55 protein-coding genes and 1 tRNA gene (1 of these 56 running past the window's edge) are annotated in these 57,671 nt (G+C 38.6%); 46 read left to right on the forward strand and 10 right to left on the reverse strand.

Annotation, left to right across the window (positions count from 1 at the left end):
* The first annotated feature begins 187 nt into the window (after positions 1-187).
* From BANA01_RS19810 to BANA01_RS19825, 4 genes are all read left to right on the forward strand, one after another.
* Positions 188-640, forward strand: a complete 453-nt coding sequence (locus BANA01_RS19810) for a hypothetical protein (protein ID WP_034672868.1) — start codon at positions 188-190, stop codon at positions 638-640.
* Positions 641-900: 260 nt separating this feature from the next.
* Positions 901-1,476, forward strand: a complete 576-nt coding sequence (locus BANA01_RS19815) for a YsnF/AvaK domain-containing protein (protein WP_082799604.1) — start codon at positions 901-903, stop codon at positions 1,474-1,476.
* Positions 1,477-1,546: 70 nt separating this feature from the next.
* Entirely contained in the window at positions 1,547-1,948 is a 402-nt protein-coding gene (locus BANA01_RS19820; protein WP_063254375.1) for a YsnF/AvaK domain-containing protein, read from the forward strand.
* Between the two features lie 162 nt (positions 1,949-2,110).
* A complete protein-coding gene (locus BANA01_RS19825) occupies positions 2,111-3,373 on the forward strand; it encodes a hypothetical protein (RefSeq protein ID WP_034672844.1) in 1,263 nt (420 codons plus the stop codon).
* Positions 3,374-3,423: 50 nt separating this feature from the next.
* Here the strand turns inward: BANA01_RS19825 and mreBH are convergent, their stop codons facing one another.
* Complete coding sequence (gene mreBH / locus BANA01_RS19830; protein ID WP_034672850.1) at positions 3,424-4,431, reverse strand: rod-share determining protein MreBH; 1,008 nt, start codon at positions 4,429-4,431, stop codon at positions 3,424-3,426.
* A gap of 324 nt (positions 4,432-4,755) precedes the next feature.
* On the opposite strand from mreBH, the gene miaA reads away from it, so the two are divergent.
* The 3 genes from miaA (at position 4,756) to spoVK (ending at position 7,161) form a co-directional block, all read left to right on the forward strand.
* Entirely contained in the window at positions 4,756-5,712 is a 957-nt protein-coding gene (gene miaA / locus BANA01_RS19835) for a tRNA (adenosine(37)-N6)-dimethylallyltransferase MiaA (RefSeq protein WP_034672895.1), read from the forward strand.
* Between the two features lie 26 nt (positions 5,713-5,738).
* Positions 5,739-5,969: an RNA chaperone Hfq gene (gene hfq, locus BANA01_RS19840; RefSeq protein ID WP_034672853.1), complete on the forward strand. Its 231-nt coding sequence runs from the start codon at positions 5,739-5,741 to the stop codon at positions 5,967-5,969.
* 241 nt (positions 5,970-6,210) lie between these two features.
* Positions 6,211-7,161: a stage V sporulation protein K gene (gene spoVK / locus BANA01_RS19845; protein WP_034672855.1), complete on the forward strand. Its 951-nt coding sequence runs from the start codon at positions 6,211-6,213 to the stop codon at positions 7,159-7,161.
* 35 nt (positions 7,162-7,196) lie between these two features.
* On the opposite strand, the gene BANA01_RS19850 is transcribed toward spoVK, so the two are convergent.
* Positions 7,197-7,802 carry a trimeric intracellular cation channel family protein gene (locus BANA01_RS19850; protein ID WP_034672857.1) on the reverse strand — a complete coding sequence of 202 codons (606 nt, stop codon included), beginning with the start codon at positions 7,800-7,802 and terminating at the stop codon, positions 7,197-7,199.
* Positions 7,803-7,973: 171 nt separating this feature from the next.
* On the opposite strand from BANA01_RS19850, the gene hflX reads away from it, so the two are divergent.
* The 4 genes from hflX (at position 7,974) to glnA (ending at position 12,419) form a co-directional block, all read left to right on the forward strand.
* Positions 7,974-9,242 (forward strand): GTPase HflX, encoded by a 1,269-nt coding sequence (hflX, locus tag BANA01_RS19855; RefSeq protein WP_034672859.1) that lies wholly within the window; start codon positions 7,974-7,976, stop codon positions 9,240-9,242.
* Between the two features lie 4 nt (positions 9,243-9,246).
* A complete protein-coding gene (locus BANA01_RS19860; protein ID WP_034672861.1) occupies positions 9,247-10,518 on the forward strand; it encodes a methionine gamma-lyase family protein in 1,272 nt (423 codons plus the stop codon).
* A gap of 142 nt (positions 10,519-10,660) precedes the next feature.
* Positions 10,661-11,062, forward strand: coding sequence for a MerR family transcriptional regulator (locus BANA01_RS19865; RefSeq protein ID WP_034672862.1), 402 nt, complete (start codon positions 10,661-10,663; stop codon positions 11,060-11,062).
* A gap of 22 nt (positions 11,063-11,084) precedes the next feature.
* A complete protein-coding gene (gene glnA / locus BANA01_RS19870) occupies positions 11,085-12,419 on the forward strand; it encodes a type I glutamate--ammonia ligase (RefSeq protein ID WP_034672863.1) in 1,335 nt (444 codons plus the stop codon).
* A 497-nt stretch (positions 12,420-12,916) separates the two neighbouring features.
* On the opposite strand, the gene BANA01_RS19875 is transcribed toward glnA, so the two are convergent.
* Positions 12,917-13,207, reverse strand: coding sequence for a DUF4257 domain-containing protein (locus BANA01_RS19875; RefSeq protein ID WP_157411835.1), 291 nt, complete (start codon positions 13,205-13,207; stop codon positions 12,917-12,919).
* A gap of 518 nt (positions 13,208-13,725) precedes the next feature.
* The gene (lexA, locus tag BANA01_RS19880) at positions 13,726-14,349 is read right to left on the reverse strand and encodes a transcriptional repressor LexA (RefSeq protein ID WP_063254376.1); all 624 of its coding nucleotides are present in this window, start codon (positions 14,347-14,349) and stop codon (positions 13,726-13,728) included.
* 157 nt (positions 14,350-14,506) lie between these two features.
* Between lexA and yneA the strand changes: the two genes are divergently transcribed.
* The 9 genes from yneA (at position 14,507) to BANA01_RS19925 (ending at position 23,422) form a co-directional block, all read left to right on the forward strand.
* Positions 14,507-14,830, forward strand: coding sequence for a cell division suppressor protein YneA (gene yneA, locus BANA01_RS19885; protein WP_063254377.1), 324 nt, complete (start codon positions 14,507-14,509; stop codon positions 14,828-14,830).
* 9 nt (positions 14,831-14,839) lie between these two features.
* Positions 14,840-15,499, forward strand: coding sequence for a YneB family resolvase-like protein (locus BANA01_RS19890; protein ID WP_063254422.1), 660 nt, complete (start codon positions 14,840-14,842; stop codon positions 15,497-15,499).
* A gap of 203 nt (positions 15,500-15,702) precedes the next feature.
* Entirely contained in the window at positions 15,703-15,933 is a 231-nt protein-coding gene (locus BANA01_RS19895) for a DUF896 domain-containing protein (protein ID WP_063254378.1), read from the forward strand.
* A gap of 180 nt (positions 15,934-16,113) precedes the next feature.
* Entirely contained in the window at positions 16,114-18,120 is a 2,007-nt protein-coding gene (gene tkt, locus BANA01_RS19900) for a transketolase (RefSeq protein WP_063254379.1), read from the forward strand.
* Between the two features lie 226 nt (positions 18,121-18,346).
* Positions 18,347-18,787 carry a sporulation inhibitor of replication protein SirA gene (sirA, locus tag BANA01_RS19905; RefSeq protein WP_063254380.1) on the forward strand — a complete coding sequence of 147 codons (441 nt, stop codon included), beginning with the start codon at positions 18,347-18,349 and terminating at the stop codon, positions 18,785-18,787.
* Positions 18,788-18,865: 78 nt separating this feature from the next.
* The gene (locus tag BANA01_RS19910) at positions 18,866-19,087 is read left to right on the forward strand and encodes a YneF family protein (protein WP_063254381.1); all 222 of its coding nucleotides are present in this window, start codon (positions 18,866-18,868) and stop codon (positions 19,085-19,087) included.
* 153 nt (positions 19,088-19,240) lie between these two features.
* Complete coding sequence (locus BANA01_RS19915) at positions 19,241-19,708, forward strand: hypothetical protein (RefSeq protein ID WP_063254382.1); 468 nt, start codon at positions 19,241-19,243, stop codon at positions 19,706-19,708.
* Between the two features lie 167 nt (positions 19,709-19,875).
* Positions 19,876-21,627 carry an ABC transporter transmembrane domain-containing protein gene (locus BANA01_RS19920; RefSeq protein ID WP_063254383.1) on the forward strand — a complete coding sequence of 584 codons (1,752 nt, stop codon included), beginning with the start codon at positions 19,876-19,878 and terminating at the stop codon, positions 21,625-21,627.
* Positions 21,614-23,422: an ABC transporter ATP-binding protein gene (locus tag BANA01_RS19925; RefSeq protein ID WP_235847187.1), complete on the forward strand. Its 1,809-nt coding sequence runs from the start codon at positions 21,614-21,616 to the stop codon at positions 23,420-23,422. Before BANA01_RS19920 ends, BANA01_RS19925 begins: the two co-directional genes overlap by 14 nt.
* A 38-nt stretch (positions 23,423-23,460) precedes the next feature.
* On the opposite strand, the gene BANA01_RS29210 is transcribed toward BANA01_RS19925, so the two are convergent.
* Entirely contained in the window at positions 23,461-23,640 is a 180-nt protein-coding gene (locus tag BANA01_RS29210) for an aspartyl-phosphate phosphatase Spo0E family protein (protein WP_082799606.1), read from the reverse strand.
* Positions 23,641-23,919: 279 nt separating this feature from the next.
* On the opposite strand from BANA01_RS29210, the gene BANA01_RS19930 reads away from it, so the two are divergent.
* Positions 23,920-24,627: a cytochrome c biogenesis CcdA family protein gene (locus BANA01_RS19930; protein WP_063254384.1), complete on the forward strand. Its 708-nt coding sequence runs from the start codon at positions 23,920-23,922 to the stop codon at positions 24,625-24,627.
* Positions 24,628-24,689: 62 nt separating this feature from the next.
* Positions 24,690-25,163 (forward strand): CcdC family protein, encoded by a 474-nt coding sequence (locus BANA01_RS19935; protein WP_063254385.1) that lies wholly within the window; start codon positions 24,690-24,692, stop codon positions 25,161-25,163.
* 45 nt (positions 25,164-25,208) lie between these two features.
* Here BANA01_RS19935 and BANA01_RS19940 read toward each other — a convergent pair whose 3' ends face one another.
* Positions 25,209-25,691, reverse strand: coding sequence for a hypothetical protein (locus tag BANA01_RS19940; protein WP_063254386.1), 483 nt, complete (start codon positions 25,689-25,691; stop codon positions 25,209-25,211).
* 80 nt (positions 25,692-25,771) lie between these two features.
* Positions 25,772-26,203 carry a DUF2621 domain-containing protein gene (locus BANA01_RS19945; protein ID WP_063254387.1) on the reverse strand — a complete coding sequence of 144 codons (432 nt, stop codon included), beginning with the start codon at positions 26,201-26,203 and terminating at the stop codon, positions 25,772-25,774.
* A 218-nt stretch (positions 26,204-26,421) separates the two neighbouring features.
* Here BANA01_RS19945 and BANA01_RS29620 point away from each other — a divergent pair.
* Positions 26,422-26,518: transfer RNA gene (locus tag BANA01_RS29620), tRNA-Sec, on the forward strand.
* 108 nt (positions 26,519-26,626) lie between these two features.
* Here BANA01_RS29620 and BANA01_RS19950 read toward each other — a convergent pair.
* Both BANA01_RS19950 and BANA01_RS19955 read right to left on the reverse strand, forming a co-directional pair.
* The gene (locus BANA01_RS19950; protein ID WP_157411836.1) at positions 26,627-27,109 is read right to left on the reverse strand and encodes a tyrosine-type recombinase/integrase; all 483 of its coding nucleotides are present in this window, start codon (positions 27,107-27,109) and stop codon (positions 26,627-26,629) included.
* Between the two features lie 633 nt (positions 27,110-27,742).
* A complete protein-coding gene (locus BANA01_RS19955) occupies positions 27,743-30,307 on the reverse strand; it encodes a substrate-binding domain-containing protein (RefSeq protein ID WP_063254389.1) in 2,565 nt (854 codons plus the stop codon).
* 190 nt (positions 30,308-30,497) lie between these two features.
* Between BANA01_RS19955 and BANA01_RS19960 the strand changes: the two genes are divergently transcribed.
* The 16 genes from BANA01_RS19960 to BANA01_RS20035 all read left to right on the forward strand — a co-directional run bounded on the left by BANA01_RS19960 (position 30,498) and on the right by BANA01_RS20035 (position 48,880).
* On the forward strand, positions 30,498-31,214 hold the full coding sequence (locus BANA01_RS19960; protein WP_063254390.1) for a LytR/AlgR family response regulator transcription factor: 717 nt from the start codon (positions 30,498-30,500) through the stop codon (positions 31,212-31,214).
* A gap of 203 nt (positions 31,215-31,417) precedes the next feature.
* Positions 31,418-32,413: a LacI family DNA-binding transcriptional regulator gene (locus BANA01_RS19965; RefSeq protein WP_063254391.1), complete on the forward strand. Its 996-nt coding sequence runs from the start codon at positions 31,418-31,420 to the stop codon at positions 32,411-32,413.
* 207 nt (positions 32,414-32,620) lie between these two features.
* Positions 32,621-33,790 (forward strand): substrate-binding domain-containing protein, encoded by a 1,170-nt coding sequence (locus BANA01_RS19970; RefSeq protein WP_063254392.1) that lies wholly within the window; start codon positions 32,621-32,623, stop codon positions 33,788-33,790.
* A 58-nt stretch (positions 33,791-33,848) separates the two neighbouring features.
* On the forward strand, positions 33,849-35,345 hold the full coding sequence (locus BANA01_RS19975; protein ID WP_157411837.1) for a sugar ABC transporter ATP-binding protein: 1,497 nt from the start codon (positions 33,849-33,851) through the stop codon (positions 35,343-35,345).
* On the forward strand, positions 35,326-36,306 hold the full coding sequence (locus BANA01_RS19980) for an ABC transporter permease (protein ID WP_063254394.1): 981 nt from the start codon (positions 35,326-35,328) through the stop codon (positions 36,304-36,306). The genes BANA01_RS19975 and BANA01_RS19980 overlap by 20 nt, the downstream gene beginning before the upstream one ends.
* Positions 36,307-36,376: 70 nt before the next feature.
* Entirely contained in the window at positions 36,377-37,555 is a 1,179-nt protein-coding gene (locus BANA01_RS19985) for a Gfo/Idh/MocA family protein (RefSeq protein ID WP_063254395.1), read from the forward strand.
* Entirely contained in the window at positions 37,552-38,523 is a 972-nt protein-coding gene (locus BANA01_RS19990) for a sugar phosphate isomerase/epimerase family protein (RefSeq protein WP_063254396.1), read from the forward strand. Before BANA01_RS19985 ends, BANA01_RS19990 begins: the two co-directional genes overlap by 4 nt.
* A 160-nt stretch (positions 38,524-38,683) precedes the next feature.
* Entirely contained in the window at positions 38,684-39,718 is a 1,035-nt protein-coding gene (locus tag BANA01_RS19995; protein WP_063254397.1) for a zinc-dependent alcohol dehydrogenase family protein, read from the forward strand.
* Positions 39,719-39,849: 131 nt separating this feature from the next.
* On the forward strand, positions 39,850-40,701 hold the full coding sequence (locus BANA01_RS20000; RefSeq protein ID WP_063254398.1) for a sugar phosphate isomerase/epimerase family protein: 852 nt from the start codon (positions 39,850-39,852) through the stop codon (positions 40,699-40,701).
* A 71-nt stretch (positions 40,702-40,772) separates the two neighbouring features.
* Positions 40,773-41,585, forward strand: coding sequence for an AraC family transcriptional regulator (locus BANA01_RS20005; protein WP_063254399.1), 813 nt, complete (start codon positions 40,773-40,775; stop codon positions 41,583-41,585).
* Positions 41,586-41,861: 276 nt separating this feature from the next.
* Complete coding sequence (locus BANA01_RS20010) at positions 41,862-42,683, forward strand: sugar phosphate isomerase/epimerase family protein (RefSeq protein WP_063254400.1); 822 nt, start codon at positions 41,862-41,864, stop codon at positions 42,681-42,683.
* A 26-nt stretch (positions 42,684-42,709) separates the two neighbouring features.
* Positions 42,710-43,885: a substrate-binding domain-containing protein gene (locus BANA01_RS20015; RefSeq protein ID WP_063254401.1), complete on the forward strand. Its 1,176-nt coding sequence runs from the start codon at positions 42,710-42,712 to the stop codon at positions 43,883-43,885.
* A gap of 30 nt (positions 43,886-43,915) precedes the next feature.
* Entirely contained in the window at positions 43,916-45,103 is a 1,188-nt protein-coding gene (locus BANA01_RS20020; protein ID WP_063254402.1) for a levoglucosan dehydrogenase, read from the forward strand.
* Positions 45,104-45,424: 321 nt separating this feature from the next.
* Positions 45,425-45,949 carry an Lrp/AsnC family transcriptional regulator gene (locus tag BANA01_RS20025; protein WP_063254403.1) on the forward strand — a complete coding sequence of 175 codons (525 nt, stop codon included), beginning with the start codon at positions 45,425-45,427 and terminating at the stop codon, positions 45,947-45,949.
* A 24-nt stretch (positions 45,950-45,973) separates the two neighbouring features.
* Positions 45,974-47,116 carry a M20 family metallopeptidase gene (locus BANA01_RS20030; protein WP_063254404.1) on the forward strand — a complete coding sequence of 381 codons (1,143 nt, stop codon included), beginning with the start codon at positions 45,974-45,976 and terminating at the stop codon, positions 47,114-47,116.
* A gap of 18 nt (positions 47,117-47,134) precedes the next feature.
* Positions 47,135-48,880, forward strand: coding sequence for a M28 family metallopeptidase (locus BANA01_RS20035; protein WP_063254405.1), 1,746 nt, complete (start codon positions 47,135-47,137; stop codon positions 48,878-48,880).
* Between the two features lie 45 nt (positions 48,881-48,925).
* Here the strand turns inward: BANA01_RS20035 and BANA01_RS20040 are convergent, their stop codons facing one another.
* Positions 48,926-50,146: an MFS transporter gene (locus BANA01_RS20040; RefSeq protein ID WP_063254406.1), complete on the reverse strand. Its 1,221-nt coding sequence runs from the start codon at positions 50,144-50,146 to the stop codon at positions 48,926-48,928.
* Positions 50,147-50,280: 134 nt separating this feature from the next.
* Between BANA01_RS20040 and BANA01_RS20045 the strand changes: the two genes are divergently transcribed.
* The 7 genes from BANA01_RS20045 to BANA01_RS20075 all read left to right on the forward strand — a co-directional run.
* Positions 50,281-51,063 carry an aspartate/glutamate racemase family protein gene (locus tag BANA01_RS20045; RefSeq protein ID WP_063254407.1) on the forward strand — a complete coding sequence of 261 codons (783 nt, stop codon included), beginning with the start codon at positions 50,281-50,283 and terminating at the stop codon, positions 51,061-51,063.
* 125 nt (positions 51,064-51,188) lie between these two features.
* Positions 51,189-52,274, forward strand: coding sequence for a mandelate racemase/muconate lactonizing enzyme family protein (locus tag BANA01_RS20050; RefSeq protein WP_063254408.1), 1,086 nt, complete (start codon positions 51,189-51,191; stop codon positions 52,272-52,274).
* A gap of 4 nt (positions 52,275-52,278) precedes the next feature.
* A complete protein-coding gene (locus BANA01_RS20055) occupies positions 52,279-53,478 on the forward strand; it encodes an MFS transporter (RefSeq protein WP_063254409.1) in 1,200 nt (399 codons plus the stop codon).
* A 109-nt stretch (positions 53,479-53,587) separates the two neighbouring features.
* Positions 53,588-54,271 (forward strand): hypothetical protein, encoded by a 684-nt coding sequence (locus BANA01_RS20060; protein WP_063254410.1) that lies wholly within the window; start codon positions 53,588-53,590, stop codon positions 54,269-54,271.
* Between the two features lie 108 nt (positions 54,272-54,379).
* Positions 54,380-55,807, forward strand: coding sequence for a sodium:solute symporter family protein (locus tag BANA01_RS20065; protein WP_063254411.1), 1,428 nt, complete (start codon positions 54,380-54,382; stop codon positions 55,805-55,807).
* Positions 55,808-56,014: 207 nt separating this feature from the next.
* Positions 56,015-57,259 (forward strand): M20 family metallopeptidase, encoded by a 1,245-nt coding sequence (locus tag BANA01_RS20070; protein WP_063254412.1) that lies wholly within the window; start codon positions 56,015-56,017, stop codon positions 57,257-57,259.
* A 179-nt stretch (positions 57,260-57,438) separates the two neighbouring features.
* Positions 57,439-57,671 carry the 5' end (the start) of a sodium:solute symporter family protein gene (locus BANA01_RS20075; protein ID WP_063254413.1) on the forward strand. 1,219 nt of this gene lie beyond the right edge of the window, so only the first 233 of its 1,452 coding nucleotides appear in the window; the start codon lies at positions 57,439-57,441; its stop codon lies beyond the right edge, outside the window.

Below are 57,671 nucleotides of genomic sequence, written 5' to 3' on the forward strand. Positions count from 1 at the left end.
TTTTACCTGATTAGTCTTTCATCACGCTCATGAAGGACAAATCTCGCTCGGACCTTTCCAGATTAGTCTTTCATCAACCTTTTATACCTCTTTACTAAAAGTCAAAAAAATATTCAGAATAGGACTTATATTCGATTGGTGAATAGTGTAAAATTACACTATAAGGGATACAAAAGGAGGTGGCCGAATGTTTGTTTTTGGCATCCTAAGTACTTTTTTACCTATAGTCATAATTATTTTTGTAATCGTTTACGCTGTGAAACACAAAGAAAAGGGGGGAGAGGCAGTGATACGTCATCTTTATACGTATTTAGTCCTGTTTGCAACACTTATGATGGTAATTGGAGGAGGAATTTCGATTTTTATGGCCGCTGCCGATTTGGTCAGTCCACCAGGTTACTATCAAAACTTTGAAGATTTTAAGCAGGTTTACCATGATGGCAAAGTTCCAACGGATGAAAGTCAGAAGTTATCAGATGATGAAATTCGTGAAAGATATGACCAAATGGTAAAAGATGAAAAGAATCGTGCTAGAGAAAACGCAAAAAACCAAATCATTAAAAGCTTAGGATTTATTGTTATTCCATTTCCTATTTTCCTTTATTTCAACAATATGAGAAAACGTCAAAGTGAAATTTAAAGGTATTGGCTAGAATCCATCCATAACAATCATAATAATATAAGGAAAATGACTATCGAAAAGAATGAAAACGATAGTCATTTTTTATTGGAGTAAGTAACGTCTAAAAAAGTGTTACAGCAGTAATTTTTTCGGTAAAGTTAACAACTATTTTCAAATAATAAGTTTGAAAAGGTATCTTAATCCATAAGAATAAAAATGCCTTTTGGGTAGATTATATAAAGGCATTACTTTAAATCAATTTACGAGGAGGAATTCTTATGGGTAACATTTTTGATTTGTTTGGTGATGATAATTCACAAAATACAAATAATCAAGACAGCCAAAATAATGCAGCAACTCAAGGAAACAATGCTAGCTCCAGCACTCAAGGAAGCAATGCTAACTCAAGTACCCAAGGAAACAATACTAGCTCAGGTACCCAGGATAATCAAACTAACGGCTCCCTAGAGCTTCATAAAGAAGAACTGGACATTACGAAAAATAAAGTAGATGCTGGTGAAGTTGTTCTTTCAAAAGAGGTTGTAGAAGAACAAAAAACCGTGGAAGTTCCTGTTATGCACGAGGAAGTTGTGATTAAGAGAACGCCATTGAACGAACGTAGTAATGCATCAATCAGTTCTGATGAGACCATCCATATTCCTGTTAGCCAAGAGCAAGTTCAAGTAAACAAATACACAGTAGCTACTGAGGAAGTCACTGCTTCCAAGCGCCAAGTTCAGGAAACACAGCAAATTCAGGAAACTCTTAAACATGAAACGGCTAATGTTAACACCACTGGAAGTGTCGACTTTGTTTCCGATACAACAGGTTTTGAAGATATAAATAACAGCTAAAAAATAAAACACCTTTTCATCCTCCATAATGAAAAGGTGTTTTCAATCTTTTCCTTGGAGGAGGATTAAGGTGTCTGAGCAGCCAAATAATGACCATTACAATGATGAAGTAATACTCAAATTACATAAAGAAGAGATGCAGGTAAGCAAAAAGTGGATAGAGACAGCAAACGTTAAAGTTTATAAGAAAAGTTATACGGAAGAGAAGCAAATTTTGGTTCCTGTTCGTCGTGAGGAATTAATCATTGAGAAAAAAATAGTAAATTCAGAAACAGAAATGGATGAAAATATTGAAACCATTCGTATTCCTTTGAGGGAAGATCGTATTGAGGTGACTTTACATCCAACTCTCCTTGAGGATGTAGAAATATATAAGAACCAGTATGAAGAAGTAAAACAAGTGATTGAAACGCTCAAGGAAGAAAAAGTTCATATCGAAACGATAGGTGATATAAAAATTAACAGTCATTGATTAATTTTAATCATACAGAACCATTTATGCTCCCGTTCTGATATTTTATTGGCGAGAGCAATATTTATTTTGCCTTCGTTAAATGGGGAATGAGTAACCGCATAACATAGGGAATTGTTGGTAAGAGTAAAAAAGACTTTAAGTCAAAGGAGAACATTCCCTATGCCGCACCAGAAGTTTCAGTCAGCTAACATAAAACCACGTTATTCTAAAGGGCGGATATCTGTATTTGGGATTAATTCGGTTTATCCACGTCCTCCTTGGATTGCCGCTTGGTGGTCTGCTGCTTTTCCTGGGTTTGGACACATGTTTATCGGGAAGTATCTTCACGGTTTGATTCTGATACTTTGGGAACTTGTGGTGAACAATAAATCTCATTTGAACATGGGGATTGCTCTATCTTTTCAAGGTAAATTTGCAGAGGCTACTGCGGTTATCGACCAGGAATGGGGTCTCCTTTATGTGGCAGTATACATATATAGTATTTGGGATAGTTACCGATGCGCTGTAGAAATAAAGAAAAGTCACATTTTATCTGAGATTGAAGATGCACCGGTTACTCCTTCAGAAGTTAGTTTTTTTGATGTTGTAATCTTAGATAAGAAAATTCCAACTGTGGGAATGTTCTGGTCTGCTTTTACACCTGGTCTAGGACAATTATATGGAGGAAGTACGGTGGTTGGTGCATTTGTATTGGCATGGTGGATCTTTGTTTGCTATAAGGCAGAGGCAGTTGGTACCTTCCTCTATTCGTTCCTTGGGGATTTTACCCAGGTGGCGGCAATTGTGGACTGGCAGTGGTTTTTGTTTTTACCTTCGATGTACGCTTTTGCGATTTATCAAGGATATGTTTCTGTAACCGAAAGCAATACTCTGTTTGATATTGAACAAATACGATTTCTTAGGGTGAGGGCGGAAAACTTGGGACAAAAAAACACAACGGAAACAAATACAGTACACATCATAGCTACTTTTGATTTTTCCCCGTTTGTGGAGATGGTTATCCATGATTTCGAGAAGCTGGGAGTACCGCAGCAGAATATCGTTGCATTGCCTCTAGAAAATTTGGATTCGGAAGCACATATCATTGATACCATCCATCGAGTGGATGGCAGAAGTATTCTCGATGGAGCGATGATGGGCGCAACCATCTTTGGCGTTCTCGGCACGATATATGGATTCGTGTGGCACTGGGGACCCGTCATATGGGGTCTGCTCGGCTTAGCAGGTGGTTTTCTTTTAGGGTTGATTATCGAGTTAGCAGTCAATAAAAAGAAAATAGATGTTCTTGCGCGCAGTAAAGGAGAGGTTATTATAGAGGTAACATGCAATGCCTCACTGCAGGACCAGCTAATGAAAATTCTTAAATCACGCAGGGCATTGGGTTATGTAATCATGCCACAACGGTCACAATCTAATCCTTAATATGGAAAAAGTAAAATAGAGTGAACCGAAATGGTTCACTCTATTTTTTCTTACTTCACTGTGGCTGGAAGCTTATGCATGTATTTAAGAGCTTTTCCTGTTCCGATTGCAACGGATTCTAATGGTTCTGGAGCGAGTTGAACGGGAACAAAGATCTCTTTACTCAGCCACTCTTCCATTCCCTTCATTAAGGCACCACCGCCTGTTAGAATCACACCGCGATCGACGATATCACCACTTAATTCAGCAGGACAATCCTCCAGGGTGGCACGAATCGCTTCTAAAATATGAGATAATGATTCTTTTAAAGCATTGCGAATTTCATAGGATGAGAGTGTAACTGTTTTTGGCAGACCTGTTACCAGATCACGTCCGCGTACCTCCATAGTAAGCTCTTCGTGATCAATTAAGGCATAACCAATTTCCATTTTGATATTTTCAGCTGTTCGTTCGCCAATTAACACATTATATTCTTTACGGACATGTTGAATGATTTCATCATCAAGACGGTCTCCGCCAATTTTAATAGAATGGCAGGAAACAACACCACCGAATGATATGATCGCTACCTCTGTATTACCGCCGCCAATATCAACCACCACATTGGCTACCGGCTCATCCACAGGCATTCCAGCACCAATAGCAGCTGCAACTGGTTCCTCAATCAACTGAATTTTTTTTGCACCGGCATTTCTCACAGCGTCTTGAATCGCACGTCTCTCAACACTTGTTGATCCAGAAGGTGTACAGATGACAACATTTGGTTTACGAACGGCAAAGCCGACAGATTTAGAAGCCTTTCGCATGATATGTTTCAGAAGCTCTGTTGTAAGGTCATAATCGGCAATCACACCTTCTCGCAGCGGCCTGATCGCAATAATTTTCTCAGGTGTTTTTCCAATCATTTCTTTTGCTTCTGTACCAAAAGCAACAACTTTTTTAGTTTCTGTATCAATAGCTACCACCGAAGGTTCGTTCACAGCGATTCCTTTATTTTTACTATAAACTAATATATTTGCTGTTCCTAAATCGATTCCAATTTCAAAGTTTGATAACATTTCTTTCACCTAATTTCCTATTTTTCGACAACTTTCCATATTGGCTAGTCATCTTTCTACAAAATAAGCTACGATTAAGACTACCATGAGTTTGGGGGTAAAACTCGGTTTGTAAATGAATCGTTATAGGAATGTAAAGATGTAACCGAAATATCTTTATTGAGATGAAAATGGAATAAATTAAATGTGCAGATCATGCATAGAAAAGATATTTTTTGATTATACTTATTTGATGTTCAACTGCTTTTAAGGTTTTATGTTAGGATGTAAGTGTGACTTGGTTCCTGCCATCACGGAAATTAAGAAAAGGGCAGTGTGAAAATTTTGGATTCAAAACAGAAATTATTAGTCATTATTGGTCCAACTGCAGTTGGAAAAACAAAGTTAAGCATTGAATTGGCTAAACGGTATAATGGCGAAATTATCAGCGGCGATTCCATGCAAATATATCGAAGTATGGATATCGGAACTGCAAAAATAAAACCCGAGGAAATGGAAGGAATTCCCCACCATTTGATTGATATTAAAGATCCGGATGAGAGTTTTTCTGTTGCGGAGTTCCAGCAGCTTGTGCGGGAAAGAATATCGGACATTACTTCAAAAGGCAAGCTGCCTATTATCGTTGGAGGGACTGGCTTATATATTCAATCAGTTATCTATGATTATCAGTTTTCTGAGGCTCCTGCCGATGAAGCGTTCCGCCTGCAGCTTGAAGAGAGGGCAAAGGAAATCGGTAATGTTGCTCTCCATGAGGAGTTAACGAAAGTCGATCCTGAGAGTGCCAGCCAAATTCATCCGAATAATGTAAGAAGGGTGATTAGGGCACTTGAAATTTTTCATTGTACTGGTAAGATTATGAGTGACTATCAAAATAATCAACAGCCTGACCTTCTTTATGAAACTGCACTGATCGGTTTAACAATGGAGAGGGAGAAGCTATATGAACGGATTAATATGCGAGTCGACATAATGATTGCGGAAGGTCTGCTTGATGAAGTCAGCATGTTACACAAGCATGGACTAAGAGATTGTCAATCCATTCAGGCTATAGGCTATAAAGAAATCTATGATTATTTAGATGGGAAGGTAAGTCTCGAGATTGCCGTTGAAAATTTAAAACAAAATTCTAGACGATATGCAAAAAGACAGCTAACCTGGTTTCGTAACAAAATGGAAGTAAAATGGTTTGATATGACAGATGTCGTAAATTTGTCAAAAAAAATAACCGAAATTTCACATTACGTTGAAGGAAAGCTACAAGTAAAATCGAATACATATTAGTAGAGATAAAAGAGGAGGATATACCAATGAAAACCACGATCAACATTCAGGACCAATTTTTAAATCAATGCCGTAAGGATAACACTCATGTGACGGTATTCTTATTAAACGGATTCCAATTAAGAGGCCAAATTAAAGGCTTTGATAATTTCACTGTACTTTTTGAATCAGAAGGTAAGCAGCAATTGGTTTACAAGCATGCCATTTCAACCTTTGCACCGCAAAGAAATGTTCAGCTTGACCTGGATGCACAATAATCTTTACGTATGAGCCCGAGTCCATGAATTTCATGGGCTCCTTTTTTATTTTTAATAATGAATTGTGAATAAGATGAATACACATAAATGAAGGAGTATTGCTTGGGAAGCGCATAGAAAAATCAGAGTGAACTTAATTAGCAATTTCCTCTCGTTATTTGTCAAAATGAATAATTATTTTTTCAAATCAACGATAAAAGCTGCCTAACGTATACTGTTTGCAGAATGAGAGGTGAAGGCTTTGGATCAACCAATTCGCATGAAAAGTAATGGACAAATAACAGTATCCCTTAACTCGCAAAAGAGGAAGTCCTTGACAAAAGAGCTGCCTGTTCCTCAAGTTGTTCCAAAGGTTATTCCCCCGGAGCACTCGGCATTAAAGGAAATTGAAGACGAGCTCGGGGCATTAGTGGGTATGGAAGAAATGAAACGAATGATAAAAGAAATTTATGCATGGATTTTTGTTAATAAGAAACGAGAGGAACTGGGACTGAAGGCTAGAAAACAAGCACTTCATATGATGTTTAAAGGGAATCCAGGAACAGGCAAAACAACGGTTGCACGGTTAATTGGCAAGCTCTTTTTAAAAATGAATGTTCTGACTAAAGGACATTTAATTGAGGCAGAACGAGCTGACCTCGTGGGGGAATATATTGGACATACCGCACAGAAAACAAGAGATTTAATTAAGAAAGCGCAAGGAGGAATCCTGTTCATTGATGAGGCTTATTCATTAGGGCGCGGCGGGGAGAAGGATTTCGGAAAAGAAGCCATTGATACTCTCGTGAAGCATATGGAGGATAAACAGCACGAGTTCATTTTAATTTTGGCTGGTTATTCCCGGGAGATGGATTATTTCCTTACACTAAACCCAGGCTTACATTCCCGCTTTCCGTTAGTCATTGATTTTCCGAATTACACCATTGAACAATTAATGGAAATTGCCAGCCGTATGCTCGATGAAAGAGAGTATTCTTTAAGTCATGAAGCCGAAAAAAAGCTAAAGGATCATTTAATTTGGGTCAAAGCGGTACTCAGTCCAAATAGTTTTTCGAATGGGCGATATGTTCGTAACATAATTGAAAAGTCCATTCGCGCTCAGGCAATGCGGCTTTTATTGCAAAATAGCTTCGATAAGCATGAATTAATGACACTTAGAAGTAACGATTTAATCTTTGAGGAAGATTCATAATACAAAAAATCGGCGGAACAAATTCCGCCGATTTATTAATGTACACCAAGTCTTCTTGATGGCAGTTTCCAATGAAATGTATAGGAAAGGACCCTTAGTAATGTTATAAGTACAAAAAGCGTGTACAACTCCCATGGACTTGACGCAATTTTTAATCCAATGATGAGACCTGCGAGAATCGCCCATACTGCATATATTTCTGCTCTTAAAACAATTGGCTTCCTTCCTGCAAGTAAATCACGAATAATCCCTCCGCCAATTCCAGTTAAGACAGCTGCGACGATGACAGCGCTGATTGGATGATTCATATTGGCCGCGTATATGGCACCTTGAATGGCAAAAGCAGATAAGCCGATGGCATCGAAAAAATTTCCCCATTTCTGCCAGTGACGCAATAGATTATTTGGAAAAAGAAACACAGCTGTAATCGATAATAGTGCTATTTGGAAAAATAACCCTTGTTCCCAAAGTGCTGAAACAGGGACACCGATTAACAGATTCCGGATTGCACCACCGCCAAAAGCCGTTACAATTCCTAATATATAAACCCCTAGAATATCATACTCTTCTTCCATCGCAACAATGGCGCCGCTGACGGCAAACGCAATCGTGCCAATGATACTTAAGACATCCCACGTCATTTTAGTTTCCCCTCGATGAAAAAAGTCTTTTAATTTTCTGTAAACAAATATGATTTTAACACGGAAGTAAAATTAATCAATATAAAAATGAAAAAATCCGCTTGAGATTAGGGGATTGTCATCATTTTTGGTATGATGAGGAAAGAATATTTATGAAAAAGAGGTGTTGGTATGGAACAAGAAGTAAGCTTAGAAAAAGCAATCTTAGTTGGCTGCCAAACGCAAACATTAGATGATAGTAGGTTCCACTATTCAATGGAGGAACTTGCTTCCTTAACAGAAACTGCTAAGGGTGAAGTTCTCATGTCTGTTTCTCAAAAACGAGAGCGGATTCACCCTGCACTATACATAGGAAAAGGGAAAGTGGAAGAACTAAAAACCCTTGTCGATGAAGTCGAGGCTGACTTGGTGATTTTTAACGATGAATTATCCCCAAGCCAAAAAAGAAATCTCGCTTCTGAATTAAACGCCCGTATTATTGACAGGACTCAGCTGATATTAGATATATTTGCACAAAGAGCACGATCAAAAGAAGGTAAGCTGCAGGTCGAACTAGCGCAGCTTCAATACCTATTGCCGCGACTTGCTGGGCAGGGGACAGCACTATCAAGATTAGGGGCTGGAATTGGAACAAGAGGGCCGGGGGAAACAAAGCTTGAATCTGACCGCCGTCATATCCGTAGAAGAATTGATGATATTAAAAGTCAGCTCTCCGTCATTGTACAGCACCGCGATCGTTACCGGGAAAGAAGAAAGAAAAACAAAACGTTCCAAATTGCGATTGTCGGTTATACGAATGCAGGTAAATCGACACTTTTTAACCGGCTATCTGAAGCGGATTCTTATGAAGAAAATCAATTATTCGCGACCTTGGATCCAATGACAAGGAAATTGGTTTTACCAAGCGGTTATCAAACGTTAATAACAGATACAGTTGGATTCATTCAAGACCTGCCAACAGCCTTGATTGCTGCTTTCCGTTCGACTCTAGAAGAGGTGAAGGAAGCGGATCTTCTTTTACATGTAGTCGATATGGCCAATGCTGATTATTTCCAGCATGAAAAAACAGTCAATAAGCTGCTTGAAGACTTAGAAGTGAAAGACATTCCACAGATCACTGTTTATAATAAGAGGGATATTAAACATCCTGACTTTGTACCAACGGCAAACACGCCTCTTATATTCATAAGCGCTTATGATAAAGAGGACCGAAACGAACTCAAAAGAAAAATCGAAAAAGCCATTATTGAAATGATGGATCAATATCAAGTGAGTATTCCTTCAACCGAGGGAAAACTGCTGGCACAATTAAAGAATGAGACGATTGTAAGAGAACTTGTCTTTGATGAAGAAAAAGAACTTTATCAATGCCGCGGATTTTCTCTTCCAGATCATCAAATTTCCGGCCAATTAGAGAAATATAAAACAAGAATGGAGTAACAGCATGTTTCAACAGTTAAAAAATGGGGAAAAACTTCAACCAATCGTAAGGAGTGTAGAACAACAAATTGCCTCTGTACATAAAGGAATTGATGAAAGGATTGAATCCAATCAATTTCGAGTATTGAGTAGTTACCAAAAACATCGAGTCAGTGATTCGCATTTTATCCCTACTACAGGGTACGGATATGACGATATTGGAAGAGATACATTAGAACTGATTTATGCAGATGTTTTTGGTGGTGAGGCGGGCCTAGTCCGTCCGCAGATTATTTCCGGCACCCATGCGATATCGATTGCGCTATTTGGGATTCTTCGGCCTGGAGATGAACTTCTATATATTACGGGAAAACCGTATGATACCCTTGAAGAAATTGTCGGCATCCGTGGGAATGGTGTCGGTTCCTTAAAGGAGTTCGGCATTTCTTATGATAGTGCAGCGCTAACGGAAGAGGGGCGAATCGACTGGGATGTCGTTGCTTCTAAAATCAAGAGCAATACGAAAATGATTGGCATCCAACGGTCAAAAGGGTATGCAACCCGTCCATCTTTCACTATTGCTGAAATTAAAGAAATGATTTCATTCGTAAAAGAAATTAAAGAAGATGTAGTGGTTTTCGTTGATAACTGTTACGGAGAATTCGTTGAAGAAATAGAGCCTTGTCATGTCGGAGCAGATTTAATTGCGGGTTCACTGATTAAAAACCCAGGCGGAGGAATTGCAAAAACAGGCGGTTATATTGTCGGTAAAAAGCAATATGTAGAAGCCTGTTCGTATCGTATGACCTCTCCGGGGATCGGCGCAGAAGCTGGAGCTTCTCTCTACAGCCTGCAGGAAATGTATCAAGGTTTCTTTTTAGCTCCGCATGTAGTCGGACAAGCATTAAAGGGAGCTGTTTTTACAGCAGCATTCTTAGAAAAATTAGGAATGAATTCTTCGCCGAAGTGGGATGCAAACAGAACGGATTTAATTCAATCTGTTCAATTTGATGATAAAGATAAGATGATTGCCTTTTGCCAGGCGATCCAATTTGCTTCACCAATTAATTCGCATGTTACAGCGTATCCGGCGTATATGCCTGGGTATGAGGACGATGTCATCATGGCGGCCGGAACGTTTATTCAAGGGGCTAGCATTGAATTAACAGCCGATGGACCGATTAGGCCTCCGTATGTGGCCTATGTTCAAGGCGGATTAACGTATGCTCATGTCAAAATGGCGGTATGCATAGCTATCGATTCTTTAATGGAGAAAAAGTTGATTGAATTAAACTAAGTAGAAATACAAAGGATAACGAAAGAGTTGTCCTTTCTTTTTGATGAAAAAACCATGTTAGAAAACCTAACATAACGTTGACATCTTTTCTAACACAAAATATAATAGGATTATAAATCAGCAAAAGGAGAGGAGAAATTAAATGAGTGGAAAAGAATTACGCCGCTCAATGCCACTATTCCCAATTGGAACGGTTATGCAGCTAACAGAATTAACAGCGAGACAAATCCGTTACTATGAAGAGCACGAATTGATTTCTCCAGCTAGAACAGATGGGAATAGAAGACTCTTTAGCTTAAACGATATTGATAGACTATTAGAAATTAAGGATCTCATTGATCAAGGAATAAATATGGCTGGTATCAAACAGCTGTTATTGGTCAAAGATCAACAGGCAAATGTTATCCAGCAGCAGGCTGAAAAAGCCAAGCAGGAATTAACAGACGAACAGTTAAGGAATTTACTCCGGCAAGAATTGCAGCAGGCTGGAAGATTCAATCGTTCGTCACTTAGGCAAGGGGATATGTCACGATTTTTCCACTAATTAAATCTTGGAGGTAATGAAAATGGCAAAGTTTACTAGAGAAGATATTAAGCGGTTGGCAGCAGAGGAAAATGTTAAATTTATTCGTTTACAATTCACTGATATTCTAGGAACAATCAAAAACGTTGAGATTCCTATCAGTCAGTTAGAAAAAGCTCTTGATAATAAAATGATGTTTGACGGTTCTTCTATCGAAGGTTTCGTACGTATTGAAGAATCTGATATGTATCTATATCCAGACTTAAACACTTGGGTAGTGTTCCCATGGACAGCTGAAAAAGGAAAAGTAGCTCGTTTGATTTGTGACATCTATAATGCAGACGGAAACCCATTTGATGGGGATCCACGCAGTAACTTAAAAAGAGTTCTAAAGGAAATGGAACAACTAGGATTTACAGACTTTAACTTAGGACCTGAGCCAGAATTCTTCTTGTTTAAGTTAGACGCAAAAGGTGAGCCAACATTAGAATTGAATGACCAAGGAGGTTACTTCGATTTCGCTCCAACGGATTTAGGAGAAAACTGCCGTCGTGATATCGTACTAGAACTAGAAGAAATGGGCTTTGAAATTGAAGCATCTCACCACGAGGTAGCACCAGGTCAACACGAGATTGACTTTAAATATGCGGATGCACTAACAGCATGTGACCAAATTCAAACATTTAAATTAGTAGTTAAGACAATTGCTCGTAAACACGGTTTACATGCAACGTTTATGCCAAAACCACTATACGGAGTAAATGGATCTGGTATGCATATGAATCTTTCCTTGTTTACGAATGGAAAGAACGCATTCTATGAGCCAACTGGCGACCTAGAAATGAGTGATACAGCTCGTCAATTTATCGCTGGTATCCTTAAGCATTCACCAAACTTTACAGCTGTTACAAATCCAACGGTAAACTCTTATAAGCGTCTAGTTCCGGGCTATGAAGCACCTTGCTATGTTGCGTGGTCTGCTAGAAACCGTTCACCATTAATTCGTATTCCATCTTCTCGCGGATTAAGCACTCGTGTAGAAGTAAGAAGCGTTGACCCAGCTGCAAACCCATACCTAGCAATGGCTGTACTATTAAAAGCTGGATTAGATGGTATTAAAAATAAAATGACTCCTCCTGCTCCAGTTGATCGTAATATCTATGTAATGAGCAAGGAAGAAAGAATCGAAGAAGGCATCATTGATCTTCCAGCTACTCTAGCTCAAGCACTAGATCTATTAAAGACTGATGAAGTAATTGTATCAGGTTTAGGAGAGCACATCTTCGAACACTTTATCGAAGCAAAAGAAATCGAATGGGATATGTTCCGCACCGTTGTTCACCCTTGGGAACGCGAACAATACATGAGCATGTACTAAGATTTAATATAACCCAGTGTGGATTTGAGTCCATGCTGGGTTGTTTTTCGTTTTAGTTGGTTGTGGTGTTGTTATAAGGTGATTATGATGACCATAATTATGGGAAAATAGTGAAAGTGGTAAATATAGAGTGTTTATGGTGACCTCAAGTGCAGGAAAAACGGGAAAGTGGTAATCATAGAGTGTTTATGGTGACCTGAAGTGCAGGAAAAACGGGAAAGTGGTAATCATAATGTGTTTATGGTGACCTAAAGTGTAGGATAAACGAGAAGGTGGTAATCATAGAGTTTTTATGGTGACCTGAGTGCAGGAAAAACGGGAAAGTGGTAATCATAGAGTGTTTATGACGACCTAACGTGCAGGAAAAATGAGAAAGTGGTAATCATAGAGCTCTCATGGAAAATCACAAGAAAGATAAAAAAAGAGGTTATAAAAAAGGAGCTTCCAGCAAATTAAAAGACCCAGGATGGATATGGTCCATACTGGGCTATTTGCGTTCAAGACTCTTTTTCTTTATTTTCATTAAGCGATCTGAATCTAGTGAGTATGATATCACTGCTAATTCCGGCAAGTGCTGATAAAAAAATGGTTTCAACCATTGAATTGGGAGTTGTGTAAATCAGGATGAGGAGAGCTGCGACCGCACCTAGGAGCATTTCTTCTAAAAAACCTAAATAGATAAACCTCTTTGTTTTCCGGGGCATTATTATTTTTCCATGCTTCCTAACATGCCCTACAATCCCTACCATACCACCAATAACCATCGAGAAAATAATGTCATACAACACTCATTCCACTCTCCTTAAGCCTAGTTTTTTGGACCTAAGGTTAAATCATGGTGTATTACTATTATACAAATAGTGGAAACTAGTTAGAATGAGTAATTATACACATTTTCGTATAAATTTAAATATGATTTGGTCGAGGATAGGTGAAAACGTGGAAATGTTGTATCGATGAGGCGTTTTTTTTAAATAAGAAGTCTACACCTCCTCAATAGAGTATACGGCGGAAGTAAATAAGTGGAGATTTTCCGGTTAAATGCAGAATGGAGTTCGTCTAGGGGAAAATAAGTGGAGTTTTTTCGCTTATGCAAAGCAAAATCCCCTATTTTTCGTTTTTTCGAGTCAATAGGCGGAATCTCTTCGTCTAATTAGGCTATTTTCAATGCTATTTTCTAAATAGCCGGACTTTTTCCGTCTATTTACCAGATGGGTGCTACTCATAATCTGGGTGAGTTTTCCTTCGCTAATGATAAAAAAGAGTACAATTCGCAAACGGAATTGTACTCTTTCCTGTAATTAGATTAATGAATATGTCGATAAACCCCAATAACTTTTCCAAGAATAGAAACATTTCTTAAGATAATGGGATCCATGGTTGAGTTTTCAGGCTGCAAACGGATGTAATCTTTTTCTTTAAAGAAACGTTTACAGGTTGCTTCATCTTCCTCAGTCATCGCAACAACAATATCTCCATTGTTCGCAGTTGGCTGCTGCCTTACAATTACGTAATCTCCATCGAGAATTCCTGCTTCTATCATACTCTCACCCATGATTTCTAGCATAAATACTTGCTCGTCTGCAGGTGCTAGACTTTCAGGAAGTGGAAAAAACTCTTCCACGTTTTCGATGGCGGTAATAGGAAGACCCGCAGTTACTTTACCCACAATCGGTACATTGACCACATTATTTCTCGGGATATGAACCGTTTCATCCACTTCTAGTATTTCAATTGCTCTCGGTTTAGTTGGATCTCGTCTGATTAGTCCTTTGCTTTCCAACCGTGCTAAATGACCGTGAACCGTAGAACTAGAGGCAAGTCCTACTGCTTCACCAATTTCCCGAACGGATGGCGGATAACCCTTTTTCTTTACTTCCCCTTTAATAAATTCAAGGATATCCTGCTGGCGCTTAGATATTTTTGTCATAATAGATACACCTCGCCCTATGTAATATTTACCTTTATTATAGCATGTTCGTATTTTTTATACAAACATAAGTTCGAATTGTTATTGACAACAAACAAATGTTCTGACTATAATAAAAATATAAAAACGAACATACATTCTAGATAGGGGTTATAGTATGAGAAAAGTTTGGGACAAATACTCGTATGCTATTTTATTAATCATCTTGAGCTGCTCAGTAGCTTTTATTTTATCATTACGCTTTAATTCTGAAGTGGAAGAAACATACTTAACGATTACTGTATCTGAAGGAGATTCACTTTGGAAGATTTCCAACCAATATTTCGGCCAGCATTCTTACTCTAATGATGAATTTGTCAGCTGGGTTAAGCACCATAATGAAATCGATGGGGATATAATTTATCCTGGGGAAGAAATCATGATTCCTGTCAACTATGAAGTTGGGACTATAACCGAATATGCTAGCGCTGCTGGAGAATAGAGTCAGATGATCAATGCAATCATTTACTGCAGGGTAAGTACAAACAAAGAAACCCAGGAAACATCTTTAAAGCGCCAAGAAGAGGAGCTCACGCAGCTTGCCGCTCAATATCAATTTCATGTTGTCTCCATTATTAGGGAGCAGGCAAGTGGTTATGAACTTGAAAGAAACGGGATTCTTGAGTTATTAGACCTATTGAAAGAAAAAAACATACAAGCCGTGTTAATTCAAGATGAAACAAGACTAGGAAGAGGAAATGCGAAGATTGCCCTCTTACATTGTATCTTAAAAGAAAATGTGAAACTTTATAGTATCTCTCATAATGGTGAGCTGCAGTTATCGGAAAGTGATTCAATGGTTTTAAAAATTGTTGGCATGGTTGAAGAATACCAGCGTAAGTTACATAATATTAAAATTAAACGAGGGATGAAACGAGCCGTGGCTCAGGGATATAAGCCTGAAAAAAATCTAAAAAATCTTGAGTGGAATTCTGGAAGGGAAAAAATAGAACTTCCAATTGAAGAGATTGTACGTCTCAGAAAAAATAAATTAACTTTTTCAGAGATTGCTGCTACTTTAAGAGGATTTGGATATAATATTTCAAAAGCAACAGTCCATAGACGCTTCCAGGAATATCAACAAGAATTGATTGAATCACAAGAAGAGTAGACCATTTGCTTGTCAGATGGTCTATTTTTTAGTAAAATCAGTCCTTAAGTGCGGCTGTGGAATCATTTATGTACTCAGTGGATTGGATACGAAAGACTCCTGCTGGGTCTCCCCCGTACCGTCCTGGGTGCGCTAAAGTTTATGTAGCGGGAATCAACTGATCTATATACACAGCACAAGTATTTGAAAGGAGGGTCCTAAAAATGCTCTCAAAAGAAAAAATGGCACGAATCAATGAATTAGCAAGAAAAGCTAAAGCAACTGGACTTACAGAAGCAGAAGCGAAGGAACAATCTAAATTAAGAAGCGAGTATTTGACCACTTTCCGCAGTTCTATGCTGGATACATTAACAAATACAAAAATCATTGACCCTGAGGGAAATGACGTAACGCCAGAAAAAATCAAACATAGAAAAAAATATAATCTTCATTAATCTAATAGGAAAACATTTTGTTTTCCTTTTTACATATTGCACACCAACATGTGTCAAAATATAATGAAGTGAAATAATTTGTTTAGTAGTCAAATTAATTGTTGAATTAATGTGAAGAGAGCTATAATATTAAGGTTGTTATTATTTTTTTATCCTAGAGAATCAGGAGTGATGTAAACAATGTTTGATACTATCGATGCTTTGTCTGTAACATCTATTCGTACGCTTTCAATTGATATGATTGAAAAAGCAAATTCAGGACACCCTGGAATGCCAATGGGTGCTGCACCAATGACTTATGCTTTATGGACTCGTTTCATGAACCACAATCCGAAAAATCCAGAGTGGTTTAACCGTGATCGTTTTGTATTATCTGCAGGCCATGGATCTGCTTTACTATACAGCATGCTTCATTTATCTGGTTACAATCTATCAATGGATGACCTGAAGCAATTCCGTCAATGGGGAAGTAAAACTCCAGGACACCCTGAGTACGGTCATACTGAAGGGGTAGAAGCAACGACTGGTCCGCTTGGACAAGGTATTGCTATGGCTGTTGGTATGGCAATGGCAGAGCGCCATACAGCTAGTGTTTACAATAAAGACAATTATGAACTTGTGAACCATTATACATATGGTGTCTGTGGTGATGGAGATTTAATGGAAGGTGTTTCTGCTGAGGCAGCTTCACTAGCTGGACACTTAAAATTAGGTCGCTTAGTGGTTTTATACGATTCAAATGATATTTCACTTGATGGTGACTTGGACAAATCCTTCTCAGAAAGTGTTAAGGAGCGTTTCTTATCATACGGCTGGCAATATCTTCGCGTAGAAGATGGAAATAATTTAGAAGAAATCTCTAAGGCCCTTGAAGAAGCTCGTAATGACCTTGACCGTCCAACTATGATTGAAGTTAGAACAGTGATCGGATATGGTTCACCTAACCGTGCAGGAACTTCTGGTGTTCATGGTGCTCCGCTTGGTGCTGACGAATTAAAGCTTACAAAAGAAGCTTATAAATGGACTTTCGAAGAAGATTTCCATGTTCCACAGGAAGTATATGCTCACTTCCAAAACCTAATCGTTGAAAACGGTACGAAGAAAGAAAAAGAATGGAATGACCTTTTTGCACAATACAAAAAGGAATATCCTGAGTTAGCAAATCAATTAGAAAAAGCGTTAAATAACGAATTACCTGAAGGCTGGGATAAGGATATTCCGGTATACAGTGAAGGAAAAGGTTTAGCAAGCCGTGCATCTTCTGCTGAAGTTCTTAACGGTATTGCGAAAAACTTACCAATCTTTATTGGTGGTTCTGCTGACCTAGCTGGTTCTAATAAAACGATGATCAAAGGAACTGGAGATTTTATGCCAGGCAGCTATGAAGGCCGCAATATTTGGTTCGGTGTTCGTGAATTTGCAATGGGCGCTGCCATGAACGGAATCGCTTTACACGGTGGAGTAAAGATTTTTGGAGGAACATTCTTTGTATTCTCTGATTACCTTCGTCCAGCAATCCGTTTGGCTGCATTAATGGGCTTACCAGTAACGTATGTTTTCACTCATGACAGTATTGCTGTTGGTGAAGATGGACCTACACACGAGCCTATTGAACAGCTTGCAGCACTACGTGCAATGCCAGGTCTTTCTATTATTCGTCCGGCAGATGGTAACGAGACTGCTGCAGCATGGAAGCTAGCAGTTGAATCTACAAACAAACCTACTGCTTTAGTGCTGACACGTCAAGACCTGCCAACACTAAAAGGAACTGACCAAAATGCTTACGAAGGCGTTTCAAAAGGTGCTTATGTGGTTGCTCCTTCTGAAAGAGAGACTCCAGATGCATTACTACTAGCAACTGGTTCTGAAGTAAGTTTAGCTGTTGAAGCACAAGCTGCTTTAGCTGGTGAAGGTATTCATGTTTCTGTTGTAAGTATGCCATCATGGGATCGCTTCGAACAGCAATCACAGGAATACAAAAACTCAGTACTTCCTAAGAACGTGAAAAAGCGTCTTGGAATTGAAGTTGGTTCTTCATTCGGCTGGCACAAATACACAGGTGATGAAGGAGACGTTCTAGCAATTGATACATTCGGCGCTTCTGCACCTGGAGAAAAGATTATGGAAGAGTACGGCTTCAGCGTAAGCAATGTAGTAGCACGCGTGAAAGCACTACTTCAAAAATAAAATGATTATCTAAGGGAACGGCAAATAGCCGTTCTCTTTTTTTTTGAAGAGATTTTGAAATTTGAATCTGTTTTTACATTCCAATTGTTAGTAGGATATAATAAAATTTGTAAGAAACTAAGAAATTCGACAATAATAGTGCAATTTTTTGCCGGTAAGAGACAAATGTTTTGATAGCGCTTATCTTATAATTGATAGAAAGGTATTCAACGAAGGAGAGATCGTGGTGAGACAGTATCAGCTTTATTTAATAGAAGATGAATTTGCCGCCCATTACTTCGGAAGAGAGCGTATGTTTTTTCAGCTTTTTCAGGAACATGACCAAGCAGAAGGTGAACTGAAATTTATTACCAATAAACAAATAACCTATATAACAAAATCGATAGAAGTTTTAAAAATCCATAATTTAATTCAAAAACAACTTGGAAAAAAGAAAGGTTTTCGTGCGGAACATGGTACATACTCTATTGAGTTAAGTGGAAAACTGAGTACAGCGAAACTAAGGGTCTACCAGGATTTAATCACAATTGAGGCTACCGGAAGCTATGAAGCAGAAACAATTTTCTTTGAAGTGTTGAGGAAATGTGAATCTTCCTTTATGGCTTTAGACCTAGATCATCAAAGATTTGGATGGTTAAAGCCTATTAAAGAGAGAAAATATGTCTAAACTTTTGAAAGAGAATATTGTATATTCCCGTTTTATTTAGTACACTGTATGGTAGACAACATGAAGGAGGAAGTTTTAATGGGTACAGGTCTATGGATTCTAGTGGTTATACTAGCATTAGTAGCTGGTGTGGCTCTAGGATTTTTCATTGCTCGCAGATACATGATGAGCTATTTAAAGAAAAATCCACCAATCAATGAGCAAATGCTAAAAATGATGATGATGCAAATGGGTATGAAGCCTTCTCAAAAGAAGATCAACCAAATGATGGCTGCTATGAACAAACAACAAGGCAAATAATAGATGAAACTTAAAACCATTTTATCTTCGGATAAAGTGGTTTTTTTATTTATTCAGAATTTTATTATTTCAGAAAAATATATTGAAATATGGGATAATTAGGTACATAATAGTTACGCTAAGAACAACTACATAGATAAAGGAGCATGTTTTATGAAAAGAGTTATATCACTTATTTTAATTTTACTTCTAGCTTTAACAGCTTGTGGAACGACAGAAAAAGAAGAAAAGGCTTCTCCTGAAGTAAAGAAGACGGAAGAGGGTACCAATGCTGCTAAAGAAAATGCAAATACAAGAGAGTTAACAGCTGAAGATGAAAAGTTCTCAAACTTAATCGTAGAAAAAAAGTATGACGAAGTCGTTAAAGAGACCGTTTCATTAAAGAGTGAATCGCAAAAAGATTTCTATTATATCGCTTCAGCATTTATTAAAAACAATGAAAATCAAACAAAGACATACGATCCCGCTGATTTAACTGCAATGAAAACAGATTATCAGGTAATCGTTAACTATATTAACCGAGTGAAGTTTGTACCTGACGAAATCAAAGCAGAAGTTGAAGGATTAAAAACAACTGCAGAAGGAAAAGTAGCAGAAGCAGATAAGCAATTAACTAAATAATTATGGACTAGCACTCATTACGATGAGTGTTTTTTTTTATAAATGGAAAAAAGTGTCTAAATCTTTATTATTTTACTAATATTTGATAAAATATACCTTCGGGTGTGGTGAAATGATTTTTTTAAAATAATAAAACGATAAGGTCAATCATTTTCGGGGGAACAATTATGAGAGTATTTTTAGACTTAGGTTGGTTTTTTAAGCAAGAGAAAAAAGCATACCTATCAGGAACATGTATATTACTGTTTGTAGCGCTACTTCAACTCGTACCGCCAAAGGTAATTGGTGTTATCGCCGACCATATTAATGAAGGTACGTTGACCAAAGGTGTGCTTCTAGAGTGGATGCTTATATTAGTAGCAGCCGGACTCGGTATGTATGTCTTAAGGTATTTTTGGCGAATTATGATTTTTGGTTCAGCCGTTAAACTGAGCAAACAGTTACGAAACCGCTTATATCAGCACTTTACCAAAATGTCACCATCGTTCTATCAGAAACGCAGAATTGGAGATTTAATGGCACATGCGACTAATGACCTACAGGCTATACAACAAACAGCGGGTGCTGGGGTCCTGACTTTAGTGGATTCTCTATCAACAGGTGGATTCGTTATTCTGGCAATGGCATTTACGATCAGCTGGAAATTAACGTTGATATGTTTAATCCCGATGCCATTTATGGCAGTGCTTACAAATTGGTTTGGTACCATGCTCCACCGTACTTTTCACAAAGCGCAAGAAGCCTTTTCTGATTTGAATGATAAAACACAGGAAAGTATTTCAGGGATTAAGGTTATAAAAACATTTGGTCAGGAAAAAGAAGACATCGAGGATTTCCGAAAGCAATCCGAGGATGTAGTTCAAAAAAACATCGTCGTAGCAAAAATAGATTCTTTATATGATCCGACCATTTCCATTATCGTAGGAATATCGTTTTTCTTAGCAATTACCTTTGGTTCCAAATATGTATTAGCTGGAGAATTATCGATTGGTGAGCTAATTGCCTTTACTACCTACTTAGGACTTTTAATCTGGCCAATGTTGGCATTCGGCTGGTTATTTAACATCGTTGAACGCGGTCGCGCTTCTTATGACCGTGTAGCAGCATTGCTCCGTGAAAAATCTGATATTACAGACACAGAGGAAGCTTTAGAGGTAATGCCAAGCGGCAATGTCCAATATAACATTAAGAAGTTCACCTTCCCTGGTGAAAAAGAAGCCATGTTAAAGGATATCTCGTTCACACTTAATAGAGGCGAAACACTTGGAATTGTAGGGAAAACAGGCGCTGGAAAAACCACATTATTAAAGCTTCTCATTCGTGAATTTGAGGGCTATGAAGGGGCAATTGCTTTCGGAGGTCATTCCCTGCAAGAATACAAGTTGGAAAAACTACGTGAAGCCATTGGCTATGTGCCTCAGGATCATTTCTTATTCTCAGCAACTGTGGCTGAAAATATTGCCTTTACAAATCCCCGTGCAGCGAAAGAGGAAATTTACAGCGCAGCAAAGTTAGCCAATATTCATGAAGATATTCTTCAATTTACCGAAGGCTATCAAACCGTAGTGGGTGAAAGGGGAGTTTCACTGTCAGGCGGCCAAAAACAAAGAATTTCGATTGCACGCGCACTGTTGATGAACCCGGAAGTGCTGGTACTAGATGATTCTCTATCCGCTGTGGATGCAAAAACGGAAGAAGCGATTCTTTCCTCTTTAAGGAAAAATCGTGAGGGGAAAACCACGGTCATTACTTCTCACCGTTTAAGTGCCATCCAACACGCCAATCTAATATTAGTTTTAGATAACGGTGAAGTCATGGAGAGAGGTACGCACGAGGAACTAATGGCGAGCGGTGGATGGTATAAGGAAATGTATTTACGTCAGCAGCTAGAGGAGTTGGTAGAGCATGGAGGACATTAAAATAGATGAAACAGCACAGCTGACTGAAAAAGAACAAAAGACTGTTTTATATCGCCTGCTATCTTATACGAAACCACATAAAAAGGAATTGATTCTAGCATTCAGCCTTTTAGTGTTAACAACATTAGGAGAGTTAGCTTCTCCGATTCTCGTTAAGATTTTTATTGATGATTATTTAACGCCAGGAAATTTAGTCTTTCAGCCTTTGTTAATACTTGGGGTAGGTTACCTTGGCATTCAAATTGTTAAATCGGTATTGTTGTTTTTCCAATTGGTAAAGTTTCAGGAGATTGCTTTAAAAATTATACAACAGCTGCGGGTTGATATTTTTTCAAAAGTACAGTCGCTCGGTTTAAAATATTTTGATCAAACACCGGCCGGTAGTATTGTTTCTAGGATTACAAATGATACCGAAGCCATTAAAGATATGTTTGTTACCGTACTTTCGACCTTTATCCAAAGCGGATTTTTACTAACAGGTATTTTCATAACCATGTTTATTTTGGATGTGAAATTAGCGTTCTTCTGTCTGATTTTTATCCCATTGATTCTACTTGTCATGAGTTTATACCGTAAGTTTAGTTCCCGTTTTTATCTGGATATGCGCGAAAGGCTTAGCCAATTAAATGCGAAGCTTAGTGAATCTCTGCAGGGAATGAGTATTATTCAGGTATTCCGGCAAGAAAAGAGACTTCGTAAAGAGTTCGAAGACATCAATGAAAAGCATTATAACGCAGGTATGAAAAATATTAAGATTGACGGATTACTGCTGCGTCCTGCGGTTGATTTGATCTTCATTTTAGGACTAATCATCGTTTTAAATTATTTTGGTATCACTTCATTGAACAGTCCCGTTGAAATCGGTGTGCTATACGCATTTGTCAATTACCTGGAGCGGTTCTTTGAGCCAGTCAATAATATGATGATGAGATTATCGTTGTATCAACAAGCCATTGTGGCTGGAGCACGTGTTTTTAGAATCTTGGATAAGCAGGAATTGGCACCGGCACAACAGGATGAAAGTACTCTTTCAATTCAAGAGGGACGAATTGAATTTAAGAACTTAACCTTTTCTTATGATGGACAGCGAGATGTATTAAAAAATATATCCTTTACTGCACATCCTGGGGAAACGGTAGCTCTCGTCGGACATACGGGAAGTGGAAAAAGTTCGATTATTAATCTATTAATGAGATTTTATGAATATGAGAAAGGCGATATCTTAATTGATGGTAAATCAATTCGTGATTTTTCGATGGAAGAATTACGAGACAAAATGGGGCTTGTACTCCAGGATCCATTTTTATTTTACGGAACCGTAAGAGACAATATTACGCTTCATAATCATCATTTAACATATGAACAAGTGGAGGAAGCTGCTAAGTTTGTTCAAGCACATACGTTTATCGAAAAGCTAGAAGATTCCTATAATCACAAAGTGGTGGAAAGAGGTTCTACTTTATCTAGTGGACAGAGGCAATTAATTGCCTTCGCAAGGACAATTGCCGCCAATCCAAAGATCCTTGTCCTTGATGAAGCAACAGCCAATATTGATACAGAAACAGAAGAGGCAATACAAACAGCTCTTGCGAAAATGAGAAAAGGACGCACGACGATTGCCATTGCGCACAGATTGTCAACCATTCAGGATGCGAACTTAATTCTCGTCTTGCACCAAGGTGAGATTGTGGAAAGAGGAACACATCAAGAGCTGCTGGCACTCGGCGGGCTATACCATAAGATGTTCTTATTGCAAAATGGAGCTGTCGATCGTTTAGAAGATGTTATGCAGTAAATAGTAAAAAATCCTGGCAAATTGCCAGGATTTTTTTACTAGAGACTCGCCGCTTGGCGGGTTTTCTTTATATACTTTCGATTATATTCGTTTAAAAGGTGGTCTAATTCCTGGCTATAGCGGATAGCAATGGATGAAGTCAGGCCGTTAGTGACCGCGACTTGTATTAACTCAGCACGCTTTTTTTCAATTAGTGTAATGAGATCTTGTTTAATCATTGCCGGGGTCCTTTCCGGAGAAGCTCCAATAGTAGAAAACAAAACATTGATAGGAAATTCTCTACCAATGTTTTACTAGTATAACCTAAGTTGGGAATAAATACAAAGATATTTGTAAAAAAATATCCATATAATGTAGGAAATTAGTAGAAACATAGAAGTTGTTTGGATGAGAGATGCATTTGCTTCTACAGACACAAAATATTCATGTTAATCATTATCTTTTACGGATAAGTTTTGTTAAAATGAAGAAGTATCGACTATAGTGGGAGTGTTAATATGACGGATGTAAATATATTATTGGCCTTGGGTGCAGGATTTTTAAGTTTTATCTCACCATGCTGTTTACCGCTTTACCCAGCATTTCTATCGTATATCACGGGGATGTCTGTTGGGGAGTTAAAAACTGAAAATGCCATGCTTCAAAAGCGGAGCCTTTTACATACATTATTTTTTCTAATCGGCTTTTCCGCTATTTTTATTGCCATTGGGTTTGGTACTTCCTTTATTGGTCGTTTCTTTTCTGAGTATAAAGATCTCATTCGCCAGCTTGGTGGAATCTTTATTGTGATTTTTGGATTAATGATTGTTGGAATTTTTAAACCGGAATTTCTAATGAAGGATCGCCGTTTAGAATTTAAAAATAGACCATCAGGTTTTATTGGATCAATCTTAATTGGTATGGCTTTTGCTGCTGGTTGGACACCTTGTACTGGCCCAATTCTTACCTCTGTTATTCTGCTTGCGGGCTCAAATCCTGGTTCAGGTGTTTTATACATGACTGCCTACTCACTCGGTTTTGCTATACCATTTTTCATCTTATCGTTCTTCGTGGGACGTATGCAATGGATACGAAAGAACAGCGTTAAGATTATGAAAATCGGTGGTTATTTGATGATTGTCATGGGGATCGTGTTATTCTTTGACTGGATGACCAAAATTATTATTATTTTCTCCGGTCTTTTTGGTGGATTTACCGGTTTCTAAAATGGGAATGATAGTTTAAAATATGATATAGTTTTATTTTATAAAAATAGGGGATGAAACCTATGAACTTCGTTGTTGTTTCTTCAATTGGTGCGGTTTTTATGGGTATCTTTGCATTATTTGTCCGTATGAAGGCTGCTAAGAAACCTACAAATGCAAAGAAAATTATCCTGCCACCCGTTTTTATGTCAAGCGGAGCATTAATGTACGTAGTACCACAATTTAGATTATCATCTATGGAAATCTTAGAGGCGGTCGTTGTGGGTATGCTTTTTTCGATTCTGTTGATCAAAACTTCTAAATTTGAAATTCGGGAGAACGACATCTACTTAAAACGATCGAAGGCATTTATTTTCATTTTAGTAGGACTATTAGTGGTAAGGATTGGTTTGAAAACAATCTTAAGTGCAACGATTGATTATGGAGAGCTAAGTGGTATGTTCTTCCTGTTGGCATTTAGTATGATCGTTCCATGGCGTGTTGCGATGTATCTCGATTATAAAAAGCTCTATAAAAAGCTTCATGGTCAACAATAATAGGTATTAAAAACGCTCAGGGCATAAAAGGCTCTGAGCGTTTGTTTAATACCGATATCTTTTGATTTTATCAAATAAATACTGAACTCCATATAAAATATAGGCTTTATAGTGTAAGTAGAAGAAAAACTGAATATGATTTAATCGACCTAGACTGATAATCTTAAGCTTTTTAAGAACATCAATAATGACGAAGGCAAATAGCCCATCAGAAATTACATTCAGTAACGCAAACTTCTTAAAGTTTCCGTTTGAGATTTTAAGGAGCCACATTGAAAAAGGCGCATATGGACCCACACTAAAAGGAAGTTCATCTCTCATAAATGATTTTTTCTTATCGTAAAACTTCCACCAATTCCGCTTGTGTCCATACCAGTGATTCACGATTTCAAAGATAACAATAAAAACACCTGAAAAAGAATATCTTTTAAAATCACGCTTTCCTATAAATAACAAGGATAACCATGGAATCATTATGATCAATAGGTTAAATATTTTGTGTCTCCTAGTTGCCGAACGTTTTGCCATCTTCTTTCACCCCAGCCTATTTTTCCCTCTATTATAAAGTATCCAAATTTATGAAAAAAAACCGCCAAATTTTGGGCGGTTTAGAATAAATGCTCATAAGGAGCGACATCAATTCTATTTTCAAATAGCTTTTTACGTAAAAATTTATGATCTCTTTTGGGTGTTGCTTGAATGTAGCCGCGAATCACGAGTTCTTCTGTAATTTTTGGCACTTTTTCATTTAAAGCAAGCTCACCAATCTTACCAGCTATTTTATGCCTTGCAACATCGCGGAATAGTTCGGGAACCGGGCTGACCAAATCTTCAAGAAGTGCTTTTTCGTCGTCTCCCCATAAATGCCGGGATTCATTCACATAATATTCTTCCCAGTCCATCACCGATTTGCCATCGTCTTTTGGCATTCTCTTGAGGAACTTACGAAACATAAAAAATCCGCCAATTGCCATAGCTCCAGCAAAGGCAAAGATCCATATTAAAATAAACCAAAGAAACCAACCTGTTAATTGACCCATTGTATTCACCTACAGATTACTATTTTCATCTATCTATTATAGTCTGTAAAGGGGATAAAAGACAAGTAATCGCTTTAGTATCAGGGGAAAGGTCATCATTAAAGGTGATTGCAAAAGTTGTCGAAAAAATGACAAAATCCCCAACACTATTGATTATTACTATATTCCATTGTATTATGATTACAAATGGTAGTTATCTTTTTTTACAATAATATTCTGGGGCTGAATGGGGTACTGGTGTCCTCCACAGTCTTCAAAACTGCTTGAGACCTTCGTGAAAGGTTTGGTGAGTTCGATTCTCACGCAGCCCCGCCAACCCTTACATAGCAAGGGGTTGAAGAGTTTCATATATTAAGAAGACAACCTCGATTATATCCCTTTACTCACTTCGGGTGCCAAATTGGTGCCATATGACTTCAATAACTATTCGTTATCGTCTATATCGCCAAATACTTCAACAGCCTGTTCCTGAAGAGAAGGTATCGCATGACTATATAAATCCAGTGTGATTCCATTTTTAGAGTGTCCTAAACGTTTACTGATAATTTTGGGGTGCACATTTTTTTGTAGCAAAATGGAAGCGTGAGAATGTCTTGTATCGTGAAAACGAGAATGCTTTAAACCTGCTTGTTTAATCGAACGTTTATAAATTCGGTGTAACTCACGTGGGTGAGTATAATCACCATTTGAATTGAAAAACACTAGACCATTGGGATTAAAGCTCTCTCCTAAACGGTCCTTTAACTCTTGAAAACGATCGTAATGGTTCTTTAATACATTCATAAGCTTTTTTCCAATCACAATCGTTCGATCTTTTCCATCCTTTGTTAAATCCCTGATTTGTACTTTTCCCTCTTCATCCACATAAGCGGACTTAGTAATCGTCATCCGTCGATATCTGTTCACGATAACGCACGTAACTCACCTAGACGAGCCCCGTATGACACGCTGTGAAAATCATTGGGTAATAAACAGTTCTCCATGGTTATACCTAAAAGTCAAGAAAAAAACAATATTTTGTGTTTTCTCAATTATATAGTGAAAACATAATAAAATTTCATTTTGCACATACGTAGTTTTTATGGAATAGATAATATATAAAGAAAAGTGGAAGAGAATAATCATGCGTCAATCTTTACTTCTTCGGAAAAAATCTTGTTGTATTCGTTTCTATGGAAAATGCTTTGGGATTATTAATGGAGCGGAGCACGAACGAATAACTGAAAAATTCTCACAACAAAGTCGAGATTTTTTCAAAAGATAAAGTTTATAAGAGAGGATAAGGACCTAGCGAAAATGAAAGCGATACCACCTTTGATATAGCTGCTGCCACATCCCGGATTTTGTAGAAGGTTTATAGTTTTTTGTGTTAACAGTTTTTATAAGTTGTTCATGAAGCCTGAAATCTGAGAGAAAAAGAGGTCGTAAATAAGAGGTCTATTCGACTAAAAAGAGGTCGGCTTCAACAAGAATCCGGCCTCTCCTTTTTATGCGGTAATATTGGGATTGATACTCTTGTTACCGGTATAATCAAGCTAATTAAAAGTACTTTTGAATGGCATCCGGAGGATCTTGACGATAAGCCAGTTTCCAAACCTTTAAGATATTTTCTTTTGTTACTTTTATCGCTGGTACAACATAGAAAGGAGCTACTTCCTTACCAAGTAGTGAATATCCCGCAATAATTGCTTGTGCAACTCCATTTTCATAAGGTAATTGCGCTCCAAGACCTTTAATATTTCCTCCAGAAGCAATTTGATATGCTGCATTACTTCCCAAATCAACGGTCGTAATAACTATATCAGTTTTGCCTGCTTTACGTGCTGCAGCTAGTACTCCTTTCGCGGGTTCATCCCAAATGGCAAAAATACCATCTAAATCTGGATTTTTTGCTAACATAACAGAAGCTGCTTTTTCCGCATCGTTTGGGGTGGTAATTCCATTACGTACAACAATATTAATATTTGGATATTTTTCTTTAATCGTAGTTTCGAATGCTTCTACACGCTGATTATTTACGAAGAAATCAACACTATGGAACATAACACCAATCTTACCTTCTCCTTTAAGTTCTTTACCCATAATCTCCGCTGCAAATATACCATTTCCATAGTTGTCAGATGTAACGACGCTCACATAATTCTTGCCAAATTCTAATCCTTCAGGCACGTTATCCATAAAAATAAGTCTGATTCCTGCCTCTGCAGCCTTTTTAAAAGCGGAAGCAGTTGCAACTGGATCAACCGGCAAAGCTACTATAACATCTGGTTTTTTAGCAATGATGGTTTCGATATCTGAAATTTGTTTTTCAGGTTTAAATTGTGCATCAGTAACGGCAACAACTTCTACGCCCATTTTTCCAAAAGTATCTTTCACACCATTGATGATGGCAGTTGAGAAATCGTTTCCTGCATAGTGCATGGCAACAGCTGCCTTATAATTCATTTCCTTAAGCTTTTTCAGGTCTTTCAACGATAACTGGAGTGTTTTGGCTGAAATAGCCTCCTCTCCATGCGGCCCTGTGCTTAAAATTTCTTCATCCGGAATATTTTGGTTAATCGTACTATTCAGCGTTTCTCTTATGATGGTCAAAAACTCTTTTACATTAAAGGGTTTTGTTACATAATTATCAAAGCCCTTGTCTAATGTATATTGAATATCCTGCGGAAGCGCATTGGCACTTACAGCAATTACTGCAATATCTTTTGTTTGTTTTATTGTTTTTAACCTATTAAATATTTCATAACCATGGATATCGGGAAGGTTTAGATCAAGCAGAATCAAGTCCACTTTTTCATTCGCTGCCATTTCTAATCCTTCTTTTCCGGAACGAGCAGATAAAAGCGTATAGGAAGGATGCGATTTCATGATGTTCCTTACTAAGTTTACGTTCGAAGCGTTATCTTCGATATACAGCAAACGGTAGTCATCTGCCTTCCGGATATTATCCTTAGTAAGTTCAACCTCTTCACCCCATCTCATCACAGGCTTTAAATCATGGGGAAGAGGTAGGCTAAAGCAAAAATCACTTCCTAAACCTTTTTGACTCGTTACACTAATTTGCCCTCCCATTAGCTGGACGAGCTGTTTTACTAAAGACAATCCAATACCTGTACCTTCTTCTTGTGTCCCTTCAATTCGGTAAAAGGGAACAAATACCTTTTGATATTCTTCAACTAAAATTCCGACCCCTGTATCCGCAACATGAATGATCTGTTCGTTTCCTTTGAAATAAGAGAAGATCATGACTTTGCCGCCTTCCCGATTATATTTGATCGCATTATCGAGAAGATTAAGAAAGATTTGTTTAAGACGAATGGGATCGGCAAGAATAAATATATTTTGCCAGTTATCCAATTGGTTATGTATATTGATTCTCTTCTTCTTGGCCTGCGGCTGCACGATATTGATACATTCATTAATAATCGTTAGAAGATCAATCTCTTCAATCGATACTTTTATATGGCCCGTCTCTATTCTTGATAAATCTAAAATATCATTAATTATACTTAATAAATGTCTCCCTCCATTTAAAATCTCTTGGACAAAATCACGCTGATCATCATTTAAGGTTTCTTCAATTTCTAATAGCTGTGCAAAACCAAGGATTCCATTCAATGGTGTACGGAGTTCATGACTCATTTTAGACAGAAAGTCGGATTTAGCCATATTTGCTTTTTCTGCCTCTTCTTTAGCTTGAATTAAGGCATTTTCCATGTTTTTTCGTTCGGTGATATCAGAAATGGTAACAAGGGCAGCCTGTTCTTCATTATCACAAATTTTAAGAGGCGTTGAATTGACTGAGATCCATTTAGGTTCCTTATTCCTGTCGTTAATACCTAAAATGAAATCATGGAAAGGAATACCATCCTTAAGTGTTATTATTCCTGGTAACCGAGAATAGAGTAACGGCGATCCGTCTTCATTTACATATTCTAGCTGCATCAAGCTGGATTCAGTTAAGAACTCTGATTTAATCCCCAGTATTTTTTCTGTATTTTCATTTAGGGCAACCATTTTCCCCGACTTTTCAAGAATGATTACACATTCGGACATGGTCCGAAGAACTTCCTTATATAAATTATCTTTATAAAACATTTCCATTTTTTCTCCACCATTCCCTTTCGATTCTAAAAACTTCCTAAGCCAGATGTACTGTCTTATACTGTAAGCAGTTAGATTGGCTGCTAACTAAAAAAGAAGAAGCCATTTATTTCATTTTTTTCACATATTATCTACTTAATACGTTATGTGATATAGTTTAAACCAAACTTAAATACATGAGGGATGATTAATGAAAGTTTTGATTGCAGAGGACAATGCACCATCTAGAAAATTGTTAAAGCATATGATTAAATCTGTTCCGAACTATCAAATTGTCGGAGAAGCAGTAAATGGTGAGGATTTAATTAACAAGGTAATGCTGGAAAAGCCCGACATCGTTTTAGTTGATATTAACATGCCTTTATTGAACGGAATGGAAGCGGTTAAATCGTGTAAAAAAATTCTGCCAACCTTGCAGGTTATTTTTATTACAGGCCATGATGAATACGCTCTGGAAGCCTTTGGGGTGAATGCGATCGATTATATTGTGAAACCGATTGAGCGGGGCAGGCTTTATTCGGCTTTAGAGCGGGCAGCAGCCTTTTCGAAGCAAAAAGTCACGGTTCCGCCTTTTGCTCCAGTCAAAAAGGATTTAATGATCAAACAGCGTAACCAGTATTCTTTTATTCCGTTAGACGAGATTATTTTTATTGAAAGAGCTGACCGAAAGTCCGTCATTCATACGGTTAATCAAAAAATTGAGTTAAATGAAGCGTTAACCGAACTTGAAGAAATTCTTGATTCGCGATTTGTTGCCTCCCATCGTTCTTGTATTATCAATTTGCAACATTTAACGAAAATTGAAGCGGCTGGCCAGTCGTACAATGCTTATTTTAAAAATTATGAAGAGACTGCAAAGGTTTCGAAGAATAAGCTTGCAGAGTTGCAAAAATGTAAATCGTTGTAAAAAGTAAGGCTCAGTAATGAAAAATTACTGGGTCTTATTTTTTTTAAAAAAAAGCTTTTTTTGTTCGAATGAATGAAATGGCATTCTGGATGAAAAAAACTAGTAGCCAATTGGACAAAAAGCTTGTCTGAAGGCGATTAGACGACAATTTTGTAATCGATTACAATCCAAGTATAGAAACAGGAAAGGAAAAGAGAACAAAGATGGTTGGGATTGTGGATGTAGCAAAAAAGGCTAATGTTTCAACTGCAACAGTATCTCGAGTATTAACAAAGCCTGAAACAGTTAGGGGAACAACGATGGAAAAAGTGTTAAAGGCGATTGAAGCATTGAATTATCAGCCTAATCTCTTAGCACGCCAGCTAAGAAGACTTGAAACGAAGACAATTCTAGTCGTTGTGCCTGACATTACAAATCCCTTTTTTTCAAAGGTGCTAAGGGGGATTGAAGCTGTCGCAGTTGCAAAAGGATATCAGGTATTACTTGGTGATACAGGCAATGATGTGGAACGAGAAAAGGGGTATTTAAACATCCTGCAGCAAAAAAAAGCAGATGGAATGGTTTTATTAACCGCCAGAATGGATGCAGCAGCCGTTGAAGAGGTGGCCCGAAGTTTTCCGGTGGTGCTGGCATGTGAATATATTGAAGGCTCCAGGATCCCAACAGTTTCGATTGATAACATCAGTGGTGCCAGAAAGGCAACGGAATATTTAATCGATTTGGGACACGAAAGAATTGGCTGCATCACTGGACCCCTCGATATCGTATTGAGCCGAGACCGCCTCAAAGGATTTTATCAGGCGATGGCAAGGAAAAACCTTATCGTTGACCCCGTGTTAGTCCAGGAGGGTGACTTCTCATTTGATAGCGGTTTTAATCTCATGATGAAGTTTTTCGCTCTTGGCCAACTCCCAACAGCGATATTCGCTGCAAGCGATGATATGGCCATGGGAGTGATTAAGGCGATTAAATCAAAAGGTCTTAAGGTTCCTGAGGATATTTCGGTTCTAGGATTTGATAATCTAAAATTTTCCTCCATATTCGAACCGGGTCTTACAACGATTGCACAGCCAGCATTCGAAATTGGTGAGAACGCTATGGAATTACTGATGAAGCTCATCAACAAAGAGGAAGTCAAACGTGAGCAAATTATCTTAGCTGACCAGTTGGTTGTAAGGGAGTCTGTCAGAACTATTTAAAAATTTTTAATAAAAAATGTAATCCTTTACATTTTTTTAGAAGTCAAAGAGATTCCTATACTTTCTTAAATGTAAACGATTACTAGATAAAATTTACTAAACTTTCAATTTATGAAAAGGTGGTGGTGCCACACTTTAGATTCTAAGGGTGGTGCCAACAAAATAACGAGCTTTAACTAAATAACTAAAATAGTGGGGGTTAACCAAATGAAAAAGAGTTTTTCACTTTCGGTATTATTGTTGATTTTAAGTTTCGTGCTGGCGGGATGCGGCGGCAATAAATCTACTTCAGGTGATCAAACAACGACAAAAAAGAATGAAAACTATTCAGATACAGCTTCAGGTCCATTAACGATTAATCCAGCAATTCCAGACTTAGAAGTTAAAGATAAAGGTCCAAACGGTGAACAAGCTGTTTCAGCAAAGACATTGCAGCTTACGGAAGAAGAGCTAAAAAAGATTAAAGATGGAAAATATAAAGCAGCCATTGTTATGCATTATTCTGGTACTGATTATATGAATGCCGCAGTTGGTGCGATGCAGGATACGTTTAAGAAAATGGGTATCAAAGTAGTTGCTGTAACAGATGCACAGTTTAAAGCAGAAAAGCAAGTAAATGATATTGAAACGGTTTTAGCAAAAAAACCTGACATCATGATTTCAGTTCCAGTTGATGCCGTTTCTACAGCACCGGCTTATAAAAAAGCAGTTGAACAAGGGGTTAAATTAGTATTTATGGATGGAGCTGCAGAAGGCCTTGTCCCTGGAAAAGATTACATCAGTATTGTGTCTGGTGACAACGCGGGTAACGGAGCAACAGCAGCGGACGTTATGGCTGAAAAACTAGGTGGAAAAGGTAAAGTTGGTATCGTGTATCACGATGTAAACTTCTTTGTAACAAAAAATCGTTCGGATGCCTTTGAAGCAAGAATCAAGGAAAAATATCCAAATATTGAGATTGTAGCAAAAGGCGGTATTACCGGTCCAAACGATGCTGAAAAAGTAGCTTCAGCGATGCTTACAAGAAATAAAGATATTGACGGAATCTTTGCTCCATGGGATGTACCTGCTGAAGGTGTCATGGCAGCTGCACGCACTGCAGGCAAAAATGATCTTGTTGTAACAACTGTTGACTTGGGAACAAACGTTGCAATTTCAATTGCACAGGATGGAATCGTAAAAGGACTTGGAGCTCAGCTGCCATATGACCAAGGTGTTGCACAAGGGATTCTTTCCGGCTATGCACTATTAGGTAAGGAAGCACCAGCTTATGTTGCTTCGCCATCAATTAAAGTCACAAAAGAAAATGTATTAGATTCTTGGAAGCTTATCTACGGGACAGAAGCACCAAAAACAGTTCAAGATGCAATGAAATAAAAAATATGATAGGGGCTGCCCGAAAAGCAGCCTCTATCACGAAAAGAAGGTGAACTTGATGGAACAACCTATTCTAGAAATGAAAAATATTAGTAAAGCATTTAACGGGATTCCTGTATTAAAAGATGTTAATTTCTCCGTGAAAAAAGGTGAAGTTCACGCCTTGATGGGGGGAAATGGTGCCGGGAAATCGACGTTAATGAAAATTCTAACAGGTGTTTATACCGCAGATAGCGGCGACATTCTGATTGACGGAAAACCTGTGAGTATTAAAAGTTATGAAGAAGCACAAAAAAATAATATATCGATGATTTTCCAAGAGTTTAGTTTAATTCCAACCCTTACTGTTGCCCAAAACATCTATCTTACACGTGAGAAGAAGACATCATTAGGGCTGCTCGATGACAAGGATTGTGAGAAGAAAACGGAAAAACTGCTTGAAGAATTAGGCGTAGATATTAAACCAACTGATATTGTACAAAACCTAGGAGTAGGATATTGGCAGATGACGGAAATTGCCAAAGCACTTTCACAAGAAGCGAAAATTCTTATCATGGACGAGCCAACCTCTTCCTTAACCAAAAATGAAACAGAAGTATTATTTAGCTTTATTAACAAATTGAAAGCAAAAGGATATTCGATCATCTATATTTCTCACCGGATGGATGAGATTTTTGAAATTTGTGACCGAATTACAATACTACGTGATGGCCGGTATATCACAACTGAAACATGCAGTGAAACCAATCTTGACACCGTTATTCAACATATTGTCGGTATGGAGTTTGACCAAGCCTTTGAATGGAAGGAACGTGCTTATGATACTGACGTACCGCCGATTTTTGAAGTGAGAAACTTAACAGCCGGAAATGTTCAAGATATCAATCTTAAAATTCAGCCGGGTGAAATCGTCGGAATTGCAGGGTTGATGGGAAGCGGGAGAACAGAATTACTTCGAAGTCTGTTTGGAATTGACCCGATTGAGAATGGAGAAATCTACATTAACGGACAAAAACAAACGATTAAGAATCCAAGGAATGCGATCGATGCCGGTCTTGCTTTGATTCCGGAGGATCGCCGAATGCAAGGCTTGGTTCTTGAACATAGTGTCAAAGATAATATGATTCTTCCAATTCTTTCGAAGGTTAAAAAAGGAACTTTTATAGATAATAAAAAATCAAATGACATTAGCAATGATTTTGTTCAAAAGCTCAATATTAAAACGGATCATATTTTTAAACAAGCCAGACTGTTATCAGGCGGTAACCAGCAAAAAATCGTCCTCGCCAAATGGCTGGCGAATGATCCTACCGTACTCATGCTGGATGAACCAACTATTGGTGTGGATATTGGTGCAAAAACAGAAATCGTTGAAATTATTCGAGAAATGGCCGAAACTGGCAAGGCAATCCTTGTGGTCTCCTCTGAACTCCCAGAACTGCTTGCCTTGAGTGACCGTGTGGTCGTCATGCATGATGGGAAAATAAAGAAGGAGATGAAACGCAAAGAGATAAAAACAGAGGAGGAATTACAATATGCAATCCAAGGTTTCTAATATACAAAAGCCGGCAGCTCCGGCATTGAAAGGCTTCGAATGGCGCAATTATATTGTTTATTTCGCTTTCGTAGGAGTATTAATCTATTTTTCTATCAGCTTAAGTGATGAAGGGTTTTTAACTTCAGGAAATTTGTTAAATATTGTTAGACAAACAGCTACCATTTCCTTAATGGCGTTGGCAATGACATTTGTAATCAGTACAGGTGAAATTGACCTTTCTGTTGGTTCCATTGCCGCTCTTTCTTCTCTTGTAGGTGCATTGGCGATCCAAGCCGGTTATGGCATTGTGGGAGGACTCATTGGCGGTGTAAGTACGGGACTTGTGGTTGGTTTAATCAATGGTTTGCTTGTTACAAAGGTAGCCATTCCTTCCTTTCTTGTAACATTAGGAACAATGGGAGCAGTTAAAGGTTTTGCGATGTGGATAACAGACACAGCACCAGTACCAATTGTAGATGCAAATTTCAACTTTATTTTTGGATCAGGTGATATTGGTCCAATTCCGGTTCTTCTTATTTGGACTCTAGTGTTTACAGTTATCGCCCATGTGTTGCTTCGTAAAACAGCATTTGGCCGTCAGGTGCTTGCTACAGGCGGAAATGAAAACGCTGCAAGATTTTCAGGTGTGAAGACAATGAAAATTAAGCTGATGGTTTTCCTAGGTACAGGATTAATGGCTGGTTTAGCCGGGCTTCTCTATGCAGGTCGTATGAATGCAGGTCGTTTTTCCTTTGGAGAAGGGGATGAGCTTTCTGTTATCGCAGCGGTCATCCTTGGAGGAACAAGCTTGTTTGGCGGTGTAGGAACGATCATCGGGACGATTGTAGGTTCCTTGATGATTGGTACGATTAATAACGGTTTGATCATTATGGGTCTTGATGTCAGCCAGCAAATGATTATCAAAGGAATTATCATCATCTTGGCTGTGGCATTTGGTAAGAAAGCGATGAAGCGATAGGTTTTTATAAAACGCTCTTAAAATGTACGTTACTGCAACATGAGAAAACTTATGTACAGGAGGAAACGAAGTGAAGAAGATTAAAGTTGGTATCATTGGTACCGGTTTTATCGGGCCAACACATATTGAAGCCATCAGAAGACTTGGCTTTGTAGAAGTAGTTGGTTTGGCGGAAACCAGTCAGGAAACAGCTGAAAAAAAAGCCGTTGAGCTTGGAATCCCGAGAGCTTATGGTGATTACCGTGAAATGCTAAAAGACAGTGAAATCCAAGTAGTGCACAATTGCACACCAAATCACCTGCACTATGCAATTAATAAAGAGATTATTTTGGCAGGAAAGCATGTCGTTTCAGAAAAGCCGCTGGCAATGAACAGTGAAGAATCAGCAGAATTGCTGGAACTTGCAGAAAAACACGGTGTAGTCCATGCCGTGAACTTTAATTACAGACAGCATGCAAGTATACAAAACTTACAAGCGAAAATCACAAATGGTGATCTTGGGAAAGTGAATTTGGTTCACGGAAGTTACTTGCAGGACTGGTTATTATATGAAACAGATTATAACTGGCGTTTAGCACCGGAAGTAGGCGGGAAATCACGGGCCGTAGCGGATATTGGATCCCATTGGTGCGATACTGTCCAATTTGTAACAGGTAAAAAAATTGTGGAAGTATTTGCTGATTTAGCAACTGTTATTCCAGTAAGAAAGAAGCCTACAGGAAATGTAGCTACTTTTGGGGCCAAGAATAAAGAAGATATGGAATATGAAGATGTTCAAATCAATACAGAAGACTATGCATCCGTTCTAGTTCGCTTTGAAGATGGATCAAGAGGAGTCTTTACGGTATCCCAAGTAAGTGCCGGTCGGAAAAATAGACTAAGTTTTGAAATCAACGGAAGCCACAGCTCTGTTTTCTGGAACCAGGAAGAACCAGAAAAATTATGGATCGGACACCGGGATAAAGCGAATGAAGTTCTTTTAGCAGACCCTGCGTTATTCTCAGCGGAGGCAAGATCAGCTATCCATCATCCAGGTGGGCATAATGAAGGCTGGCCGGATGCATTAAAAAATATGATGTTAAATTTCTACTCTTTTGTTAGCGAAGGAAAGAGCCTGAAAACAGACAAGCATAAGTTTGCGACATTTGTAGATGGCCATATTTCCATGTGTATTACAGATGCCATCTTGGAAAGCCATCAGCTGCAGAAATGGGTGAAGGTTCAGGCAAGCAAGGAGGTTCTGGCATGAAACTAGGTGTATTTACCCCGCTTTATCAGAATTTGCCATTTGAAGAAATGCTGGATAAGCTGGCAGGTATGGGTGTTGAGACCGTTGAATTGGGGACTGGCAATTATCCCGGCAACCATCACTGTAAACCGGATGAATTGCTTGCCTCTCCCGATAAAACTAGAGAATTCCTGCGAGCACTTGAAACAAGGGGAATAACCATCAGTGGCTTAAGCTGCCACGGGAATCCGCTGCATCCGAATGTGAAAATTGCCAAAGAATCACACGACGTTTGGCGGAAAACCGTTTTACTGGCAGAACATTTAGAAGTTCCTGTTATCAATGGCTTTTCCGGATGCCCGGGTGATCATATCAGTGCAAAAAATCCAAACTGGGTCACATGTTCTTGGCCGCCTGAATATTTAGATGTGTTGAACTGGCAATGGAACGAAGTCGTGATTCCTTATTGGAAAGAGGAAGCGAAATTCGCGAAAGAGCATGGCATTAACCAAATTGCCTTAGAAATGCACCCTGGGTTTGTAGTCTATAATCCTGATACACTACTAAAGTTAAGAGAACATGCGGGGGAAAACATTGGTGCCAATTTTGATCCAAGCCATTTAGTTTGGCAAGGAATCAATCCGGTAGAAGCAATTAAAAGGCTTGGAAGGGAAAAAGCCATTTTCCATTTCCATGCGAAGGACACTTATTTAGATCAAGCCAATATTAGTGTAAATGGTGTTTTAGATACAAAGCATTACAGCCAAATTTTAGATCGCTCATGGACATTTAGATCTGTAGGATATGGATCGGATGAAAAAATGTGGAAAGACATTGTGAGTACCTTAAGAGCGGTTGGTTATGATTATGTCATTTCCATTGAACATGAAGATATGCTTGCTTCAACAGATGAGGGATTAAAGAAAGCGATTTCTCTTTTAAAAGATGCCATGTTTAAGGAACAAGTTACTGATATGTGGTGGGCTTAATTTTTGGTTGATAGAGCAATTTTGATCGGAACGTTATACGGTTTTATATAAAAGGGGATATGGCCGGCTGTATTCTACAGCCCTTATGTAATCAATAAAAACAAGTTGTAGTAGAAGACCTTAGTCCTATGATTCAAATTAACTTATTGGAGGCAGTACGATGACAACAATGCAAGCAGTATTTTTTCCCGGAGACAAAAAGGTAGAAATTCGTCAGGTTGAAATCCCAACACCAGGACAAGGAGAAGTACTCATTCAATTAAAGGCGTCTGCTATTTGCCGCAGTGATATGAGCTTATACTACGGAACATCTGTTTTTGAAGGAACAAAATGTGGATGTACGGTGCCTGGACATGAGCCTGCGGGAGTTATTACAGAAGTAGGTAATGGTGTATCTAATTTTAAGCCTGGTGATCGGGTTGCTGTTTACTTAGCATTAGGCTGCGGTGAATGTGCTCATTGTAAGAGTGGATACAAAATGTTCTGTAAAGAATTTAAGTGCATAGGTTTTGACTCTCATGGCGGCGACGCTGAGTATATGGTAGTTCCAGCTGAAAACTGCATGAGACTTCCAGATACTATGAGCTTTGTAACAGCTGCCGTGTCAACAGATGCAGTAGGAACCCTTTATCACGCTCAAAAGAGATTAGGAATTTCCGGAAGAGACTACCTTGTTATTTTTGGTATGGGCCCAATGGGCGGTGCAGGTGTGATGATTGCTAAAGGATTAGGCGCAACAGTTATTGCAGTTGACATGCTGGATGAGCGATTGGAGCTTGCGAAAGAATTAGGTGCAGATTACACCATCAATGGTAAAACGATGAATGTTCAAGAAGAAATTGCCCGTATTACAAATGGTGCCGGTGCAGACGCAGCAATCGATTGCTCCGGAAGCCCGTATGCTGAAAATGATGCATTAGATTGTGTGAGAGCACATGGAAGTGTGGCCTTTATCGGCGAAAGCAAAGAGACAACAATTAAGCCTAGTCAGCAGTTAATTCGTAAGCAAATTTCGGTGATCGGTTCTTGGTACTTCCCAATTCAAGAGTTTGACGAAATTGCAGAATTCATAGTGAGAAAAAATCTGCCTGTTGAAAAACTAGTGACACATCAATTTAAATTGGAAGAAGCAGAAACAGCATTCCGTATGTTTGATGAAAGAAAGACAGAAAAAGCTGTATTTGTTTGGGAATAAGAAAAGCGGAAGCGGTAGGTCGTAACTCTCGGATAAGCTGCCTTTACTCTCGGATAAAGCAGCATTACTCACAGGTTAAGCTATCCTTACTAGATTTAAACCAATGATTATATTAAAAGGAGCTGTTCCTAATGAAAGGTATTTCATTTAACACATGGGTGTATAGTAGTTTTCCAAACTGGCTTTCTTCTTATCCATTAGAGGAAGTTATCAACCGTCTTTCTTCTTTTGGTTACGATGCGATTGAAATTGGCTGTGCAGCCCCGCATGCCTGGCCAGACTATTTATCACCTGAAAGAAGACAAGAAATCAAAAAATTGCTTAAGGAAAAGAACTTAAAGGTTTCATCGATGCTTCCCGCACCAGGCGGAGGTCCAGGGATGAACCCAAGCTCTCCTTTAAAGGAAGAAAGAGAATTTACGATTAAACATTATAAGGAAGTTGTTCGTTTAGCGCATGAATGGGAATGCCCAACCGTTATGTGGATTGCAGGCTGGGTGGTTTTTGGAACTTCTCAGCAAGAAGCTTGGAACTACAGTTTAGAAGGCTTAATTGAAGTAGCCCAATATGCTAAGGATCTTGGTGTGACACTTGTAGTTGAACCAACTCCAGCAGACAGCAACTTAATTGAAACAGCTGATGATGCCCTTCTATTAGCAGAGCAATCAGGTATGGATAATGTTAAGGTCATGTTTGATACATTCCATGCATTGTACAGAAATGAAGTGGCCAGTGATTATGTATACCGAATGAAAGACAAGCTTCATCATGTTCATATCGCCGACAGCGACCGTCTCCCTCCTGGTAAAGGCCAATGTGATTATGATGCGGTATTAAGAGCCTTAAAAGATATCAATTATGATGGATATTTAGCAATGGAAGTTGGATTCAATTCTAGAGCGTCTGAACCAGATTGGTTTGCCAAAGAATCGATTAAATACTTAAAAGAGCAAATGAAAGAAATTGGCTGGGAGCACAAATAATCTTGGAAAAATCCGGGCGGTAACAGATACCTGTAGTCGCCGCCCATTCTTCTTTAAAGGGGGCATCCGCCGTGCAAAAAACCTCCATTCTACTTGAAACACCTCGATTAATATCTGCATCAGTAATCAATCAAAAAAATCCTCTTGGTTTTAAAAAAAATGCCGACGTCGACTATACAGAGATTATCTTTATAGAACAAGGACGAGGTGATTTCATACTTGAAGACAGCCATTTTGTGGGAAAAACAGGAGATCTTATCATATTAAATCCATTAAGTGATCTCAAGGTGAAATCTTGTATGGATAATCCTCTTAATGGGATTTCCATCTGTTTTTCCAATCTCCATATCAATGGGAAGCAGAAAGGTTTTTTGATAGAATCCACAGATCTTCCAATTATTAATTTGCAGGAAGAAAAGAAGGAGATTCATAGTTATTTAAAGGTAATATTAAATGAATATAGTATAAAGCATGTGGGTTACCAAGATATCATATCCTCAATATTACAAACGGTAGTGATTAAAGTTACTCGTCTATTGAAAAATGTCGATTATCATCCTTCCTTTTCTTCTATGTGCCTTGAAGTAAAAAAATATATTGAAGAAAATTTTCGGCAAGAGCTGACTTTAAACGATTTAGCCAACCTCGTTTATGTAAGCCCCTTCCATTTAGGACACATTTTTAAAGAAGAAGTGGGCTTGCCGCCCATTCAATACATGATTCAGTGCCGTATTGAAGAGGCAAAAAGGCTGCTGGAGTATTCCGATCTTTCTGTGAGGGAAATTGCCTCGTTAATAGGATATGAAAATGCTAATTATTTCAATTTGCTTTTTAAAAAAATGACAGGTAGCCCGCCGGGAAAATTCAGAAGAATGAAAGTATAATGCTTTAATCTTTCAAAAACTTTAGGGAAAGATTAGAGCTTTTTTTGGTTAGCAAGAATGTGTATTTAGATTAGCAATTTTATTGATTTTAACTTTACCATATACCAAGTAGTATAAGGAGTGAAGATACTACTTTGTCAAATGTAATGGATTACATTATATTCTCTTAGAAAACAAAATAATTATTTTTTAAATCCTCAAATTGTAATCGATTACATAACGGAGAATATTTTCGAAGAGACAAGAAGCTAGATAGTGAAAAATGGAGGGAAAATGATGAAACTAGGTTATCAAACGAATACCTGGGGAGGCGTGGTTGGTCACCCGGCAGGAGTTACTTCTGTAAAGGATCTCTATTACCTTGCAAACGGCTCAACAGAGGACGCGCTCAAAGAGATTGCTGAAGCTGGGTATAAAGGGTTTGAAATTTTTGATGGAAATATGATGCAATTTCGAGATAAAAAGGAAGAATTTAAAAAACTAATCGCAGATCACTCTTTATCCTTCATAGGTGTTTACACCGGCGGAAACTTTATTTTTCCTGATATTTTAGAGGAAGAATTAGCAAAAATTGAAGAGGTAGCAGCTTTTGCTTATGAATTAGGAGCACAGCATCTTGTTGTCGGCGGCGGTGCAGTCCGGACTAACGGCAACAAAGAAAGCGACTACAAAGATTTAGGAAATGCCCTTAATAGAGTAGTAGAAATCGCAGAAAAATACCACCTTATTCCTAGCTACCATCCGCATTTGGGGACGAATGTACAGTCACCTGAACAGCTGGATAAATTAATGCCTTTAACAACTATCAACCTATGTCCTGACACAGCTCATATTGAAGCAGGTGGGGGAGACCCGGTTGAAGTGATTAAAAAATATGTCGACCGCATCAAATATGTTCACTTTAAAGACTATGAAAATGGTGAGTTTTTGCCTTTAGGGGAAGGCCATCAGAAGTTTGCTGAAATGCTAAAATTACTAGAGAAAGTAAACTATGACGGCTGGATTACAGTGGAATTGGACAGCTGGGCGAATCCAAAAGAGGGTGCCGAAATCAGCCGGCAGTTTCTTGCCCAGTATGAAGCATTAAAGACAAAATAAGTTTTTCAAGAGATAGGGGGACCAATATGAAAAAGGTTTTATCGATTATTACTATGATTCTATTTATTACTAGTATTGCACTAGCCGGCTGCGGCCAGAAAAGCACGAATATCGAAAAAAGTGATGGGCAAGAGAAGTCCAAAACGGAAGAAACAGCGGCAAGTTCCGGTCCAATTACCATTAATCAGGAGATCCCTGACCAAGAAATATTAAGTAAAGGTCCTAGCGGGGAAGCTGCTGTTTCAGCTAAAACACTACAGCTGACTGAAGAAGAAGTTCAAAAGATCAAAGAAGGAAAATACAAAGCCGCTCTTGTTATGCACTATGCAGGAAACGACTGGGCGACTGCTCAAATCGATGGTTTAAAAGCCACCTTTGAGAAAATGGGAATTGAAGTAGTGGCTGTAACCGATGCCCAATTTAAGGCTGAAAAACAAGTATCTGATATTGAAACAGTTTTAGCGAAAAAACCTGATATTATCGTAGGGATTCCAGTTGACCCTGTTTCGACTGCTTCAGCTTTTAAGAAAGCCGCAGATGCAGGAGTGAAAGTCGTGTTTATGGATAATAAACCAAATGGTCTGGAAGCAGGCAAGGATTATGTGAGTGTAGTTTCTGCTGATAACTATGGAAATGGTGTTCAGGCAGCGGAAATCATGGCTGAAAAGCTTGGTGGAAAAGGAAAAATCGGTGTGATTTATCATGATGCCGATTATTTCGTAACCAAGCAGCGTACAGAAGCATTTGAAAAAACAATCAAAGAAAAATATCCGAATATCAAAATCGTTGAACGTGGGGGCATCATCGGCCCTAACGATGGCGAGAAAGTGGCTTCTGGAATGTTGACGAAAAATCGTGACCTTGATGGCATGTTTGTCGTCTGGGATGTTCCGGCAGAAGGAGCTTTAGCAGCCACACGTACGGCAGGCAAGAAAGATTTCGTGATTACAACAATCGATTTAGGGACAAACGTAGCCTTGGATATTGCCTCTGATGGAATTATTAAAGGGCTTGGTGCTCAGCTGCCGTATGACCAGGGGATTTCAGAAGCAATATTAGCAGGTTATGGAATACTTGGTAAAGAAGCCCCGGCATATGTAGCTGTACCAGCATTACAAGTAACGAATAAAAACGTATTAGACGCATGGAAACTTGTTTACCATCAGGATGCACCAAAATCTATTCAAAGTGTTGCAAAATAATGAACCATTCATAAAAGGGAGAATACAAAAATGAAAAAATTAAACGTAGGCATGATCGGCGGTGGATTTATGGGAAAGGCGCATTCACTTGCCTATGCAGGAATGCCAATGTTTTTCTGGCCAGCACCAGCAATCCCTCACCGTCATACAGTAGTAGATGTTAACGAACAATTAGCAAAAGACGCAGCAGCAAGGTTAGGATTTGACAATTATTCGACAGATTGGAGAGCTGTCGTTAACGATCCGGAAATTGATGTTATTGATATTGTTACTCCAAATAATTCGCATGCTGAAATTGCAATTGCAGCAGCAAAAGCTGGTAAACATATTATCTGCGAAAAACCATTGGCATTAGGTGCTGAACAAGCCAAGGAAATGCTGGAAGCCGTACAAGTTGCAGGAGTTAAGCATGCGGTTGCCTTCAACTACAGAAGAACACCAGCTGTTGCTCTTGCGAAAAAATATATTGAAGAAGGAAGAATTGGAAACATTCTCAGCTTCCGAGGAACATACCTGCAAGACTGGTCAGCGGATCCCGATTCTCCATTATCATGGCGCTTCCAGAAGAAAATTGCTGGGTCTGGCGCTCTAGGTGATATCGGAACACACGTAGTTGATTTTGCCCGTTACCTTGTTGGTGAAATTACAGATGTAAATGCGATGACAAGAACATGGATTCCAGAAAGACCGGTTCAAACTGGCGGTATTGATAAACTAGGTACTGTGAAAACCGGTGGAAGTGATGTACCAAAAGCGCAAGTCGATGTAGACGATGAAGTGATTACCATGGTTAAGTTTGATAATGGTGCTATTGGAACGATTGAAGCAACACGTAATGCATGGGGGCGTAACAACTTCCTAACCTTTGAAATTCACGGTGAAAAAGGTTCTCTATACTTTAACTATGAGCGCCGTGACGAGCTTCAAGTTTGCTTTGCTGATGATCCAAGCGATGCAAAAGGCTTTAGAACGGTTTATACAGGACCTGCCACTCCATATGGTGAAGGATTATGGCCAATCCCTGCTCTAGGTATTGGTTACGGCGAAACAAAAATCATTGAAACATATGATTTGTTTAAAGCAATTGCTGAAGATAAAGAGTTTTCTCCAAACTTCAATGATGGCTACCAAATTGAATTAATCGCAGATGCAATCCTTGAATCAGCTGAAAAAGGTCAATGGGTAAATATTGAAAAAACAGCAGTAGCTGTAAAATAAAATATATAAAAAGAGGCTTCTCAATTGAGGAGCCTCTTTTGTAGAAATAAATAAAGAATCTTATATATCGTAATTAGATTTCAGGTGTTTTTATGGAAAGAAATTAATGGGGAAGAGAGTGAATAGTTATGGAAGAAAAATGGTTAGTTGGTGTTGATATAGGTGGTACAACAATTAAAATGGTCAATGAAACCAAATGAAGATACCCCTTAAAACATTCGGAAGTAGTAAATCGGCTCTATATCTTGGAGTTGATTTTTTTGAAAATAATGAAAAAATAATAATTGATATTGAAAAATTTATAATTTATTATGTAGTTAAATGAAAATTTTGAATTTTCAAAGGAGGCTGAGTTTCATTAAAAAGGTTGAAGAAGCCCAACTGAATTTGGATGAACTAGATTTCGACATCATTAAAAGGTTACAAACGGATGGTAGAACTTCCTATACTGACATTTCAGAGGAATTAGGTATTACGGTCGGGACCGTGAGAAACAGAGTTCAAAGAATGATAGAAAACCAAATTCTTAAAATTGTAGGTGTAGTGAATCCATTTAAGACAGGAAGTCCTAGTGTGACCATCTTTGGAATGAAGGTGCGTCACCAGAAATTAGACCATGTTATAGAAAAACTAGTTGCGATCCCAGAGATTCGTTTTGTAGCAGCAGCAACGGGTGTCTATGACTTATATGTGGAAGTAATTTCGTCCTCGAACGAGGAACTTTATCGGGTTATGAAGAATGGCATTAGCCCAATCGATGGTATTGAATCGATAGAGTCTTCTTTGATTTTGGAAATCTTTAAGCAGAGCTATGAATGGGAAGTTGGTTCACGATCTTCTCAATAATTAGAATCAGAAAAGGGGGCTACTATGAACGAGCTCGTCGAAATTCTAAAGGAAAATCAAGCAGAGATGCTTGAGTCATTAAAACAAATAGTAGAAAAAGAATCACCCACTCGTGATAAAGAATTAGCTGATGAACTGGCGATTTTCATTGCTGAATTATTTGAAGAATTAACTTCTGGGAAATCATCCATTATTCAAAATGAGCTTTTTGGTAATCATGTCAGAGGGGAATTTGGACATGGCGACGAACAAATTCTGCTCCTGGCACACTATGATACAGTTTGGCGGAAAGGGGATATTCTAGAAAAAATTCCTTTTAAAACTGAAGGAGATATTGCCTATGAACCAGGAGTTTTTGATATGAAAGGCGGTATTGTCCAGGGGTTATATGCACTGTGGGCACTAAAAGAAACAAATGCACAATTAAACAAAAAGGTCGTTTTTCTATGTACATCTGATGAAGAGTTGGGAAGCCCATCCTCTCAAAAACTGATAGAAGAAGAAGCAAAAAAAAGTAAATACGTGTTGGTATTAGAACCTGCAATATCGAGGCAAGGCGCATTAAAGACTGCTAGAAAAGGTGTAGGAATATTCAAACTTAATATTAAAGGTAGAGCAGCTCATGCCGGAGTGGAACCTGAAAAAGGAATAAGCGCTATTCTTGAATTAAGCAAACAAGTAACTTATTTACATGAATTAACTGATTATAGCAAAGGAACCACCGTCAATGTAGGCAAAATCAAAGGTGGAACAACCGTGAATGTAATTGCAGCAGAAGCGGAAGCAGATATCGATTTACGTGTAAAAACGAAAGCAGAATTTGACCGGATCATACCGATCATCAAAAATCTCAAGCCAAGTACCACTGGTGTTGAAGTTAGTGTAGCCGGCGGTATAAATCGACCTCCATTTGAACGAACAGATCAAGTTATTTCACTTTTTAACATGGCAAAGAAAGTGGCCCAGGAAAATCTGGGTTTTAAATTGGAAGAGAAAGAAACAGGTGGAGGAAGTGACGGGAACTTTTCTGCACCGTTTGCTCCAACCCTGGATGGTTTAGGTGCAGTTGGTGACGGGGCACATGCTCTTAATGAACATATCATTATTTCTCAAATGCCGAAAAGAAGTGCATTAGTAGCTTTGTTGATCAAGGAGTTAGCAAATTAACCATTAGGGGGATTTTTGATGAAGGTCGATTTAGAATCTATTAAAAGCCAAATGCTTGAGGAAGTAAATCAGGATCTATTAATGGAATATACTCAAAACGTTGCTTCAGAAATTCGTCTATCAGGAACCGTGGAAGAGCTCCGTGCCTTTTATTACGCAAAATCAAAGCTTGAAGAATTTGGCTTAACAACAGAGTTAACATTTAATGATGCTTACATTAGTCTTCCAGGAAAAACGGAGCTAAAGGTTAACGGTCAAAGCTTTCCTGCCATTACTCATTCAATGGCCGTTTCTACGGATGAAACAGGGTTAGCAGGGGAAATTGTGTATTCAGGTAAGTCAGTAAGTGTAGACTATCAAAAAAATCCAGTTAGCGGAAAAATAGTCCTGCTAGATGGTCTCGCTATTCCAGGGGCGGTACTTCAGGCTCAGCAAGCAGGAGCAAAAGCAATTATCTTTATAAATGCTGAATATACGCATGAAATGATCGTTTCACCGGTATGGGGAAACCCAACACCTCATACTTATGACAATTTGCCAAAGATTCCGGTTGTATCGGTCAATTTTCATGATGGACAAAAGATGAAAAGCACTGTAAAAAATCACACTAATTGTCAAGGATGGCTAAAAACTAAGGTTGATACTAGATGGATAAAAATTCCAACTTTAACTGCTGAGATTCCAGGTAATGACGAGGATGATCATTTTGTATTATTTAGCGGCCATATTGATTCATGGCATTATGGGGTAATGGATAATGGAACAGCAAATGCAACGATGTTGGAAGTTGCACGAATACTTGCCCTAAATAAAGACAATCTTCGTCGCAGCTTAAAGCTTGCCTTCTGGTCTGGCCACTCGCATGGCCGTTATGCAGGTTCTGCTTTGTATTGTGATGAACATTGGGAAGACCTTCACGAAAATTGTGTTCTTCATATTAATATTGATTCAGTTGGCGGCAAAGGAGCCACGATATTAACAGAGGCTAATTGTATGGCTGAGACTAGGGATCTTGCTAAACGGTCTATTAAGGAACTAACAGGAGATGAGTTTGAAGGATCACGATTTGGCAGAGCAGGGGATCAATCCTTCTGGGGCCCTGGTGTTCCGTCGCTTTTTATGGGGTTATCTGAACAGCCTCAGTCCAATAATCCAGCATCAGAAGCGTTTTCTCAATTATTTGGAGCAGGAAAAGCCGGCGGATTTGGCTGGTGGTGGCATACAACAGAAGATACACTTGACAAGATTTCTCCAGAAAATCTTGCCCGTGATTGCAAAATATATTTATCTATCGCGTATGAAGCATGTACTACTGAGATTTTGCCTATTAACCAATTGGCAGCAGTCGAAGAATTGGAAACATGCATAAAGGACTATCAAAGCAAAACAAATGGCCGCTTGAATTTTAGTATTACAAATAACCGAATTGAGGAATTGAAAAATAACTTAACACAGTTTGGCAGTTTGCTAGCGACACTTACTGACCCACAAGTTACTCATGCTAACAAAACATTAAAACAACTTTCCAATATTTTAGTTCCCCTTAATTATGTAAAAGGGGACATATTCAACCATGATACAGCATTAAAGCAGCCTCCAATCCCGTTACTAGCGAATTGTGAGAAATTAGCAGACTTAGAGGTAGGAAGTCATCAATATCATTTAGTTCTAACCGAATTAAAACGTAATCTCAATAAAGTAAACTATACCCTATTAGAAGCAATTCGGACCGTTAACCTCTCTGTTGAGCAAATAAATAACTAAATAATGATATAAAAAAGGGAGAATGATCGATCCATTTCTCCCTTTTTACAAAGTCATTTTTACCTTTTCATTCTTTTGTACGACGACCATTCCAAGGGTTATTTTTAAACCCGCCAATAGTAACAAGATGGTTACCGTTACAATTGCATACCACCCAAAATACTCCCAAACAAACCCTAAGACATAACTCCCCAAGCTGCCTCCTGCATAATAGAAAAATAAGTAGAGAGAGGAGGCGCTTCCTTTTGCCTCTTTCGCCAGGATACTTACCCAGTTTGTTGCAGCTGCATGTACGAAGAAAAAACCAAAACAGACAATGATAAGACCGATTAAAATCATTAAAAGCGAACTAAAAAGCGTTAGCAAAACACCGACTAACATAATGAGGAGACCTGCACACATCCGATTAGGAATACTCATAATGGCATCCAGTTTCCCGGAAAATGTCGAGCTAAATGTTCCAGCAAGGTAGGATAGAAATAATAGACCGATTAAGCTGGAAGATAAATGATACGGTGCCCCGTGTAGATGGTAGGATAAATAATTAAACAACCCCATGAAAATAAAAAAGATGATTCCAGCAATATAATACGCTGATCTTAGTTCGCGATTCTTTAGATGGATAATAAAATGCCCTATAACCTGCTTAAGCTCCAATGAATTGGGGGAAAAATGTTTTGATTTAGGTAAATAAAAAACAAATAACAGAAAACAGAAAATACCTATCAACCCCATTGTTAGATAGGCGTATCGCCATCCCCATAAATCAGACGTGAATCCACCGATGATTCTCCCGCCCATTCCCCCAATGGTGTTTCCGCTAATATAAAGACCGATTGCAACTCCTATAGCTCTTTTTTCAAATTCTTCTGCAATGTAGGCATAAGCAATAGCCGGCAAACAAGCTAATGTGACTCCTTGGAGTGTTCGTAAAATTAGAAGGACCCAGAAGTCCGAAACAAAAAAGATCGCAAGGGAAAATAAAGATGATGACAAAAGCCCGAAAGACATTAAGTTTTTTCGGCCGATATGGTCAGAAAAAGGTCCGGCAAATAATAAAAACAAACTCAATGACAATGTTACAAGCGAAACGGTTAAACTTGCCATTGCAGGAGAAACTTCAAATTCTCTGGATATTAACGGAAGTAACGGCTGTGTAAAATGTAAATTTGAAAATACGAGGAAAGAACCGAAACTTAGTGCAATAGTAGCCTTCCAGAATTGGCTTGTTTTTTCCTTGATATAGAAATTGAATTCTTGTTCCATGTGCTTCACAACCTTTGTATTTCTACTGTTCATTAAATTAAAATGCAATTTTTATGCCAATCGAACTTGATCTCCTAAAACTGGCATAGAACTTGCAAGTATTACTAACGAAAACGAATAAAGGAGGAATGATTATGAAAATAGTTTATGTACTGCCAGGACCGATAAGTAGGACGGAACCAGGACGTCAAGAAATGGAGAGAAGATTAGAAATCCTGCGCTCCTATGCAGCGCCTGGTACAAATGTTGATATCGTCGATGTAGATGAAGGCCCCGCGTCCATTGAATCTCTTTATGAGGAATACCTAAGTATATCAAATACTGTAGATCTTATGTTGGAGATGGAGAAAAAAGGGTATGATGCCGCCATTTTAGGTTGTTATGGAGACCCAGGTTTGGACGCAGTTAGAGAAGTAACGGGAAAAATGGTGGTAGTGGGACCTGGCGAAGCGGGTGTAATGGCAGCAGCAATGTGTGGTTACCGATTTTCAATCATAACAGTTACAAATAGCATTATAAATCCACTGCATTACCTAGTGGAAAAAGCAGGGGTTGGTAAGAAGCTAGCATCCGTGCGTGCCATAAATACACCTGTTCTCGAACTTGCCAACGACCGTGAAAGAACGATCCAAAAGCTAATTGAAGAGGGGAAAAAAGCGATTCAGGAAGACCGGGCAGATACGTTGGTATTAGGCTGTATGTCAATGGGCTTCCTCAATGTTGCAGAAGAAATGTCTAAAGCACTAGGTGTGCCTGTTATCAATCCTGGCAAAACCTCATTAAAGATGGCGGAAGCATTGGTTGGAGCAGGGCTATCACACTCCAAGCTTGCCTATCTTACACCGCCGAAGATTTCAGCAGGGACTGTTACTTCTTCTAAAGGCTTGCTTGTGAAGAAAAACAAAATCGTCCAATAATGGAATACCCTTATTCAAGAAAAAGGTTATTGTTAAAAAGTCTAATCAACCCTAAAACAACCTAATGCACCAAAATAAAAGATCATGATTTTACATTTTCCATTTCTAAGGAAGGAGGGAGCTTTTTGTACATTACAAAGGTAGAGGCAAAGATCGTACGAACACCCTTTAATGTCCCTTTTAAAATGACATATGGGAAAATGCCTCCATATCAATCCCATCTTATTGTTCGAATCACCACCAACACAGGATTGACAGGTCTTGGGGAAGCATCCGAATTACCTTTTTTCACTGGAGAGACTGTTGAAACAATGAAGGCGATAGTGGAAAAAAAACTCGGCCCTGCCATTATTGGAAAACCGGTTTATTCGGTAAGAGAAATACATCATTCAATGGGAATCATTCTCGGGAATGCAACTGGTGCAAAGTCGGCTATTGATATGGCTTTATGGGATGTTCAAGGAAAAAGGTTGAAAACTCCCGTATATGAGCTTTTAGGTGGTGAAAGGAAACAGCCTGTCAGAGTGGCCTACGTATTAGGGGATGAATTCCCGGAGGAAATGGCAAGAGCTGCAAAAGAAATGGCGGAAGCTGGTTTTGATACGCTGAAAATTAAAATTGGCACAGACTTTCGAAAAGATATCGAAGCCATTTCTCAAATTCGACAGGCAATAGGTCCAGCTATTCATTTAAGAATTGATGCAAATCAGGGATATAAAGTGAAAACGGCCGTCCAGGAGATTAAAGAAATCGAACCATATAAGATTGATTACATTGAACAACCAGTCCCCGGATGGGACCATGATGGGTTAAGACAAATTAGAAGTGCAACATCTATTCCCATCATGGCCGACGAGAGTGCCCATACGTTAAAGGATGTGTATGAGCTTGCAAAAAAGGAAGCCATCGACCTGATAGGTATTAAGCTAATCAAATGCGGCGGTATCACACCAGCTGTTCAAATCGCGCAATTTTCAGAAGCAATAGGTCTTCAATGTGTGTTAATCAGTCCATGGGATACGCTGCTTGGAACCTATGCAAGTCTCCATCTTTCCACTATTTTACCTGGGAACTACTCGCATGAAATGGTTGGTCCTTATTATTTAAAGAACGACCCTTTTGGAGTGGTAGAGATTAAGGGAGTGATGGATATACCTAAGGGTATTGGATTCGGGATGGAAGATATTTTCGACGAGATTATGGAGGAGTAGTACCTTGAATAAATTTCAATGGTTCATGGTCTGTTTCGTCAGTTTTATTCATTTTTTAGCTCTATCTCATCGAATGGAAGTCGTTCCTTTTTTGGTAGATCTAAAAGATATGTATCATGTAGGATTTACTGAAGTAGGAGGGCTTTTATCTTCCTTTTTGCTTGGATACGCCATTTTCCAAATTCCTGCAGGAACTCTTGCAGACCGATATTCACCTATATCGTTAATCGTGCTAGGATTGTCTCTAATGATGATTTCATCGATGATCTTTTCAATGACGCATTCACTTTATCTGGCCCTTATTTTAAGGTTTATTATGGGGGCTTCAGCAGCCATGATTTTTTCTCCAGCGATAAAACTAATTTCAATCCATAGCCCTAGAGAAAAACGGGGATTAAGCATTGGCATACTAGAAGGTGCCGCAGCTGCTGGATCGTTATTAACTTTAACTGTTTTTCCGATTCTATCAATCTATGTAGAATGGAACAGATTATTTCTTATGTTATCTATTCTCCTTTTGCCAACATTGCTGCTATTCCTAAAGGTGCCAAAGAGTAAAAATACATCAGAAATACAGGGAAAGAAAGAAGTCCAGTCTAGGGTTTTCTTGAATTTGTTTAAAGATAAAAAAATCAAACGTCTTTTGGGAATTTCCTTTTTTGGCTTATTTGGACTTTATGGATTTCTGGCTTGGATGCCCACCTATTTGGAAGCGGCTATGGGATATACGAAGCAAGAGACCGGTCTGATCATGGCGATTATGATGATCGCTCAAATCATTGGAGCCCCTCTTTCAGGTAAACTTTCTGATATAGTAGGGCAAAGAAAATCAACTCTCATCATCGGTTCTATCTTAGCGGCAGGATGTTGTTTATGGTTGATATTCCTAAACGACACGGGGATATATTGTACAGCTTTTGTAATTGGCATCGCTATTTCATGGTCTTTAGCCCCGATGCTGACTCTCGCGACTGAAATGGTGCATATTAGTAGCGCGGGATCGCTTATTAGTATCATGAACACGGTTGGTCAATTAGGATCAGCAATTTCTGGATATGTATTTGGTATGCTCTATGATTCGTACGGGAGTTTCCAAATAATCTGGATTGTTAGTTTTATTGCTTGTCTGATTCGAATTATGTTCAGTTACTGTGAGCTTGAAAATCATCAAGTCATAGAATCAGAGAAAGAAATTAGTATTTAATTTTTTTAGAATTAGTTTTCAGATTATTCATAACTGACAGAATTTGGTGTCAAGAAAAGATACTAGGATGCTTGAAACCATCAAAAGCGAAATGAAGGGGGAAAGTGAAATGAAAAGAATAATCATGTTGCTATTTGGCGTGATGCTGCTTTCAATTAATACCGTTTCGGCAGAAGAAGCAACGCCGGTTTTAAAAAGCGCCAACCTTAAAGTTATGTATGAAGATGTTATCAAAGTAACGGAAAAAATAACGATCTCCAACTCCGAAGCAATCCCTAAGGGAATATTAGAGCATATCGTAACCAAAATCGGGGGTGCGCATTTTGAAGATTTAGTGATTAATGGAGAGGATCAAGAGCTTACCTATGAGTTAAATGAAGGAAATTCTGTTAATAGAGTACTAGTATCTCTACCTGAAGGCAGTAAAGGAGAATTTACGTATACAGTAAGTTATCAATTTTCAGATACGAGAAATGAGAAAATTCCATTTGTCGTACCGGCTGTTAATACAGCTGGAAATGGTAATGTAGTCTCATTAAATGTCAATCTCCCAAACGGGAAATATCTGCATGAATCATTCCCCATTATTGATTCTGGAGATTCGGGGATGGTCAAAGAGGATATGATGAACATTCCAAGTTACGTAAATCTTGAAACAGGTTCTTCGCCTGCAGGCTTATTTACAACTTCAAATCTATATACCTTTTTCGGATTGGCTGTCATCTTGGGAATTATTTTGGCTTGGATCATTAGTGAAAGAAAAAGTAAGGGTGGTGAAGTAGTAAATGTTTAATCTAGGTGCTCCCTTTACTTTTTTTGTCCTCTATACCGTTGTTTGGATTGCTGGATATTTCCTTTGGGCTGTTAAAAGTGAAAAATAACTAAAAGGAGGGGATCGTGAATGTTTGAAGTAAGTACGACGTTTTATGTGGTGTTGGTTTTATATTTTGCCGTCATTCTTGGTATCGGAATATGGTCGGGAACAAAGAACAAAGGAACAGAGGATTTCTTGGTAGCAGGAAGATCCATTGGGCCATTAGTCGGTGGTGCAGCATTTGCAGCTACACAAATGAGTGCAGGTACATTTGTAGGAACACTTGGTATTCATTACTTAACGGGCGGGAGCTTCCTTTGGATTTGGGCTGGACTTTGGTTCGGCTGGTTAATTGCGGCTACCCTAGTCGGCCCTAAGTTTCAATCTTTTAAAGGGTTAACGGTACCTGACTACGTAGGTACTAGATTTAATAGTAAAGCGGCTCGGGGAATATCAGCCCTTTTAATATTAGTAGCCTATACCGTTTACCTAACTGCACAGTACCAAGCGGGAGGGAATATTTTCCAAACACTATTCGGAATTCCGTTCATCTGGGGAGCGATCATAACCGTTGGGATCACTTTACTTTATACGATGATTGGCGGAATGAGAGCTACAGCTTATAGTGATTTCGTTCAGGCGATTATTATGGCCGGCTGCTTTTTTGCTGCCCTTCCATTGCTCTTTAATCAAGCAGGTGGAACAGAATTTGTCGGGAATTTTTTAGCCGAATTTAGTCCTAATATGTTAAGCTGGCATTTCGGTTTTAAGGAGTTGCTTGGTTTTGGTGCAGCCTTTGGGTTTGCAATGGCAGCAGCGCCATATGAGTTAGCAAGAATGTATACATTAAGAGATAGGAAGACCGTAAAATTAGCAATCGGCTTTTCATTTATTTTCCAAGCTGTTGTTGGTATTTCTGTAGCAGCAGCAGGCATGGCCATTCGAGCACTCTTCCCATATATGCCTACACCTGATATTGCTTCTACCATCATGGCCATTAATATACTTCCGCCAGTTGTGGGGTCCTTGATTATTTTAGCAATCCTCTCAGCGATAATGAGTACAGTTTCCGGCATTATGATGGTATCTGCTTCCGCGTTTTCACATGATTTCTATGCCACGATGATCAAGCCTAACGCCAGTGACAGTGAAAAAATGAAGGTAAACCGAATTGCGGTACTAGTACTAGGAATTATCCCTATTTTCTTGGCCTTAAGACAGTTGGACATTGTTCAATTCATAGTCGTTCTCCAGGCATCCTTAACAGCGAGCTTTTTCTTTGCAACGGTGATTCTTGGCCTTAACTGGAAGAGAGGTACAGCTGCGGGAGCAATTGTTTCGATGATTGGCGGCTTCTTCACAGCATTGTTCTGGTATTTAGCAGGTAATCCGTTGGGGATTAATGAGGTTATACCTGGAGTCATGGTCAGTTTCGTCTCATTTATTGTTGTTAGCCTAGTAACGAAACCTGTGCCAAAAGAAGCGCTTCAGCCATTCTTTGAGGATGTGAAGTAAATGTTTAAGGGGGGATTTATTCCTTCCCCTTTTTTAATTGTCATTTGAAACAAATTTAAGTTCGTTTAGGTTAAAAGGTAGGTCGTGTATCTTCACCTAAATGAACCTAATTCCTATCGAAACTTTAATATATAATATTAAAAACCTTGTTAAAAGATTGGCACAGAACTTGCATTAATATGGTTGTAAAGAGAAAGGGGTGCAACCATGAATGTAGCAATTGAAAAAGTAGTAGATTCGATGAGTAATGAAATCGTAACTCTATTGCAAAAAATGATTCAAATTCCTAGTGAAAATCCACCAGGAAACTATGAGGAAATTTGTAACTTTCTAGAAAAGGAACTATTATCGTTAGGATTTGAGGTAAAAGTAGTCAATGTGCCTGAGGAAGTGACGAGGAAATTAAATCTGCCAACACCTCGGAAAAATGTTATTGCAGTCATGAAAGGGAATGGAGGAGGGAAAAATTTAATTTTTAACTCTCATATTGATACGGTTCCAGCAGGAGACTTGGAACAATGGACCCACCCGCCATTTTCAGGAGCCATTGCTAATGGTAAGGTATATGGAAGAGGTGCAACAGACTCCAAAGGTCGATTAACCGCTTATATTATGGCTGCTGTGGCGTTAAAGAAGTCCGGAATTCCTTTTTACGGTGATATTGTGATCGCAGCTACTTGTGATGAAGAAACTGGCGGTGTTCTAGGAGCAGGTTATGTCACTGGTCAAGGATTAGTTACAGGTGATATGGTGGTTGTGGAAGGCTACAGCAATCATATCGTTCGCGCTATGGCTGGAGTTCTTCAGTTAAGAATTAAATCAACAGGCCGTCCTGCTCATGCAGCCTTCAAATGGAAGGGAATAAATGCCGTTGAAAAAATGGCAAAAGTCATTCTAGAATTAACTAACCTGCAAGAACAATTAAAAAATGAACCTTCAGAAGTTGAGGGAATGAGTTATACAACCGTCAATATTGGAATTATCAATGGGGGAACCAAGGTGAATGTTGTCCCTGGGACCTGTGAGATTGAGGTGGACTTTCGGGTGATACCAGAACAAACCCTTGATGATATTTATAATCGGGTATCTACTATGATCGAAAGGCTTCAGATGGAAGATCCAGAGATGAACATCCAGGTAGAGCGAGTGCCGGATTTTCAAACCAATCCAACCGTAACTGAAGCGAATTCACCTCTAATTGAGGAATTGCAATCGGCTATTCAAGAGGTTTCAGGAACCTCACTTCCTGTCGTAGGAATGTTAGGGCAATCAGATACACGCTGGTTTATTCAAAATGGAATTCCAGGTATTAATTATGGCCCTGGTACCAACAACAATAATCTCCATGGGTATGATGAGTTCATGGAAATTGAGGATTTAATCCAAACGACAAAAATCTTAACGGTTCTTGCTAAAAATTTCTGTGGAACAAAAGAATTCGTCACGGAATAGCAGGAGTTTATCCTGATTTTTCGGAATATAGAAACAATTACAAAAAGGGGTTGGAGAAGAATGGGTACATTTTTGGGGTTATCGGCATCTAATTGGTTTATTTGGATCACAATGGGTGTCTTCATTATCACCTATTTTGTTGTCACCGAAGCGATCACTAAAAAGGAGGAGAAAAAATAATGGCTATCGCTGTTCTTGTCGCATATATGCTCGCTGTTATTGGGATTGGATATTACATGAAATCTCGCATCCAAAATGAAATGGATTTCTTAGCTGCTGGCGGGAAATTAGGGGTCTGGGTTGGAGGTATGACGCTTGCAGCCACTCAGATGAGTGCCGGTACAGCCATTGGAACGGTGGGCTTCCACTATCAAGTAGGCTATAATTTTGCTTGGATTTGGCCAGCGATTTG

The organism is Neobacillus niacini NBRC 15566 (assembly GCF_001591505.1).
Taxonomy (GTDB): domain Bacteria; phylum Bacillota; class Bacilli; order Bacillales; family Cytobacillaceae; genus Neobacillus; species Neobacillus niacini.

Bases quoted from the DNA above. Each gene is read 5' to 3' on its own strand.
- BANA01_RS19810 (WP_034672868.1), top strand. From the start codon at position 188: ATGTTTGTTTTTGGCATCCTAAGTACTTTTTTACCTATAGTCATAATT.
- BANA01_RS19815 (WP_082799604.1), top strand. From the start codon at position 901: ATGGGTAACATTTTTGATTTGTTTGGTGATGATAATTCACAAAATACA.
- BANA01_RS19825 (WP_034672844.1), top strand. From the start codon at position 2,111: ATGCCGCACCAGAAGTTTCAGTCAGCTAACATAAAACCACGTTATTCT.
- mreBH (WP_034672850.1), bottom strand. From the start codon at position 4,431: ATGTTATCAAACTTTGAAATTGGAATCGATTTAGGAACAGCAAATATA.
- hfq (WP_034672853.1), top strand. From the start codon at position 5,739: ATGAAAACCACGATCAACATTCAGGACCAATTTTTAAATCAATGCCGT.
- BANA01_RS19850 (WP_034672857.1), bottom strand. From the start codon at position 7,802: ATGACGTGGGATGTCTTAAGTATCATTGGCACGATTGCGTTTGCCGTC.
- hflX (WP_034672859.1), top strand. From the start codon at position 7,974: ATGGAACAAGAAGTAAGCTTAGAAAAAGCAATCTTAGTTGGCTGCCAA.
- BANA01_RS19860 (WP_034672861.1), top strand. From the start codon at position 9,247: ATGTTTCAACAGTTAAAAAATGGGGAAAAACTTCAACCAATCGTAAGG.
- BANA01_RS19865 (WP_034672862.1), top strand. From the start codon at position 10,661: ATGAGTGGAAAAGAATTACGCCGCTCAATGCCACTATTCCCAATTGGA.
- glnA (WP_034672863.1), top strand. From the start codon at position 11,085: ATGGCAAAGTTTACTAGAGAAGATATTAAGCGGTTGGCAGCAGAGGAA.
- lexA (WP_063254376.1), bottom strand. From the start codon at position 14,349: ATGACAAAAATATCTAAGCGCCAGCAGGATATCCTTGAATTTATTAAA.
- yneA (WP_063254377.1), top strand. From the start codon at position 14,507: ATGAGAAAAGTTTGGGACAAATACTCGTATGCTATTTTATTAATCATC.
- BANA01_RS19895 (WP_063254378.1), top strand. From the start codon at position 15,703: ATGCTCTCAAAAGAAAAAATGGCACGAATCAATGAATTAGCAAGAAAA.
- tkt (WP_063254379.1), top strand. From the start codon at position 16,114: ATGTTTGATACTATCGATGCTTTGTCTGTAACATCTATTCGTACGCTT.
- BANA01_RS19910 (WP_063254381.1), top strand. From the start codon at position 18,866: ATGGGTACAGGTCTATGGATTCTAGTGGTTATACTAGCATTAGTAGCT.
- BANA01_RS19915 (WP_063254382.1), top strand. From the start codon at position 19,241: ATGAAAAGAGTTATATCACTTATTTTAATTTTACTTCTAGCTTTAACA.
- BANA01_RS19920 (WP_063254383.1), top strand. From the start codon at position 19,876: ATGAGAGTATTTTTAGACTTAGGTTGGTTTTTTAAGCAAGAGAAAAAA.
- BANA01_RS19925 (WP_235847187.1), top strand. From the start codon at position 21,614: ATGGAGGACATTAAAATAGATGAAACAGCACAGCTGACTGAAAAAGAA.
- BANA01_RS29210 (WP_082799606.1), bottom strand. From the start codon at position 23,640: ATGATTAAACAAGATCTCATTACACTAATTGAAAAAAAGCGTGCTGAG.
- BANA01_RS19930 (WP_063254384.1), top strand. From the start codon at position 23,920: ATGACGGATGTAAATATATTATTGGCCTTGGGTGCAGGATTTTTAAGT.
- BANA01_RS19935 (WP_063254385.1), top strand. From the start codon at position 24,690: ATGAACTTCGTTGTTGTTTCTTCAATTGGTGCGGTTTTTATGGGTATC.
- BANA01_RS19940 (WP_063254386.1), bottom strand. From the start codon at position 25,691: ATGGCAAAACGTTCGGCAACTAGGAGACACAAAATATTTAACCTATTG.
- BANA01_RS19945 (WP_063254387.1), bottom strand. From the start codon at position 26,203: ATGGGTCAATTAACAGGTTGGTTTCTTTGGTTTATTTTAATATGGATC.
- BANA01_RS19955 (WP_063254389.1), bottom strand. From the start codon at position 30,307: ATGGAAATGTTTTATAAAGATAATTTATATAAGGAAGTTCTTCGGACC.
- BANA01_RS19960 (WP_063254390.1), top strand. From the start codon at position 30,498: ATGAAAGTTTTGATTGCAGAGGACAATGCACCATCTAGAAAATTGTTA.
- BANA01_RS19965 (WP_063254391.1), top strand. From the start codon at position 31,418: ATGGTTGGGATTGTGGATGTAGCAAAAAAGGCTAATGTTTCAACTGCA.
- BANA01_RS19970 (WP_063254392.1), top strand. From the start codon at position 32,621: ATGAAAAAGAGTTTTTCACTTTCGGTATTATTGTTGATTTTAAGTTTC.
- BANA01_RS19975 (WP_157411837.1), top strand. From the start codon at position 33,849: ATGGAACAACCTATTCTAGAAATGAAAAATATTAGTAAAGCATTTAAC.
- BANA01_RS19980 (WP_063254394.1), top strand. From the start codon at position 35,326: ATGCAATCCAAGGTTTCTAATATACAAAAGCCGGCAGCTCCGGCATTG.
- BANA01_RS19990 (WP_063254396.1), top strand. From the start codon at position 37,552: ATGAAACTAGGTGTATTTACCCCGCTTTATCAGAATTTGCCATTTGAA.
- BANA01_RS19995 (WP_063254397.1), top strand. From the start codon at position 38,684: ATGACAACAATGCAAGCAGTATTTTTTCCCGGAGACAAAAAGGTAGAA.
- BANA01_RS20000 (WP_063254398.1), top strand. From the start codon at position 39,850: ATGAAAGGTATTTCATTTAACACATGGGTGTATAGTAGTTTTCCAAAC.
- BANA01_RS20010 (WP_063254400.1), top strand. From the start codon at position 41,862: ATGAAACTAGGTTATCAAACGAATACCTGGGGAGGCGTGGTTGGTCAC.
- BANA01_RS20015 (WP_063254401.1), top strand. From the start codon at position 42,710: ATGAAAAAGGTTTTATCGATTATTACTATGATTCTATTTATTACTAGT.
- BANA01_RS20020 (WP_063254402.1), top strand. From the start codon at position 43,916: ATGAAAAAATTAAACGTAGGCATGATCGGCGGTGGATTTATGGGAAAG.
- BANA01_RS20025 (WP_063254403.1), top strand. From the start codon at position 45,425: ATGAAAATTTTGAATTTTCAAAGGAGGCTGAGTTTCATTAAAAAGGTT.
- BANA01_RS20030 (WP_063254404.1), top strand. From the start codon at position 45,974: ATGAACGAGCTCGTCGAAATTCTAAAGGAAAATCAAGCAGAGATGCTT.
- BANA01_RS20035 (WP_063254405.1), top strand. From the start codon at position 47,135: ATGAAGGTCGATTTAGAATCTATTAAAAGCCAAATGCTTGAGGAAGTA.
- BANA01_RS20040 (WP_063254406.1), bottom strand. From the start codon at position 50,146: ATGGAACAAGAATTCAATTTCTATATCAAGGAAAAAACAAGCCAATTC.
- BANA01_RS20045 (WP_063254407.1), top strand. From the start codon at position 50,281: ATGAAAATAGTTTATGTACTGCCAGGACCGATAAGTAGGACGGAACCA.
- BANA01_RS20060 (WP_063254410.1), top strand. From the start codon at position 53,588: ATGAAAAGAATAATCATGTTGCTATTTGGCGTGATGCTGCTTTCAATT.
- BANA01_RS20065 (WP_063254411.1), top strand. From the start codon at position 54,380: ATGTTTGAAGTAAGTACGACGTTTTATGTGGTGTTGGTTTTATATTTT.
- BANA01_RS20070 (WP_063254412.1), top strand. From the start codon at position 56,015: ATGAATGTAGCAATTGAAAAAGTAGTAGATTCGATGAGTAATGAAATC.